Annotated in this window: 55 protein-coding genes (2 of these 55 cut by a window edge); 33 read left to right on the top strand and 22 right to left on the bottom strand. The window is 67.9% G+C overall.

Annotated elements, in window-relative coordinates; all coding sequences use genetic code 11:
• Window positions 1-2,300: the 3' portion of a TIGR02302 family protein gene (locus tag CRJ03_RS14415; protein ID WP_104019565.1), read on the top strand. The gene continues 265 nt to the left of window position 1, outside the view; 2,300 of the gene's 2,565 nt are visible here — the last part of the coding sequence; its start codon lies beyond the left edge, outside the window; its stop codon occupies window positions 2,298-2,300.
• Window positions 2,301-2,306: 6 nt separating this feature from the next.
• Here CRJ03_RS14415 and CRJ03_RS14410 read toward each other — a convergent pair whose 3' ends face one another.
• Window positions 2,307-3,128 (bottom strand): zinc-ribbon domain-containing protein, encoded by an 822-nt coding sequence (locus CRJ03_RS14410; RefSeq protein ID WP_104019641.1) that lies wholly within the window; start codon window positions 3,126-3,128, stop codon window positions 2,307-2,309.
• Window positions 3,129-3,300: 172 nt separating this feature from the next.
• On the opposite strand from CRJ03_RS14410, the gene CRJ03_RS14405 reads away from it, so the two are divergent.
• From CRJ03_RS14405 to CRJ03_RS14390, 5 genes are all read left to right on the top strand, one after another.
• Window positions 3,301-3,978: a cell division ATP-binding protein FtsE gene (locus CRJ03_RS14405; RefSeq protein ID WP_104019564.1), complete on the top strand. Its 678-nt coding sequence runs from the start codon at window positions 3,301-3,303 to the stop codon at window positions 3,976-3,978.
• A 2-nt stretch (window positions 3,979-3,980) separates the two neighbouring features.
• Window positions 3,981-4,880, top strand: coding sequence for a cell division protein FtsX (locus CRJ03_RS14400; RefSeq protein ID WP_439126641.1), 900 nt, complete (start codon window positions 3,981-3,983; stop codon window positions 4,878-4,880).
• Window positions 4,877-5,614, top strand: a complete 738-nt coding sequence (locus CRJ03_RS14395; RefSeq protein ID WP_104019562.1) for a lysophospholipid acyltransferase family protein — start codon at window positions 4,877-4,879, stop codon at window positions 5,612-5,614. The genes CRJ03_RS14400 and CRJ03_RS14395 overlap by 4 nt, the downstream gene beginning before the upstream one ends.
• 157 nt (window positions 5,615-5,771) lie before the next feature.
• On the top strand, window positions 5,772-5,909 hold the full coding sequence (locus CRJ03_RS19970) for a hypothetical protein (protein WP_165375327.1): 138 nt from the start codon (window positions 5,772-5,774) through the stop codon (window positions 5,907-5,909).
• A gap of 278 nt (window positions 5,910-6,187) precedes the next feature.
• Window positions 6,188-6,928 (top strand): Hint domain-containing protein, encoded by a 741-nt coding sequence (locus CRJ03_RS14390; protein WP_104019561.1) that lies wholly within the window; start codon window positions 6,188-6,190, stop codon window positions 6,926-6,928.
• A 14-nt stretch (window positions 6,929-6,942) separates the two neighbouring features.
• Here CRJ03_RS14390 and CRJ03_RS14385 read toward each other — a convergent pair whose 3' ends face one another.
• Entirely contained in the window at window positions 6,943-7,443 is a 501-nt protein-coding gene (locus tag CRJ03_RS14385) for an Lrp/AsnC family transcriptional regulator (RefSeq protein WP_104019560.1), read from the bottom strand.
• Between the two features lie 194 nt (window positions 7,444-7,637).
• Between CRJ03_RS14385 and trxB the strand changes: the two genes are divergently transcribed.
• The 3 genes from trxB (at window position 7,638) to CRJ03_RS14370 (ending at window position 10,148) form a co-directional block, all read left to right on the top strand.
• Window positions 7,638-8,582, top strand: coding sequence for a thioredoxin-disulfide reductase (trxB, locus tag CRJ03_RS14380; protein WP_104019559.1), 945 nt, complete (start codon window positions 7,638-7,640; stop codon window positions 8,580-8,582).
• Between the two features lie 148 nt (window positions 8,583-8,730).
• Entirely contained in the window at window positions 8,731-9,795 is a 1,065-nt protein-coding gene (locus CRJ03_RS14375) for a flagellar motor switch protein FliG (RefSeq protein ID WP_104019558.1), read from the top strand.
• Between the two features lie 98 nt (window positions 9,796-9,893).
• Window positions 9,894-10,148: a DUF167 domain-containing protein gene (locus CRJ03_RS14370; protein ID WP_104019557.1), complete on the top strand. Its 255-nt coding sequence runs from the start codon at window positions 9,894-9,896 to the stop codon at window positions 10,146-10,148.
• Between the two features lie 15 nt (window positions 10,149-10,163).
• Here the strand turns inward: CRJ03_RS14370 and trhO are convergent, their stop codons facing one another.
• The gene (gene trhO, locus CRJ03_RS14365; protein ID WP_104019556.1) at window positions 10,164-11,078 is read right to left on the bottom strand and encodes an oxygen-dependent tRNA uridine(34) hydroxylase TrhO; all 915 of its coding nucleotides are present in this window, start codon (window positions 11,076-11,078) and stop codon (window positions 10,164-10,166) included.
• 95 nt (window positions 11,079-11,173) lie between these two features.
• On the opposite strand from trhO, the gene pncA reads away from it, so the two are divergent.
• The 3 genes from pncA to CRJ03_RS14350 are packed head-to-tail and all read left to right on the top strand — an operon-like array spanning window position 11,174 to window position 13,173.
• Window positions 11,174-11,770 carry a bifunctional nicotinamidase/pyrazinamidase gene (gene pncA / locus CRJ03_RS14360; RefSeq protein WP_104019555.1) on the top strand — a complete coding sequence of 199 codons (597 nt, stop codon included), beginning with the start codon at window positions 11,174-11,176 and terminating at the stop codon, window positions 11,768-11,770.
• Window positions 11,771-11,810: 40 nt separating this feature from the next.
• The gene (locus tag CRJ03_RS14355) at window positions 11,811-12,395 is read left to right on the top strand and encodes a uracil-DNA glycosylase family protein (RefSeq protein WP_104019554.1); all 585 of its coding nucleotides are present in this window, start codon (window positions 11,811-11,813) and stop codon (window positions 12,393-12,395) included.
• Window positions 12,388-13,173: an SseB family protein gene (locus CRJ03_RS14350; RefSeq protein WP_104019553.1), complete on the top strand. Its 786-nt coding sequence runs from the start codon at window positions 12,388-12,390 to the stop codon at window positions 13,171-13,173. Before CRJ03_RS14355 ends, CRJ03_RS14350 begins: the two co-directional genes overlap by 8 nt.
• Before the next feature lie 263 nt (window positions 13,174-13,436).
• Here CRJ03_RS14350 and CRJ03_RS14345 read toward each other — a convergent pair whose 3' ends face one another.
• The 6 genes from CRJ03_RS14345 to CRJ03_RS14320 are packed head-to-tail and all read right to left on the bottom strand — an operon-like array spanning window position 13,437 to window position 19,988.
• Window positions 13,437-14,369 carry a 2-hydroxyacid dehydrogenase gene (locus CRJ03_RS14345; RefSeq protein WP_104019552.1) on the bottom strand — a complete coding sequence of 311 codons (933 nt, stop codon included), beginning with the start codon at window positions 14,367-14,369 and terminating at the stop codon, window positions 13,437-13,439.
• 4 nt (window positions 14,370-14,373) lie between these two features.
• Window positions 14,374-15,513 (bottom strand): rod shape-determining protein RodA, encoded by a 1,140-nt coding sequence (rodA, locus tag CRJ03_RS14340; protein WP_104019551.1) that lies wholly within the window; start codon window positions 15,511-15,513, stop codon window positions 14,374-14,376.
• The gene (gene mrdA, locus CRJ03_RS14335; RefSeq protein WP_104019550.1) at window positions 15,510-17,453 is read right to left on the bottom strand and encodes a penicillin-binding protein 2; all 1,944 of its coding nucleotides are present in this window, start codon (window positions 17,451-17,453) and stop codon (window positions 15,510-15,512) included. The genes rodA and mrdA overlap by 4 nt, the downstream gene beginning before the upstream one ends.
• Window positions 17,450-17,989, bottom strand: coding sequence for a rod shape-determining protein MreD (locus tag CRJ03_RS14330; RefSeq protein WP_165375326.1), 540 nt, complete (start codon window positions 17,987-17,989; stop codon window positions 17,450-17,452). The genes mrdA and CRJ03_RS14330 overlap by 4 nt, the downstream gene beginning before the upstream one ends.
• Complete coding sequence (gene mreC / locus CRJ03_RS14325) at window positions 17,982-18,908, bottom strand: rod shape-determining protein MreC (protein WP_104019549.1); 927 nt, start codon at window positions 18,906-18,908, stop codon at window positions 17,982-17,984. Before mreC ends, CRJ03_RS14330 begins: the two co-directional genes overlap by 8 nt.
• A gap of 33 nt (window positions 18,909-18,941) precedes the next feature.
• Window positions 18,942-19,988 carry a rod shape-determining protein gene (locus CRJ03_RS14320; protein ID WP_104019548.1) on the bottom strand — a complete coding sequence of 349 codons (1,047 nt, stop codon included), beginning with the start codon at window positions 19,986-19,988 and terminating at the stop codon, window positions 18,942-18,944.
• 261 nt (window positions 19,989-20,249) lie between these two features.
• Between CRJ03_RS14320 and ybgC the strand changes: the two genes are divergently transcribed.
• A complete protein-coding gene (gene ybgC / locus CRJ03_RS14315) occupies window positions 20,250-20,663 on the top strand; it encodes a tol-pal system-associated acyl-CoA thioesterase (RefSeq protein ID WP_104019547.1) in 414 nt (137 codons plus the stop codon).
• On the opposite strand, the gene CRJ03_RS14310 is transcribed toward ybgC, so the two are convergent.
• A complete protein-coding gene (locus CRJ03_RS14310) occupies window positions 20,636-21,346 on the bottom strand; it encodes a redoxin domain-containing protein (protein ID WP_104019546.1) in 711 nt (236 codons plus the stop codon). The two genes, ybgC and CRJ03_RS14310, sit on opposite strands and share 28 nt — an antisense overlap.
• Window positions 21,347-21,614: 268 nt before the next feature.
• Between CRJ03_RS14310 and CRJ03_RS14305 the strand changes: the two genes are divergently transcribed.
• The 15 genes from CRJ03_RS14305 to CRJ03_RS14235 all read left to right on the top strand — a co-directional run bounded on the left by CRJ03_RS14305 (window position 21,615) and on the right by CRJ03_RS14235 (window position 37,670).
• A complete protein-coding gene (locus tag CRJ03_RS14305) occupies window positions 21,615-22,334 on the top strand; it encodes a response regulator transcription factor (RefSeq protein WP_240611682.1) in 720 nt (239 codons plus the stop codon).
• Between the two features lie 153 nt (window positions 22,335-22,487).
• Window positions 22,488-23,183 (top strand): protein TolQ, encoded by a 696-nt coding sequence (gene tolQ, locus CRJ03_RS14300; protein ID WP_104019545.1) that lies wholly within the window; start codon window positions 22,488-22,490, stop codon window positions 23,181-23,183.
• A gap of 2 nt (window positions 23,184-23,185) precedes the next feature.
• Window positions 23,186-23,659, top strand: coding sequence for an ExbD/TolR family protein (locus tag CRJ03_RS14295; RefSeq protein ID WP_104019544.1), 474 nt, complete (start codon window positions 23,186-23,188; stop codon window positions 23,657-23,659).
• Between the two features lie 16 nt (window positions 23,660-23,675).
• A complete protein-coding gene (gene tolA / locus CRJ03_RS14290; RefSeq protein WP_129590289.1) occupies window positions 23,676-24,812 on the top strand; it encodes a cell envelope integrity protein TolA in 1,137 nt (378 codons plus the stop codon).
• Complete coding sequence (gene tolB, locus CRJ03_RS14285) at window positions 24,809-26,137, top strand: Tol-Pal system beta propeller repeat protein TolB (protein WP_104019542.1); 1,329 nt, start codon at window positions 24,809-24,811, stop codon at window positions 26,135-26,137. The genes tolA and tolB overlap by 4 nt, the downstream gene beginning before the upstream one ends.
• A gap of 78 nt (window positions 26,138-26,215) precedes the next feature.
• Entirely contained in the window at window positions 26,216-26,719 is a 504-nt protein-coding gene (pal, locus tag CRJ03_RS14280; RefSeq protein WP_104019541.1) for a peptidoglycan-associated lipoprotein Pal, read from the top strand.
• 10 nt (window positions 26,720-26,729) lie between these two features.
• On the top strand, window positions 26,730-27,566 hold the full coding sequence (gene ybgF, locus CRJ03_RS14275; RefSeq protein WP_104019540.1) for a tol-pal system protein YbgF: 837 nt from the start codon (window positions 26,730-26,732) through the stop codon (window positions 27,564-27,566).
• The gene (gene tilS / locus CRJ03_RS14270) at window positions 27,563-28,810 is read left to right on the top strand and encodes a tRNA lysidine(34) synthetase TilS (protein ID WP_104019539.1); all 1,248 of its coding nucleotides are present in this window, start codon (window positions 27,563-27,565) and stop codon (window positions 28,808-28,810) included. The genes ybgF and tilS overlap by 4 nt, the downstream gene beginning before the upstream one ends.
• 158 nt (window positions 28,811-28,968) lie before the next feature.
• Window positions 28,969-30,897, top strand: a complete 1,929-nt coding sequence (ftsH, locus tag CRJ03_RS14265) for an ATP-dependent zinc metalloprotease FtsH (protein ID WP_104019538.1) — start codon at window positions 28,969-28,971, stop codon at window positions 30,895-30,897.
• Window positions 30,894-31,682 (top strand): methyltransferase domain-containing protein, encoded by a 789-nt coding sequence (locus CRJ03_RS14260; protein WP_104019537.1) that lies wholly within the window; start codon window positions 30,894-30,896, stop codon window positions 31,680-31,682. The genes ftsH and CRJ03_RS14260 overlap by 4 nt, the downstream gene beginning before the upstream one ends.
• Before the next feature lie 63 nt (window positions 31,683-31,745).
• Entirely contained in the window at window positions 31,746-32,342 is a 597-nt protein-coding gene (locus tag CRJ03_RS14255; RefSeq protein ID WP_104019536.1) for an MOSC domain-containing protein, read from the top strand.
• Window positions 32,343-32,469: 127 nt separating this feature from the next.
• Window positions 32,470-34,146, top strand: a complete 1,677-nt coding sequence (locus CRJ03_RS14250) for a formate--tetrahydrofolate ligase (protein WP_104019535.1) — start codon at window positions 32,470-32,472, stop codon at window positions 34,144-34,146.
• A 65-nt stretch (window positions 34,147-34,211) separates the two neighbouring features.
• Window positions 34,212-35,105, top strand: a complete 894-nt coding sequence (locus tag CRJ03_RS14245) for a bifunctional 5,10-methylenetetrahydrofolate dehydrogenase/5,10-methenyltetrahydrofolate cyclohydrolase (protein ID WP_104019534.1) — start codon at window positions 34,212-34,214, stop codon at window positions 35,103-35,105.
• Window positions 35,106-35,122: 17 nt separating this feature from the next.
• Window positions 35,123-36,040, top strand: a complete 918-nt coding sequence (gene folD / locus CRJ03_RS14240) for a bifunctional methylenetetrahydrofolate dehydrogenase/methenyltetrahydrofolate cyclohydrolase FolD (protein ID WP_104019533.1) — start codon at window positions 35,123-35,125, stop codon at window positions 36,038-36,040.
• A 385-nt stretch (window positions 36,041-36,425) separates the two neighbouring features.
• On the top strand, window positions 36,426-37,670 hold the full coding sequence (locus CRJ03_RS14235; RefSeq protein WP_104019532.1) for an NAD(P)/FAD-dependent oxidoreductase: 1,245 nt from the start codon (window positions 36,426-36,428) through the stop codon (window positions 37,668-37,670).
• A 6-nt stretch (window positions 37,671-37,676) separates the two neighbouring features.
• Here the strand turns inward: CRJ03_RS14235 and CRJ03_RS14230 are convergent, their stop codons facing one another.
• Both CRJ03_RS14230 and CRJ03_RS14225 read right to left on the bottom strand, forming a co-directional pair.
• The gene (locus CRJ03_RS14230) at window positions 37,677-39,311 is read right to left on the bottom strand and encodes a peptidoglycan-binding domain-containing protein (RefSeq protein ID WP_104019531.1); all 1,635 of its coding nucleotides are present in this window, start codon (window positions 39,309-39,311) and stop codon (window positions 37,677-37,679) included.
• A gap of 16 nt (window positions 39,312-39,327) precedes the next feature.
• Window positions 39,328-40,548, bottom strand: coding sequence for a phenylacetate--CoA ligase family protein (locus CRJ03_RS14225; RefSeq protein WP_104019530.1), 1,221 nt, complete (start codon window positions 40,546-40,548; stop codon window positions 39,328-39,330).
• 121 nt (window positions 40,549-40,669) lie between these two features.
• Here CRJ03_RS14225 and CRJ03_RS14220 point away from each other — a divergent pair, with 121 nt between their 5' ends.
• The gene (locus CRJ03_RS14220; RefSeq protein ID WP_104019529.1) at window positions 40,670-41,521 is read left to right on the top strand and encodes a hypothetical protein; all 852 of its coding nucleotides are present in this window, start codon (window positions 40,670-40,672) and stop codon (window positions 41,519-41,521) included.
• Between the two features lie 6 nt (window positions 41,522-41,527).
• On the opposite strand, the gene CRJ03_RS14215 is transcribed toward CRJ03_RS14220, so the two are convergent.
• From CRJ03_RS14215 to CRJ03_RS14180, 8 genes are all read right to left on the bottom strand, one after another.
• Entirely contained in the window at window positions 41,528-42,352 is an 825-nt protein-coding gene (locus tag CRJ03_RS14215; protein WP_104019528.1) for an ABC transporter ATP-binding protein, read from the bottom strand.
• Between the two features lie 128 nt (window positions 42,353-42,480).
• On the bottom strand, window positions 42,481-43,767 hold the full coding sequence (locus CRJ03_RS14210) for an ABC transporter substrate-binding protein (RefSeq protein WP_104019527.1): 1,287 nt from the start codon (window positions 43,765-43,767) through the stop codon (window positions 42,481-42,483).
• A 98-nt stretch (window positions 43,768-43,865) separates the two neighbouring features.
• Complete coding sequence (locus CRJ03_RS14205; RefSeq protein WP_104019526.1) at window positions 43,866-44,942, bottom strand: branched-chain amino acid ABC transporter permease; 1,077 nt, start codon at window positions 44,940-44,942, stop codon at window positions 43,866-43,868.
• A 1-nt stretch (window position 44,943) separates the two neighbouring features.
• Entirely contained in the window at window positions 44,944-45,198 is a 255-nt protein-coding gene (locus CRJ03_RS14200) for a hypothetical protein (RefSeq protein ID WP_104019525.1), read from the bottom strand.
• Window positions 45,199-45,203: 5 nt separating this feature from the next.
• Window positions 45,204-46,190, bottom strand: coding sequence for a branched-chain amino acid ABC transporter permease (locus CRJ03_RS14195; RefSeq protein WP_104019524.1), 987 nt, complete (start codon window positions 46,188-46,190; stop codon window positions 45,204-45,206).
• Window positions 46,191-46,228: 38 nt separating this feature from the next.
• Window positions 46,229-46,654, bottom strand: coding sequence for a hypothetical protein (locus CRJ03_RS14190; RefSeq protein ID WP_104019523.1), 426 nt, complete (start codon window positions 46,652-46,654; stop codon window positions 46,229-46,231).
• Window positions 46,647-47,468 carry an ABC transporter ATP-binding protein gene (locus CRJ03_RS14185; protein ID WP_104019522.1) on the bottom strand — a complete coding sequence of 274 codons (822 nt, stop codon included), beginning with the start codon at window positions 47,466-47,468 and terminating at the stop codon, window positions 46,647-46,649. The genes CRJ03_RS14190 and CRJ03_RS14185 overlap by 8 nt, the downstream gene beginning before the upstream one ends.
• Window positions 47,465-49,438 carry an AMP-binding protein gene (locus tag CRJ03_RS14180; protein ID WP_104019638.1) on the bottom strand — a complete coding sequence of 658 codons (1,974 nt, stop codon included), beginning with the start codon at window positions 49,436-49,438 and terminating at the stop codon, window positions 47,465-47,467. The genes CRJ03_RS14185 and CRJ03_RS14180 overlap by 4 nt, the downstream gene beginning before the upstream one ends.
• A gap of 359 nt (window positions 49,439-49,797) precedes the next feature.
• On the opposite strand from CRJ03_RS14180, the gene CRJ03_RS14175 reads away from it, so the two are divergent.
• Both CRJ03_RS14175 and CRJ03_RS14170 read left to right on the top strand, forming a co-directional pair.
• Window positions 49,798-51,696, top strand: a complete 1,899-nt coding sequence (locus CRJ03_RS14175) for a hybrid sensor histidine kinase/response regulator (protein WP_104019521.1) — start codon at window positions 49,798-49,800, stop codon at window positions 51,694-51,696.
• Window positions 51,693-52,409, top strand: coding sequence for a response regulator transcription factor (locus CRJ03_RS14170; RefSeq protein WP_104019520.1), 717 nt, complete (start codon window positions 51,693-51,695; stop codon window positions 52,407-52,409). The genes CRJ03_RS14175 and CRJ03_RS14170 overlap by 4 nt, the downstream gene beginning before the upstream one ends.
• A 6-nt stretch (window positions 52,410-52,415) precedes the next feature.
• Here the strand turns inward: CRJ03_RS14170 and CRJ03_RS14165 are convergent, their stop codons facing one another.
• Both CRJ03_RS14165 and CRJ03_RS14160 read right to left on the bottom strand, forming a co-directional pair.
• Complete coding sequence (locus CRJ03_RS14165) at window positions 52,416-53,069, bottom strand: alternative oxidase (RefSeq protein ID WP_206018374.1); 654 nt, start codon at window positions 53,067-53,069, stop codon at window positions 52,416-52,418.
• 110 nt (window positions 53,070-53,179) lie between these two features.
• The gene (locus CRJ03_RS14160; protein WP_104019518.1) at window positions 53,180-54,382 is read right to left on the bottom strand and encodes a hydantoinase/carbamoylase family amidase; all 1,203 of its coding nucleotides are present in this window, start codon (window positions 54,380-54,382) and stop codon (window positions 53,180-53,182) included.
• A gap of 335 nt (window positions 54,383-54,717) precedes the next feature.
• On the opposite strand from CRJ03_RS14160, the gene CRJ03_RS14155 reads away from it, so the two are divergent.
• A complete protein-coding gene (locus tag CRJ03_RS14155; RefSeq protein ID WP_104019517.1) occupies window positions 54,718-55,308 on the top strand; it encodes a rhodanese-like domain-containing protein in 591 nt (196 codons plus the stop codon).
• Between the two features lie 122 nt (window positions 55,309-55,430).
• Window positions 55,431-55,442, top strand: the 5' portion of a protein-coding gene (locus CRJ03_RS14150; RefSeq protein WP_104019516.1) for a CidA/LrgA family protein. It continues 342 nt past the right edge of the window; the window shows 12 of its 354 coding nt (coding positions 1-12); the start codon lies at window positions 55,431-55,433; its stop codon lies off the right edge, out of view.

Genomic DNA, 55,442 nt, shown 5'->3' with positions numbered 1-55,442 from the left:
GGGCCGAGGCGGTGGCCCGGCTCGACGCATCGCTCGACGGGCGGCCCCTGGCCGCGCTCGGGGATGCGCAGGCGATCGGCAGCGACGATGCCGCCTCTGCCGCCCTGTGGCGGGCGCACCAGGCGCGCATGGCCACGCGCGCGGCGGGTGCGCGGCACGTCCCGCCCGATCTGCGGCTGGCGCGGTTCGATCCCTATGGCCTGCGTCATATTGCGCTGCTGGTGCTGGTGATCGGCCTTGTCTTCGGCTCGGTCTGGCGCGCGGGCACGGTGGCGCAACAGGGCCCCGGTGGCGGGAGCGGCGCGGCGCTGGCGCAGGGACCGGCGTGGGAGGGCTGGATCGAGCCGCCGCGCCATACTGGCATGCCGAGCCTCTATCTTGCCGATCAGAAGGACGTGATCCATGCGCCGGTGGGCAGCGAGGTAACGCTGCGGTTCTACGGCGCGGAGGGTGCGCTCAGCCTGCACGAGACCGCCTCTGGCGGGGACGAGGATACGGGGCCGAAGACGGGCCCCGAGCAGAGCTTCGAGATCGCGCAGGACGGTGTACTGCGCATCGACGGCCCGGGCGGGCGCGGCTGGCAGGTGGAGGCCGTCGCCGACGCCGCACCACAGGTGGCGGTGCTCGACTCGGAGGCGCGGACGAGCTTTGAAGGGCAGATGAGCCAGCCTTTCGAGGCGCGCGACGATTACGGTGTGACCGGTGGCCAAGCGGTGATCGCGCTCGACATGGAGCGCGTCGCGCGCCGTCACGGCCTTGCCGTCGAGCCCGAGCCGCGCGCGCCCATCCGGCTCGACCTGCCGCTGCCGATGATGGGCGACGGGGCCGAGTTTACCGAGACCCTGATCGCCAACCTGTCCCAGCATCCCTGGGCGCATCTGCCGGTGACGTTGCGGATGACGGTGACGGATGCGATCGGGCAGGAAGGGCAGTCCGACCCGACGGAGATGACCCTCCCGGCGCGGCGCTTCTTCGATCCGCTCGCGGCCGCGGTGATCGAGCAGCGGCGCGACCTGCTGTGGAGCCGGGACAACGCCACGCGGGTGGCGCAGGTGCTGCGCGCGACTTCCTACGAGCCGACCGACGGGCTCTTCCGATCGAGCGGAACCTACCTGCAACTGCGCGCCATCCTGCGGCGGCTCGAGGCGATGGTGGCGGCGGGCGGTCCCGATGAGGCCGGGCGCGACGAGATCGCGCAGGCGCTATGGGATCTCGGTGTGATGATCGAGGATGGCGATGTCGGCGACGCGCTCGAGCGGATGCGCGCGGCGCAGGAGAGGCTGAGCGAGGCGATGAAGAACGGCGCGAGCGAGGACGAGATCGCCCGTCTCATGCAGGAATTGCGCGACGCCACGCAGGATTATTTGCGCCAGAAGATGCAGCAGGCCCAGCGTGAGGACGAGAACGGCGGCGATCAGCAGAGCGCCGAGAACTCCATGCGTATGTCCCAGCAGGATTTGCAGGACATGATGGACCGCATTCAGGAGCTGATGGAGCAGGGCCGCTTTGCCGAGGCGCAGCAGGCGCTGGAGGAATTCCAGCGCATGATGGAGAACATGCAGGTCACGCAAGGTCAGCAGGGCGGCTCGGAGGGGCAGCAGGCGATGGAAGGGCTTTCCGAGACGCTGCGTAACCAGCAGGGATTGTCCGATCAGGCGTTCCGCGATCTCCAGGAACAGTTCAACCCGAATGCGCAATCCGGCCAGTCACAGCAGAACGAGGGCCGCTCGGGCGGCGAGGGCCGCGGGCAGAGCCATGACGGCCAGCAAGGCCAGGGCGGCGGCGAGGGTGGCACACGTCCCGGCGGCGAGGGCGGATCGCTCGCTGACCGGCAGGAGGTGCTGCGCCGCCAACTCGAACAACAGCGTGGCGCGCTGCCGGGACTTGGCGGTGAAGCCGGAGACGCGGCGCGCGAGTCGCTGGAACGCGCCGAGCGGTCCATGGAGGGGGCCGAGCAGTCGCTGCGCGAGGACGACCTCGCCGGTGCGCTCGAGGACCAGGCGGACGCGATGGAGGCCCTGCGCGAGGGGATGCGCAGCATGGGTGAGGCGATGGCACGCAACACGAACCCCGGCGGCCCAAGCGACGGACGTGGCGACCCCGGTCGCGCGCAGGCCGACCCGCTCGGGCGCGACGCCGGTCAGGGCCGTCACGCGGGCACCCAGGACAGCCTGTTGCAGGGCGAGGACGTCTACCGCCGCGCGCGCGACCTGCTCGACGAAATCCGCCGCCGCTCGGGCGAAGGCGAGCGCCCAGATATCGAGCTCGATTACCTGCGCCGTCTTCTCGATCGGTTCTGAGCGGCGTCAGAGACGTGCCAGAAGGTCGGCGACCGTCGCCGACAGCATCGCGCGCACCCCGTCTACCACCTGCACGTATTGCGCAAGCGGGGCCTCGGCAGCGGGCCAGAGCCCGGCGATCCGCGGGGCCATCAGGTAGACCACCAGTGCCGCGACGCAGCCCACCACCGCCAGTCGGAACCCGGTGCGAAATCCGCCACCACGGCGGGCGGGCGGCGAGTCTTCCGACGTGGCCGGCGAGAGCGATCCCGCCGAGTCCCCCGAGGCGCTCAGCGAGGAATTGATCTCGTCGATATCGGGAAAGAGGTTGCGGCGCGAACCAGGATCGAGGTCGTCATCCTCGTCGTCGTCAAACACGTCGCCGCTATCGTCATCGTCTGTGTCGGGGTCGCCGCGCGGCGGCGTTTCGGTATCTGAGGGGCGCCCCCCACGCAGCCGCTGCATCCGGTCGCGCGCCTGGCGTGCGCGTTTCGCCTGATCGGGTTCGGGCTCGCCAAGGCCGAGATCGGGTTGCGTCTCGATCCGGTCATCGGCCTCGGCGGCGCGGGCGGCGCGCTCGCGGTCTGCCTCCTCGCGCAGGATATCGGCAACCGACGGATCAATCCGCCGTCTCGACGCCGCGCCTTGCTCCGGTTCGGCGCGTTCCTCCGGCTCGACCGTTGGCTCGGGGCCGGTGTCGGGCTGCTCGGGCTCGGTAGGTTCGTGATCGGGATGGTTCTGGAACCACGTTGTGCCGCAATTGGAGCATTGCACATCGCGTCCCGAAACCGGGATCACCGCGTCCGGCACCTCATACTGCGCCCCGCAGTTCGGACATGTCAGCCTCATGGTTTCACCCGCTGCCTGCTGCTTGCCGCCGTTATCCGGCTTTTGCGACCGTGGCGCGAGCATAGGCACTAATCCACGAAGCGAAAAGAGCAAAGCGAATCATGCGGCCAGTGATTGCACATGTGTGACCTCTGGGGCATGAAGGGGGCTGCGGAAGAAAAAGGCGCAAGCGGTGATCGAGCTCGAGGGCGTGGGGTATTCCTATGGCGGGGGGGAGTTGCTGAGCGACGTGTCGCTCTCGCTCGCACCCGGGTCGTTTCACTTTCTCACCGGGCCCTCGGGCTCGGGCAAGACGACACTGCTCAAGCTGTGTTACGGCGCGCTCGCGCCCACGGCGGGGCAGGTGCGCCTGTTCGGGCAGGACCGGCGCGAGATGAGCCGCGACGATATCGCGATGGCGCGGCGGCGCATCGGCGTGGTCCACCAGGATTGCCAGTTTCTCGACCATCTCGACGTGGCGGCCAATATCGCCCTGCCGCTCTCGGTGTCGGCGCGCGACCTGCTGGCCGAGGAAGCCAACCTGCGCGAACTGATCGGCTGGGTGGGCTTGCGCGCGCGGGCGCACGCGCGACCGCCCGAGCTCTCGGGCGGCGAGCGCCAGCGCGCCGCGCTGGCGCGTGCGGTCATCATGTCGCCCGACGCAGTTCTGGCCGACGAGCCCACCGGCAATATCGACTGGGAGATGTCCGAGCGCCTGATGCGCCTGCTGATCGAACTCAACCGCATGGGCAAGACGATCCTCATCGCCACCCACGATCTGGCGCTGATCCGCGCCGCCAAGACCCATGTCCAGGCCCGGGTGCTGCGCATCGCCGGACGGCGGCTTCAGCTTGCGGGGGCGGACCTTTGACGGTGCTGTCCGGTTTCCTCTCGCAGCTATTGCCCGGTGACCCGCAGGCTGACCGGGTCGTGCCGCCGAGCGGCTTCACCGCCACGCTGACGCTGTTCACCGCCGCGGCGATGGCCTTTCTCGCGGTTTTTGCGCTGGCGCTGTCGCTGGCCACCGGGCGGCTGGCGGACCGTTGGAGTAACGAGCTTGCCCGCACGGCGACGGTGCGCATCTCCGCGCCCGAGGGGCAGATGGCGGCGCAGACCGAGGCGGCGCTGCGGGTGCTCGAGACCACCTCCGGTGTTGCGCGCGCCCGCGCGCTCGACGATGCCGAGCAGGCGGCGCTGCTTGAGCCGTGGTTCGGCCCCGACCTGCCGCTCGATCAATTGCCCATCCCGCGGCTGATCGAAGTGACAGAGACCGAGGCGGGGTTCGACGTGCAGGGACTGCGGTTGCGGCTGGCAGCCGAGGTGCCGGGTGCCGTTCTCGACGATCACACGCGCTGGCGCAGACCGCTGGTGCAGGCCGCGTCGCGACTGCGGCTTCTGGGCTGGCTGTCGCTGGCGCTCATCGGGGCGGCGATGGCGGCGATGATCACGCTTGCGGCGCAGGCGGCGCTGGCGGCCAACGCGCAAGTCATCACCGTGCTGCGCCTCGTCGGCGCGCAGGATGATTTCATCGCGCGGGCCTTTGTGCGCCGCTTTGCCGTGCGGGGCCTCGGGGGTGCGGCCATCGGGACGGTGCTGGGATGCCTCGCCATCCTCGCGCTGCCATCGGCGCGGATCGAGGGCGGGTTTCTCACCGGGCTTGGCTTCCAGGGCTGGCACTGGCTCTTGCCGCTGCTGATCCCGCCGCTTGCCGGGCTGGTCGCTTTTGCCGCGACCCGCGCCGCCGCGCGCCGCAGACTGGAGAAGATGCCATGACACACGCCCTGCAATGGCTTCGGTCCCTCGTTTTCGTGGTCCAGATGTACCTGGCGATGGCGGTGCTGGGGATCGTGTTCCTGCCATGGGCGCTGGTCAGTCCGCGTGGCGCGCGCATAGCGTGCAAGGCCTTTTGCCGCTGGGTTCGCTTCACCGCGGCGTGGATGGTCGGCCTGCGCACCGAGGTGCGCGGCACACCGCCCCGGGGTGAAGTGCTGATCGCCTCCAAGCACCAGAGCTTTCTCGACATCATCCTCATCTTCGGCAGCATCCCGGCGGGCAAGTTCATCATGAAGCGGGAATTGATGTGGGCACCGGTGATCGGGCAATACGCGCTGCGTATCGGCTGCGTGCCGGTGGATCGAGGCAAGCGCAGCCAGGCCATCGGCAAGATGGTCGAGGACGTGGCGCGCGGACGGCAGGAGCCGGGACAGCTCATTATCTACGCGCAGGGCACCCGCGTCGCGCCGGGAGTGAAGAAGCCCTACAAGATTGGCGCTGGCGTGCTCTACGAGGAGCTTGGCCAGACTTGTGTGCCGGCGGCGACCAATGTCGGCGTCTTCTGGCCGCGCAAGGGCATCCTGCGGAAGCCGGGCCTCGCGGTGGTGGAGTTCCTGCCCGAGATTGCGCCGGGCCTGCCGAGGGGGACGTTCATGCGGCGTCTGGAGTCGGAGGTCGAGGAGGCGTCCGACAAGCTGATGCGCGAGGCCGGCTTCGATACGGGCGAACGCTGAGGGTCGGCGTTCCCGCCCGTTTCGACTCCCGTCCCGGCATCGCCCCCGTATTGCCCGGATTCTAACCTTTTCCGTCAAAACCTCGCCGCAAACCCCGCGCATCGTTGCGGATGAGGTAACAATGCCGCCAAGCGGCGCAGGCAAGAGGATCGAACAGATGAAGGCACGTTGGTTGAAATCCGTGGTCGAGCACAGCAAGGAGGCTGCGCCCGCGTTGCCCTATCACCGCCAGGTGCGACGCGACGGGCGTCATGCCCGCATGTTCGCGCTGTTGCGCCCGCGCAAGACCGCCTGAGCTGCGCGCCGCCACCGGCGCAGGGCGACCGAAGAGCAGGCAAGGGCTGCCCCGTGGCGGCCCTTGTGCTTTCGCGAGGTTCACTGTGGGCGCACAGCGAAACAATGATCTCGACCGAAGGCGACTATGTCGAAAACACGGTCAATGCCACGAAGATTCTGGCGCGAGAGCGCAGAATTGCCCGATTTGCGCGTCACACAAATCGCCAAATGTCTGACTGTCGTCGCCGCCGGAGGTCCGGTGCGGCCAAGACGGCCCTGATCATGAGGTGACACGACATGAGCATGCACCGCTTCGGCGTCGATCTCCCCTCCGCGCCCCCGGCGGCCCGGGCGCAGGAGGCAACACGTCGGTATTCCTGCGTTTGGCGCGATGCCGAGGGGCGACTCATGACGCAGGAGCGCCACCTCCCGTCGCTGCTGCTGCTCGACGCGGCCCATGCTGCCTTCGCGCACGGGGCGCTCGTTTCGACGTCACGCGGCCCGGTGGCGGTCGAGGATCTGGTGCCCGGCGACATGATCGTCACCGCCGCGGGTGGCGCGGTCCCGGTGATCTGGAACGGCTCGGTCACGATAGGGCCTGACCGTTCTGGCGAGGGCACACCGCTGACGCGGGTGATGGCCGACGCCTTCGGTCTCGGGCGGCCTATGGCCGATCTCGTGATGGGACCCGGCGCGCGGCTTCTAAGCCGTCCTTGCCGGTTACGCGCGCGGATCGGGGCGGACGGGGTTCTGTCGCCGGTGCACGCGATGGCCGATGGGGTGCACGCGATCCGCATGGTGTCACGCCAGCCGGTGACCTTCTACCATCTCGCCTTGCGCCGGCACGCGGTGATCATGGTGAACGGGCTGGAAACCGAGAGCTTTCACCCCGGTGCCGGGTTCGAGCGCGAACTCGACGATGCCACCTTGCGGCAGGTCATGGCGGCCTTTCCCCATATTCCCAAGCCGTGCGATTTCGGACCTATGGCCCAGATGCGCCTGCCGCTCGACGCGCCCGAGGCGCTCGATCTGGTCTGAGGCCGCCGCCCTGCTCAGGCCGGTCGTTCGAGCCGAGCCTCTAGAATCTCGAAGGGCACGCCGGGCTCGTCCTTGGCTCCGCGGATCACCAGTGAGGTCTTGACGCTGCCCACGTTCTCTGCCGCGGTCAGTTCCTCGGTCAGGAACCGCTGGAAGGTCGACAGGTCGGGGGCGACGCATTTGAGAATGAAATCCACCTCGCCGTTGAGCATGTGGCACTCGCGCACCAGCGGCCAGGCCCGGCACCGCGCCTCGAAGGCCGACAGGTCCGCCTCGGCCTGGCTTTGCAGGCCGACCATGGCAAAGACCTGCACCTCGAAGCCCAACTCGCGCGCGTCGATATCGGCGTGATAGCCGCGGATATACCCCTGCTCTTCCAGGGCGCGCACCCGCCGCAGGCAGGGCGGGGCGGAAATCCCGACACGCTTGGCCAGCTCGACATTGGTCATCCGGCCGTCGGCCTGCAATTCTGCCAGTATCCTTCGGTCGATCGGATCGAGACGCGTGCCCGCCATCGCATTCTCCTGTTTATTTTCGCGGATGTTATAGCAGCCATGCGGGCGCGCGCAATAATATTTCGCCTATGCGCAAGATAATTTCGGATGCGAGGGTCTGATGGCGACGCATTGCCGCCTTGCAAGGGGTTACATGCCCCGTCCCGCGCCGCTATATCTCCGCGCGATATCCGGTTTTCAACGAAAGAGCAGCCATGCCCAAGACACGCCACACCAAGTGCCTCATCATCGGGTCCGGCCCTGCGGGCTATACCGCTGGCGTCTACGCCGCCCGCGCCATGCTGGAGCCGATGCTGGTGCAGGGGATCGAACCGGGCGGGCAGCTCACCACCACCACCGAGGTGGAGAACTGGCCCGGCGATACCGAGGTGCAGGGCCCCGACCTGATGGTGCGCATGGAGGCCCACGCCAAGGCCATGGGCTGCGAGATCGTGGGCGACATCATCACCGACCTCGACACCGAGAGCCGCCCCTTCACCGCCAAGGGCGACAGCGGCGCGACTTACACTGCCGATGCGGTGATCCTCGCCACGGGTGCCCGCGCGAGATGGCTGGGACTGGAGAGCGAGGAAGCGTTCAAGGGGTTCGGTGTGTCGGCCTGCGCAACCTGCGACGGATTCTTCTACCGTGGGCAAGAGATCGTGGTGGTGGGCGGCGGCAACACCGCCGTCGAAGAGGCGCTGTTCCTGACAAATTTCGCCTCCAAGGTCACTCTCATCCACCGCCGCGACGAGTTGCGCGCCGAGAAGATTTTGCAGGATCGGCTGTTCAAGCACCCCAAGATCGAGCCGCTGTGGTTCCACACGCTCGAGGAGGTGACCGGCACCGACAACCCCAAGGGTGTCGAGGGCGTCCGGGTGAGGCATGTCGAGACCGGCGAGATCACGGAAATCCCCTGCAAGGGCGTGTTCATCGCCATTGGCCACGCCCCGGCGAGCGAGCTTGTGAAAGGCAAGGTCGAGATGCATCACGGCGATTATGTCAAGGTCGAACCGGGTAGCACCCGCACCTCGGTTCCGGGGCTTTTCGCCGCCGGTGACCTGACCGATCATATCTACCGCCAAGCGGTCACCAGCGCCGGTATGGGTTGCATGGCCGCGCTCGACGCCGAGAAATTCCTCGCCGAACAGGACGGCTGAGCGCGGGATCGGGGGCGCTGCCTCCGCCACCCGTGCGGGGCGACTCCCCGGAGTATTTTGACCAAAGAGAAATCGTGGTCGCGTTCAGGCTTTGTTGACGGATCGTGCCCTATGCTCGCGCAAGGATCGGGGCAACGGGGACCGAGGCATGAACGCACCACCCGCACGGATCGAGGGGCCGCGGCCGCGCGGCGCGGCGGCGCATCTGTCGCGCGCGCAGAAGGCCGCGATCATCGTGCGCTTCCTGATGAACGAGGGGGCGGACGTGTCCCTTTCGGATTTGCCGGACGAATTACAGGGACGACTGACCACACAGATGGGGTCGATGCGCTATGTGGATCGCGGCACGTTGGCCGATGTGGTGGCCGAATTCGCCAATGAACTCGAAGGGATGGGTCTGACCTTTCCGCGCGGCCTGCCCGGTGCGCTGTCGGCGCTCGACGGGCGGATCAGCCCACAGACCGCCGCCCGCCTGCGCAAGGAGGCGGGTGTGCGCCAATATGGCGACCCCTGGGAATTGGTGAAGGCCACCGATCCCGAAACACTCGCCCCCATCCTCGAAGAGGAAAGCGCCGAGGTCGCCGCCGTCATCCTTTCCAAGCTCGACGTCGCACGCGCCGCCGATCTGCTCGGGCGGCTGCCCGGTGCGGCGGCGCGGCGCATCACCTACGCCATTTCGCAGACCGGCTCTGTCTCGCCCGAGGCGGTGGACCGCATCGGCCTCGCGCTCGCGGCGCAGATCCAGGACGTGCCGCAGAGTGCCTTTGCCGACGGGGCGGTGGAACGGGTGGGCGCGATCCTCAACTACTCGGCCGCAATCATCCGCGACGAGGTGCTCGAGGGTCTTGAAGACACCGACGAGGATTTCGCCGCGCTGGTGCGGCGCGCGATTTTTACGTTCCTGCACCTGCCCGACCGCGTCAATCCGACCGATATCCCGCGCATCCTGCGCGAGGTGGATCAGCCTGTGCAGGTCGCCGCGCTGGCCGGGGCGCTTGATGGCGCGCTGGCCCCGGTGGCCGAATTCCTGCTGTCCAACATGTCGAAACGCATGGCTGACGCGCTGCGCGAGGAAATCGCGGAGCGTGGGCGCGTGCGCCCGCGCGAGGCCGAGGCCGCGCAGACCGAGGTCGTGAACGCCGTGCGCCGGCTCGAAGCGGCGGGCGAGATCAGCCTCTTGCAACCTGACGAGGACAGCGATGGCGGCGGATAAGGCCACCCGGCGAACGCGGCCCCCGGCTCTCGACTGCGGGGGGCGGGCGTGCCATCATTGCCGTCGGTAGCGACCCGGACGCGAGGAGGCGTGTCAGCATGGATCATCCCGACCTGGGCCATCTTGCAGCGCCGGGCACCCGCTTTTCCCTGCGGGTGACGCCGCGGGCCTCGCGTGCGCGGATCGTGGCGGAGGGGGACAGCCTGCGTGTCTACGTCACCGTGCCGCCCGAGGATGGCAAGGCGAATGCCGCGGTGCAGGCACTTCTGGCAAAGGCCATCGGGGTGCCGAAAACGCGGCTCAGGCTGGTGCGCGGGCAGGGCGCGCGGGACAAGTTGTTCGAAGTTTTGTGAGTAAATTCAGCCGGTTCAGCCCTCGGCCATCCATCGGATATGCCGCTCGCCGCGCGCCGCGGCGAGGGCGACCTGTTTCTGCCGTTCGCGAAAGCGGGCCTTGTCCTCGGCGCTGGTCTCGTGGGTGCAATGGTGGCAGGCGACACCGGCCTCGTATTCGGGGCGTGCGCGGTCCTCGGGCAGGATAGGGCGGCGGCAGGCATGGCAGAGCACGTGCGGCCCGGCGCGCAGCCCGTGTTCCACCGAAACGCGACCATCGAAAACGAAACACGCGCCGCGCCACAGGCTCTGTTCCTTGGGCACCTCCTCGAGGTATTTCAGGATGCCGCCCTTGAGGTGATAGACCTCCTCCACCCCTTGGCTAAGCAGGTAATTCGTTGATTTCTCGCAACGAATCCCACCGGTGCAGAACATCGCCACGCGCTTGTTGTGAAACCGATCCTTGTTGGCCTGCCACCACGCTGGGAAATCGCGAAAGCTGTCGGTGCCGGGATCCACGGCCCCTTCGAAGCTGCCGATGGCCACTTCGTAGGCGTTGCGGGTGTCGATCACCGCGACATCGGGGGCCGCGATCAGCGCGTTCCACTCGGCGGGGGCGACATAGTGGCCGGTCGCGGCGCGCGGATCGACATCGGCGACCCCCATCGTCACGATCTCGCGTTTGACGCGCACCTTCATGCGACCGAAGGGCGGGGTGGCGCTTTGGCTGTCCTTCCACGCGAGCTCGGCGCATCCGGGCAGCGCGCGGAGATGGTCGAGAACGCGGGTTACGCCCTCGCAAGAGCCGGAAATCGTTCCATTAATTCCCTCGCGCGCGAGCAGCAATGTGCCGCGCACACCTTCGGATTCGCACAGGGCGAGAAGCGGTGCGCGCAGGGTGGCGGGGTCATCAAGACGGGCGAAATGGTAGAGGGCGGTGATCCGGTGCATGGTGCGGGATTTACGCGCGCCGGGGCTTGTGGGCAAGGGCCGGGATTGACGCAGGACGGCCCGCGTCCTAGCCATGGGGCGCGAAGGAGGCGGGCATGACGGCTGCATTACTGGTGATCGACGTTCAGAACGATTTCTGTCCCGGGGGCGCGCTGGCGGTGCCGGGCGGGGATGAGATCGTGCCGAAGATCAACGCCTTGATGACTGATTTCAAAGAGATAATCCTGACGCAGGACTGGCACCCCGCCGGGCATTCCTCGTTTGCCTCGGAGCACCCGGGCAAGGCGCCGTTCGAGACGGTGGAGATGGAGTACGGCACTCAGGTGTTGTGGCCGGACCATTGTGTGCAGGGGAGCCATGGCGGGGCGTTTCATCCGGATCTCGACACGACCCCCGCGCACCTGATTATCCGCAAGGGTATGTCATTGAAAATAGACAGTTATTCTGCGTTCTTCGAGAATGACCGGGCGACGCATACCGGGCTTGACGGGTATCTTCAGACCCGTGGCATCACCAGGCTGGTGATGGTCGGGCTGGCCACGGATTTTTGCGTGCAATTCTCGGCACTTGACGCCGCGAAACTCGGCTACAGGGTCACCGTGCGGCGCGATCTGTGCCGGGCGATCGACCTCGACGGATCACTCGCGCAGGCCGAGGCGGCGATGCGCGAGGCGGGGGTCACGCTTGACTGAACCTACAGGTTCGGCGCGCGAACCGCACGGTTCGCCGCAAATGGCGCTCGGTGCTGAAATCCGGTCTTGTCGTTTGTGTGCCGATCGATTCGCCGCGACCGAGACGGCGCACGCGCCGCGCCCGGTGGTCTGGTTCCGCCCCACGGCGCGCATCCTGATCGCGGGGCAGGCGCCCGGGCTGCGGGTGCATCGCTCGGGGCGGCCCTTCGACGATCCGTCCGGCGAGCGGCTGCGCGACTGGCTGGGGGTGAGCGCGGCGGAGTTCTACGACCGCGACCGGGTGGCCATCGTGCCGATGGCGTTCTGCTTTCCGGGTTATGATGCCAAGGGGGCCGACCTGCCGCCACCCGCGATCTGCGGGCAGACATGGCATGACCGGGTGATGGCGCATCTGCCGGACGTGGCTCTGACAGTGCTGGTGGGCGGGCACGCGCATCGCTATCACCTTGGCACGCGGGCGGGGGTGACCGAGACGGTGCGCGGCTGGCGCGACCATGCACCGCGCAGGTTTCCCTTGCCGCACCCGTCCTGGCGCAATAGCGCGTGGTTGAAGAAGAACCCGTGGTTCGGCGACGAGGTGCTCCCGGCGCTGCGGGGCACGGTGAGAGAGGTTCTGGGTGACTGAGATGACCCCGCTGGATGCCGCGCACGCGGCGATGGAGACCGCGCCGGGCGACGAGGGGGCGCGGCTGCGATTCTACGAGCGGCTGGCGGCGAGCGAGTTGTGCCTGCTGCTGACACGCGAGGCGGAGGGCGACCGCATCGACCCGGTGGTGATCGCGCCGGAGGGTGGCGATTGCGTATTGGCATTCGATACCGAGGCGCGGCTGGCGGAATTTGCCGAGGGGCCCGCGCCCTATGCCGCGCTGTCGGGGCGGGCGCTGGCCGGGATGCTGGCCGGGCAGGGGCTGGGGTTGGGGCTCAACCTCGGGGTGGCGCCCTCGGCGATCCTGCTGCCTGCGCAGGCGATGGACTGGCTGACGGAGATGCTGTCGGAGGCGCCCGAGGAGGTCGCCGTGCGGCCGGTGGAATTCCGCGTGCCCGGCGGGCTGCCCGAGGCGGTGCTGCGCGCGCTGGATGCGCGGCTGGCGGGCATGGCCGGGATGGCGCGCGCCGCGTGGCTGGTGGCCGCGCGCTACGAGGATGGCGCGCAGGGGCATTTGCTGGGCTTTGTCGGGGCCGCGCCGGGCGCGGAGGGCGCGCTGGCGCGGGCGGTGTCGGAGGTGCTGGCCTTTTCCGGGCTGGAGGCGGCGGCGCTCGACGTGGGGTTTTTCGACGCGAGCGACCCGGTGCTGGCGCGGATGGCGGGCTGCGGGCTGCGGTTCGATCTGCCGGAGCCGGAGGTGCGGGTCACACCGGCGGCGCCGGGGTCGGACCCGGAGCGGCCGCCGCGGTTGCGGTAGGGGGAGCGTGGTGGCCTTGAACGGTCATCGGGCAGCGGTTGGGGAGCCGCGCAGTGCCCGACCGCGGGGGGGCGCTCAAACGCTTGTGGTCTTCACTTTATGGTGCAGAATACTTCAACGATCGTGCGGGCTTGGACGTTGCAAAAGCGCCCGCCCGGGGGGCGGTCGGGCGCTGCGCGGCGGCGTGCAAGCACGCCTTGATTCCGCGCGGGATGGGTGACGAATGGCAGGAACAGGCCAGTCCCGCCCTGGCCTCCCCCCCGTCAATACCCCGCGTCGCGGTCCACCAGGTGCAGGAGCGGCTCGCCCGCCTCGCCGCGGCGGATGTTCTCGGCGATCACCTGCGCCGCCGTTTCGGGCCGCGTCTCGGAGGCGATGTGCGGCGTGACCGTCACGCGGGGATGCGCCCAGAAGGGATGGGTGGGCGGCAGCGGTTCCTCGCGGAAGACATCGAGCGTGGCGTGGCCGATATGGCCCGTGTCGAGCGCGGCAATGAGTGCGTCGTCGTCGATCAGCGGCCCGCGCCCGGGGTTGAGGATCACCGCGCCCGTGGGCAGGAGGGCGAGGCGCGCGGCATTCAGCAGGTTCTCCGTTTCGGGCGTGAGGGGCAGCAGGAGGACGAGGATATCGGCCTCTTGCAGGGCCGTGCGCAGCCCGTCCTTGCCCGAGAGGCAGCGCAGGGTGTCGATCGACTTGGGTGTGCGGCTCCAGCCGGTCACGGCAAACCCCAGCGTGGCGAGCATCTGCGCGCAGGCGGCCCCGAGCGCGCCGAGGCCCAGAACGCTGACCCGGCGATCCGAGGCCAGCGGCGGGGCGTCGGGACGCCAGACCCCGTCCTGGTGGAGGATGTGGGTATCCATCCCGAGATGGTGGCGCAGCGCGTGGCCGGTGACCCACTCCACCATGCCGCTCGTCAACCCGTGATCGACCATGCGCGCCAGCGGGATATGCAGCGTCGGGTTGGGCACGATATTTTCCACCCCGGCCCAGAGGTTGAGCACCGCGCGGGCGCGGGTGAAGGGGGTGAAATCCTGCACCGGGCTGTCGGGGGCGTAGACGATGTAATCCACCTCTTGGGGCGCGATGTCGGTGGCGAGGTGGGCGGTGACGCCTGCGCGGTCGAGCGCGCGGCGCAGCGGGGCCTCGTAGGTGGTCCACCGCGTGTCACCGGCGGCAAAGAGGATGTTGGCGGTCATGGGATTACCTCGGTTTGTGGACATGTGCGCTCTGCACGAGGCCGAAGCCAAGCATCAGCACCAGCATCGCCGAGCCGCCATAGCTGACCAGCGGCAGCGGCACGCCGACCACCGGCATCAGCCCCGTGACCATCGCCATGTTGACGGCGAAATACAGGAAGAACGTCATCGCCACCCCCAGCGTCAGCAGCGACGAGAACCGGTCGCGGTTGGTGAGCGCCGAGGCCACGCAGAACACGATGACGAGGGTGTAGAGCCCCAGGAGCGAGGCCGCGCCGATGAAGCCGAATTCCTCGGCCAGCGTGACGAAGATGAAATCGGTGTGTTTTTCTGGCAGGAAGTTGAGCCGCGTCTGCGTGCCCTGCATGAAGCCGCGCCCCGTCCAGCCGCCCGAGCCCAGCGCGATCTTGGACTGGGTGATGTGATAGCCCGCGCCGAGCGGGTCGCTGTCGGGGTTTAGGAAGGTGTCGATGCGGCGGTACTGGTAATTCTCCAGAAGCTGCCAATCGGTGCCGCGGCTGGTAAAGACGGCAAAGACGGTGCCCAGCCCCAGCGCGATCACGGTCGCGAAATAGGCCCAGTGGACGCCCGCGACGAACATCATCGCGCCGCCGCCCAACACCAGCAGGATCGAGGTGCCGAGATCGGGCTGGCGCAACACCATGCCCACCGGCACGAGGATGACCGTAACCGGGATGAGCACCCAGACGGGCCGCGAAATGCGCGACATGGGCAGCCAGTCGTAATAGGCGGCGAGCACCATGACGAGGGTGATCTTGACCAGTTCGGAGGGCTGGATGCGCATGACGCCCAGGTCGAGCCAGCGTTGCGCGCCCTTGCCCTCGATGCCTATGAGCGCCACGGCCACCAGCAGCGCGAGCGAGGCGAGGTAGGCCAGCAGCGACATGTTGCGCCAGAACCAGATCGGAACCAGCGCCACCACGATCATCCCCGCGAAGCCGGCGGCGAAGCGTTTCATCTGTGGCTCGGCCCATGTCGAGAGCGATCCGCCCGCCACCGAGTAGAGCATCAGGAAGCCGATGGAGGCCACGCTGGCCAGCAGGATGGCGAGCGGCCAGTTCAGGTACAGGATCTTGCGCGGGCCCGCGGGGACCGACTTTACGGTATGTTCGAGATAGCTCATGCGCGGTCGCTCGTCTCCGTGGCGGGGCGCTCGCGCTCTCGGCGCAGCTCTTCCTGCAGGGTGCGGATGCGCGGGCGGTCGGAGGCGGGGTAGGCGGAGAGCGGCGGGTCGCCGCCATAGAGCGCCTGGAGCATGATGTCGCGCGCGATGGGCGCCGCCGCGGTCGATCCGCCGCCGCCGTGCTCGACCACCACCGACAGCGCGAAACGCGGCGCGTCATGCGGGGCGAAGCTGACGAAGAGCGCATGGTCGCGCTGTGCGCGGGGCAGGTCGGAGTTGGAGCGAACGCCGCCCTCGCGCTCTGACGTGGAGATATTGCGCACCTGGCTGGTGCCGGTCTTGCCCGCGAGGCGCAGGCTGTCCTCGGCGATGCGGCTGCGATAGGCGGTGCCGCGGGGGCTGTTGCTGACGGCGAACATGGCGCGGCGGATTTCGCGCAGGTGATTTTCGTTGAGGCCGAGGCTGTCGCCGTGGCCGGTGGGCTGATCCACCCCGTCGATGGATTTCACCAGCCGCGGAACAACCGCCCGCGAGGTGGCGAGCCGCGCCGACATCACCGCGAGTTGCAGCGGTGAGGCGAGCACGAAGCCCTGGCCAATCGCGGTGTTGGCGCTGTCGCCGACCATCCACGGTGTGCCGCGATAGGCCAGCTTCCACTGCCGCGAGGGGGCGAGTCCCTCTGCCACGCTTGTCATCGGCAGGTCGAACTGCACCCCGATTCCGAACCGCTGCGCCATCGCCGAGATACCCTCGATGCCGACCCGCATCGCCATCTCGTAGTAATAGACGTCGCAACTGTTGCGCAGCGAGCGGTGCAGGTCGACATTGCCGTGGCCGCCGCGTTTCCAGCAGTGAAAGCGCCGCCCGCTGACCTCCTTGAAGCCGGGGCAGTAGACGGTTTCGTTGTAATCGACGAGCCCGGCCTCAAGCGCGGCAAGCGCGGTCACCATCTTGAAGGTGGAGCCGGGCGGATAGATGCCCTGCACCGCCTTGTTGGGCAGCGGGCGCAGCGGGTCGTCGAGCAGAGCGCGGTAATTGGCGCTGGAGATGCCGCGCACGAAGAGGTTGGGATCGAATCCGGGGCTGGAGGCGCAGACGAGGATATCGCCGCTCTCGCAGTCGAGCATCACCGCCGCCGCCCCCTCGCCGCGCAGCCGCGCATGGGCATAGGTCTGGAGCGCGTTGTCGCAGGTGACCTGGACATCCGCGCCGGGGCGGCCCTCTTCGCGTTCGAGCTCGCGCATGACCCGGCCGGCGGCGTTGACCTCGACGCGGCGGGTGCCCGCCTCGCCGCGCAGCGAGCGTTCGAGCTCGGCCTCGAGCCCGATCTTGCCGATCTGGAAGCGTGGCAGGCGCAGCAGCGCCTCGGGGGCCTCCAGCCGTTCGATGTCGCGCGCGCTGACATCGCCGACATAGCCGATTGTGTGGGCATAGGCCGCGCCCAGCGGGTAGCGGCGCGACAGCCCCACCTCGGGCATCACGCCGGGCAGGGCGGGGGCGTTGACCGCAATGCGGGCGATCGCCTCCCAGTCCACGCGGTCGGCCACCGTCACCGGCGTGTCGCCGCGCAGCTCGGCCAGGTCGCGGCGGGCCTTTTCCAGCTCTCCCGCCGCGATATCGACCAGCCGGGCGAGCCGGTCGAGCACCGCCTCGGCGTCGCCCGCCTGTTCGCGCGTGATGGTGATTCGGTAGCTGGGCACGTTCTCGGCGATGACGCGGCCCTCGCGGTCGAAGATGCGGCCGCGCGCGGGGGCGAGAAGCTGGAGGTTGATGCGGTTCTCGTCGGCCAGCAGGCGGAACTCGTCGGCCTGATCGACCTGAAGGTGGTTCATGCGGAACAGCAGAGCGCCCAGCACCGCCACCTGCGCACCACCGAGCACGAGCGCGCGCCGCGTGACGCGGCGCTGGCCTTCGGCGCGGTCGCGGGTGGGGCGTCTCATGGCGTCTGCCTCCCGGTTGCGAGTTCACCGGGCACGCGCTTGCGCACCCCGAAGACGAGATGAGACAACGCCGCCACCAGCGGGTAGGCGATGAGGGTCGCGAAAAGCTGCATCAGGCTGAGCCCGAGCGGAGCCTGGTCCACCAGCAGCATGGCCATCACCAGGCGGTACGCGAACGTCATCGCCGCCAGCGTGCCCGCCACCGTCGCCCATTCCGCAAGGAAGGTCAGGTCGCGCAGCGCGGGCGCGCGGCGGCGCAGCGTTTCGCAACCAACGAGTGTCAGTGCCGCCCACAGGCCGGGGGGGCGCTGCAACAGCAGATCCATCGCCAGCGCCAGCCCGGCCACGAGAAGCGGAGGCACGTATTCCGGCCGCCGCACCGCCCAGGCAAAGGCGAGCGCGAGGAACAGGTCCGGTCCCGCCAAGCCCGGCGGAGCCATGTCGAGCGGCAAGAGCCGCGCGAAGACGAGCGCAAAGGCCAGCGCGGCGAAGAGCGCCCGCATGAGCCACAGGTGAAGCGTGCCGGTTCTAGCCATTGCCAGCCTCTGCCGCTGCCTGCGGCGCGGGGCCCGGGGGCGCCGGGGCGGTCGCGGGGGCGGTGGGGGCGATCAGGTCGCCGGGATCGTCGATCCGTTCGTGATCGTAGCTGCGCAGCACGCGCAGGAATTCGAGCCGTTCGTAGTCGGCGGCGACGCGTACCCGCATCCGCCCGCCGGGGTCGGCCACCACCTGCCCGACGGCGAGCCCCGCCGGGAACACCCCGCCATCCCCCGAGCTGAGCACCCGGTCGCCGGGGCGGATCTGGTCCGGGTTCTCGATGAAATCCAGGAGCGGCGCGGGAGAGTTGTCGCCGATCACCAGCGCGTGCTGCCCCGAGGGCTGGATCGTCACCGGCAAGCGGCTCGACGTATCGGTGAGCAGGATCACGCGCGCGGTATTCCGCCCCAGGCCAGAGATGCGCCCGACGAGCCCGAGCCCGTCCATCGCCGCCCAGCCTTCCATGATGCCGTCGCGCGCGCCCACGTTGAGCAGCACCGATTGCCGGAAGGGCGACCCGCTATCGGCCATCACCACGCCGGTGACATAGGTGAGCCGCGGATCAAGTTGCACGTTGTTGAGATCGAGCAGGCGGGCGTTTTCCTGCTCCAGTTGCAGCGCCGCTTCCTTCCATGCCTTCATCTGCTGAAGCTCGCGGCGCAGCTCGCGATTTTTTTCGTACATGCGCTGGTAGGACTGGAAATCGCGCAGGATGTGGACCGCGCCGGTGACCGGCGCCATCGCCCAGTCCATCGAGGGCACGACCCGGTCCACCACCTGTGCGCGAAACCGTTCGACCCGCGGGCTGTCGATGCGCCAGAGCAGGAAGATGCCGACAAGGCAGACAAGCAGAACCCCGAGGAGCAATCGCCTCAGCGGGCCCCGGTAGTCGTTGCTCTGTCCGCGGTCGCTGGCCACTGGCAACCCCTTTAGCGTTAAAAGGTGGGCCGGTTAACTGTCGTAGTCAATCGCGTGGCGCAGCTGTTTCTCGAATTCGAGCGCCTTGCCGGTGCCCAGTGCCACGCAGTTGAGGCTGTCATCGGCGATCGAGACGGCGAGCCCGGTCTGCTCGCGCAGCGCCAGGTCGAGATCGCCCAGAAGCGCCCCGCCGCCCGTCAGCATCACCCCGCGATCCACGATATCGGCGGCGAGGTCCGGCGGCGTCGCCTCGAGCGCGGTCATCACCGCCTCGGTGATCTGCTGCACCGGTTCGGCCAGTGCTTCGGCCACCTGCGCCTGGCTGATCTCGGTCTCCTTGGGCACGCCGTTCAGGAGGTCGCGCCCGCGCACCCGGATCGACGCGCCGCGCCCGTCATCGGGCATCCGCGCGGTGCCGATGGTGGTCTTGATCCGCTCGGCGGTGGATTCGCCCACCAGCAGGTTCTGCTGGCGGCGCAGGTAGTTGATGATCGCCTCGTCCATGCGGTCGCCGCCCACCCGCACCGAGCGGGCATAGACGATATCGCCGAGGGACAGCACCGCCACCTCGGTGGTGCCGCCGCCGATATCGACGACCATCGAGCCGGTGGGATCGGTGATCGGCATGCCCGCGCCGATGGCCGCGGCGATGGGCTCGGCGATGAGCCCGGCGCGGCGGGCCCCGGCCGACAGCACCGACTGGCGGATGGCGCGTTTCTCGACCGGGGTGGCGCCGTGCGGGACGCAGACGATGATCTTGGGCTTGGAGAAGGTCGAGCGCTTGTGCACCTTGCGGATGAAGTGCTTGATCATCGCCTCGGCGGTGTCGAAATCGGCGATCACGCCCTCGCGCATGGGCCGGATGGCCTCGATGCTACCGGGGGTGCGGCCCAGCATGAGCTTGGCGTCCTCGCCCACGGCGAGCACCCTCTTGACCCCGTCCTTGACGTGGTAGGCCACGACCGAGGGCTCGTTGAGGATAATGCCGCGGCCCTTGACGTAGACGAGTGTGTTGGCGGTGCCGAGATCAATCGCCATGTCCGAGGAAAAGAAGCTCGGAATTCTGTCAAACATCGCCATCTGTGCCCGTATCCTGTTGCCCCATAGGTGAAAGGCCCCGCGACTCGGGGATGCCCCAGGGCCATGCGCCGTTATAGGGGGCGTGCGGGCCGGGCGAAAGGGCTGTTTGCGGGCGGATCGGCGGGGGATTGCCGGAGGTACGGGCCCGGGGCACCGCGTCGGGACCATCCCCGATGCGTTCGGCACGAGGCGCCGTCTCATTCGGCTGGACCTGACCGGGTCGCGATCCTAGGCTGCGGCGCGCAACAGGAGAGGCAGGCCATGACCCATCGCTATGCTGTCCAGGTCCATTACGAGGATACCGACATGGGCGGCATCGTCTATCACGCCAATTTCCTGAAATTCATCGAGCGCGCCCGTAGCGCGTGGGTGCGCGATCTGGGGTTGGACCAGAATGCCATGCGCGAGGCGGGCACCGTGTTTGTCGTGCGGCGGGTGGAGGCGGATTTTCTCGCGCCTGCGCGGCTTGACGATGCGCTCGGGATCGAGACGCGGACGCTGCGCGCGACGGGGGCCCGGCTGGAGATGGCGCAATCGGTATGGCGCGGCGAGGATCTGCTGTTTCGCGCGGTGGTGACGGTGGCCTGCCTGTCGCGGGCGGGCCGCCCGGTGCGCCTGCCCGCTGCCATCCTCGATCAGCCGCGGGATCAGGTTGCGCCGGTCACGCGCAAATAGGGCAAAAGCAGCTCGGACGCGGTGCCGAACTGGCGGATCACTTCCTGCTCGGAGCGGTTGTCGGGGATGATGACCATGTCGCCGCCCTGCCAGTCGGCGGGCGTTGCCGCGCCGGTATCGGCGTGCATTTGCAGCGCCTTGGCCACGCGCAGCACCTCCTCGATATTGCGTCCGACGAAGAGCGGGTATTCGAACAGCATCGCAACGCGCATTCCGGGGTCGATCAGGAAGCTCTTGCGGATGGGGCGGTTGGCGTCCTCCTTGTCGTGCATCATGCCGAACAGGCGCGACAGTTGCAGTCCCGAATCGTGGGCGCAGGGGAAATCGACCTCCAGCCCGAACAGCCGCGCGATATCGGCGTGCCAGCTGTGCTGTTCGTCGAGGCTCGACCCGCTGAGCGCGAGATGCTTGACGTTTATCTTTTGCCAGTCCTCGGAAAGCGCCGTGATCGCCGCCATCTCGGTGGTGCAGACCGGGGTATTGGCCGCCGGGTGGCTGAACAGATGAATCCACGAACCTTCTGCCCATTCCCAGAAATTCAGGTCGCCTTCGGTCGTCTCGACGCTGAAATCGGGAAAGACATCGCCAATCTGCGGCAGCCAGCGCACGGTTTTGCGCAGGGCGGTGGGCAGCCTTATGATCTCATTCTTCGGTCCGCGTGGAGTGAAGAACTGGATACTCATTTTTCTACTCCTTCCTACTTTTTCTTGGCCCCGGCAATTTCAGCCTGTGGTTGTGTTTCGTCAGTTATCGCAACGTTAACCATTATTCTTCGAAATTTGTCCGAAATGCGGCAGGGTTGTCTAAGGTTGTGCAAACGCACGCTTGCAGTTTGTGAAATCATAGAGTTGAAATTATTGAAGAATACTATCCCGAAGGTTGACTGAAGCTGGAGTATATGTTAGTCTAATACCTATGATTAATAACATATTTTTCTGAAAGGAGCGATTCTTGGTCGATCTGACCGCCATGATTCTTGACGATGATCGTGCGCATACGACCATGGTGGCGGGCTGTCTGAGCAACGAGGGATTTCGGCTCGCGCCATGTCACAAGGCGTTGAACATCCCCACAGCGGTAAAGCGCAAGGCGGTGGATATCTACCTCGTGGGCGACCGGGCGTTGGGGCGGGACGGCTTTGACGTGGTGCGCGAGCTGCGCAACGACTCGACCGTCGGCATCCTGATGCTGCGCCAGAGCGCCGACGAGATCGACGCCATCCTCGCGCTCGAGATGGGGGCCGACGACTGCATGGTGAAGCCGGTGCGCCCGCGAGAGTTGAGCGCGCGGGTGCACACGATCCTGCGGCGCACCGTCGTCACGCCCGCGGAAGTGCGCCGCGCGCGCCCGGGGCCAGGAGACTTCCTGCGGCAGGTGGACGATATCGAGATCTGCGACGTGCTGCGCCTCGTGAGAGTGGGCAAGCGTCCGGTCAAGCTCAGCAAGGGAGAGTTCGACGTGCTGATGCTGCTTGCCGGGCGGACCAACGAGGTGCTCTCGCGCGAGCGGATCATCGCCGCGGCGCGGGGCGGCGGCCGCACGATCAACGATCGCGCGGTGGACGGAATCATCAACCGCCTGCGCCGCAAGCTGTTTGCCGACGCCGAGGCGGGCGCACGGCGCATCCGCACGGTGCAAGGGCGTGGCTACATGCTGATCGAGCGCGACTGAACGTCCCTTGCAAGCGAATATCCGCCGCAAGCGCGGTCCGTTACGTTCAATCGCGCGTGAGCGGGCGGATGCGCATGGCTTTCCCCTTGGAAATCGGGTAATTTGCTCTTGATAAGGTCGGGAAACGGCCACGAGAGGCATGAAGGCAGGCAAATGGAAGCGGAAACCCTCGCATTGGCGCAGGAGATGGATTTCTCCATGTGGGCGCTGTTCGCGCGCGCCACGTTCATCGTGAAACTGGTGATGCTGATCCTGATCATCGCATCGTTCTGGGCGTGGTCGATCATCATTCAGAAGCTGATAACCTATCGCCGCGCGCGCCGCGAGGCCGGCGTGTTCGATCGTCGTTTCTGGTCTGGCGAACCGCTTGACGGCCTGTTTGACGAGATCGGGCCGGACCCTGCCGGGCAGTCCGAGCGCATATTCGCTGCCGGGATGACGGAATGGCGGCGCAGCCACCGCAACGATGGCGAATTGATCGCGGGCGCGGCCGCGCGGATCGACCGCTCCATGGACGTGGCCATCGCCAAGGAGGCCGACAACCTGCAGGGCGGGTTGCAGGTGCTTGCGACCGTGGGCTCCACCGCGCCGTTCATCGGGCTGTTTGGCACGGTGTGGGGGATCATGCACTCCTTCATGGCCATCGCGGCACAGCAGAACACCAGCCTTGTGGTGGTCGCACCCGGTATCGCCGAGGCGCTTCTGGCCACCGCGCTGGGGCTGTTGGCGGCGATCCCGGCGGTGATCTTCTACAACAAGCTGAGCGCCGATTCCGACCGGATCGTGGCGGGCTACGAGGCCTTTGCCGACGAGTTCGCGACCATCCTCAGCCGCCAGTTGGATAGCTGACGATGGGGGCGGGGGTCGTTCAGCACCGGGAGAGCGGCGGGCGGCGCAGGCGCGGACGCGGACGCACGCGACCGATGGCCGAGATCAACGTCACACCGTTCGTGGACGTGATGCTGGTGCTGCTCATCATCTTCATGGTGGCCGCGCCGCTGCTGGTGGTGGGCGTGCCGGTGGAATTGCCGAAAACCGCCGCCAACGCGCTGCCGGGCGAGCAGGAGGAGCCGCTCACCGTGACGGTGGGCGCCGACGGGCGGGTGAGTATCCAGACCACCGACGTGCCGCGCGGTGAACTTTTGCCGCGGCTGCGCGCCATCGCCGCCGAGCGCGAGGGCACGCGGGTGTTCCTGCGCGCCGACGGCAATGCGCCCTACAGCGTGGTGATGGAGGTGATGGGTGCGCTCAACCGCGGCGGATTTGCCAATATCGGGCTGGTGACGGAGACCGGCGGCCCCGCGCTCGACGGGCGGGACGGCTAGGCCGGGGGTGCCGCGGGTGAACACCGGACAGATCATATCGGGAACGGCCCACCTGGCGGTGATCGGGTGGGTCTTTTTCGGGGGCGTTCTCCAGTCCGATCCGCCGCAGGTGGAGGTGGTCGAGGCGGTGGCGGTGTCGTCCGAGGAATATGCCGCCATCATGGCCCGGCAGAGCGCGCCCGAGGCGGCGGCCGATGTCGACACCCCCGAGCCCCCCGAGGCGGGCGAGGCGGCACCGGCGCTGTCGTCCGGGACCGATGCCGCCCCCGAGGTGAACCGGCCCGAGGTGAGCGATACGCCGCCCCCCGACGCGCGCCCCGAGGCGCCCGAGCGCCCCGCCCCGGCACCGACGGATGTGACCGACACGCCCCCCGCACTGACCGCTCCGTCCGAGGACACCGCCGCGCTGGTGCCCGAGACATCGCTGCGTCCGCAGCCGCGCCCCGCGCCGCGCGTGGCCCCCGAGCCGGTGGCCCCGTCCGAGCCGGATGTGCGGGTGGATGACGTGGCCCGCCCCGAGGTGGCCCCCGAGGAGGGGGCCGACGCGGTCGAGGACCAGCAGGAGGCGACCGCCCCCGAGGAAGCCACGACCGAGATCGTCACCGAGGCCGAGCGGCCCGAGACCCCGGTGCCCACCGCCTCGGTCCGCCCGCGCGCGCGGCCCACGCGCCTGGCGGAGGCGGAAGCCGATACCGAGACAGCGACCGCCCCGCCAGAGCCGACCCCGCCAGAGCCGACCCCGCCCGACACGGACCGCGACGCGGTGAGCGACGCGCTCGCCGCCGCGCTGGGGCAGGACAGCGCCCCGGCGGAGCGCCGCCCGTCCGGCCCGCCGTTGTCGGCCGGGGAAAAGGACGCGCTGCGCGTGGCCGTGCAACAATGCTGGAACGTGGGCAGCCTCAGTTCCGATGCGCTGGCCACCACGGTCGTCGTCGCCGTGAGCATGGCGGAGACAGGCAAGCCCGAGATGTCCAGCATCCGCATGCTGAGCCATACCGGCGGCTCTGCCAGCGCCGCGCAGCAGGCCTACGAGGCGGCGCGCCGCGCGATCATCCGCTGCGGTGCCGACGGCTTCGATCTGCCCCAGGAGAAATACGCGCAGTGGCGCGACATCGAAATGACATTCAACCCGGAGAAAATGAGGATCAAATGATACGTTCTTTCCTGACCCTCCTCGCGGCCCTGACGTTCTGGGCGATGCCAGCCACCGCCCAGGAGAATTCCGGCCCGCTCCGACTCGAGATCACCGAGGGCGTCATCGAGCCGATGCCGTTTGCCGTGCCCGATCTCGTGGCCGAGAGTGCGCAGGCGCGCGATTTAGCCACCCGCATCGCGCGCGTCATCGCCGCCGACCTGAGCGGCACCGGCCTGTTTCGCGAGATCCCCGCCGAGGCGCATATCGGCCGCATCACCAATTTCGACAGCCCGGTGCAGTTTGCCGACTGGCGCGCGATCAACGCGCAGGCGCTGGTCACCGGCGCGGTGAGCCTCGACGGCGCCGGGCGGGTGGTGGTCAAGTTCCGCATCCACGACGTGTTTGCCGGGCAGGAGCTGGGCCGCGGCCAGCAGCTAGTGGGCGAAGAGGACGGCTGGCGGCGGATCGCGCACAAGGTGGCCGACCAGGTCTATTCCCGGATCACCGGCGAAGGCGGATATTTCGACAGCCGCGTGGTGTTCGTGTCGGAAAGCGGCCCCAAGGGCGAGCGCGCCAAGCGGCTGGCGATCGTGGATTACGACGGCGCGAACCTGCGTTATCTCACCGATGCCTCGACCATCGTGCTGGCGCCGCGCTTCTCGCCCACCGGCGACCGGGTGCTCTATACCAGCTACGAGACGGGGTTCCCGCGCATCTACCTGCTCGACGTGGCCGATGTGGGCCGCCGGGCGCTGCCCACCCTGGACGGCACGATGAGTTTCGCCCCGCGCTTTTCGCCCGACGGGCGCACGGTGCTCTATTCGCTGACGCAGGGCGGCAATACGGACCTCTACACGATGGACATCGCCAGCGGTGCCAGCGTGCGGCTGACCAACGCGCCCTCGATCGAGACCGCGCCCAGCTACAGCCCGGACGGCAGCCGCATCGTGTTCGAGAGTGACCGCTCGGGCAGCCCGCAACTCTACATCATGGAGGCGCGCGGCGGCGAGGCGCAGCGCATCAGCTTTGGCCGCGGGCGCTATGGCACGCCGGTCTGGTCGCCGCGCGGCGATCTCGTCGCCTTTACCAAGCAGGCGGAGGGCCGTTTTCATATCGGCGTGATGCGCACCGATGGCAGCGAGGAGCGGCTTCTCACCGCGTCCTTCCTCGACGAGGGGCCGACATGGGCGCCCAATGGCCGCGTCATCATGTTCACCCGCGAGACGCGGGGAGAACAGGGCGAGGCGCGGCTCTACACGGTGGATATCACCGGCCGCAACCTGCGGCAGGTGCCCACGAATGGCGGCGCGAGCGACCCCTCATGGGGGCCGCTGCAGGAGTGACCGGCGTGTGCGAGAGCGCGCGTTTTCTTGGGCTGCGGCCTGTGGTATGACACGTATAATGAAAAGGGAAAATGCAACATGACCTATCTGAGCAAGACGATCATCCTGGTGGCCGGACTGGCGCTCGCCGCCTGCACCAATCCCGACCGGTTCGCCGACGGCGACGGTTCCGGCACGGGCGGTGCCGGGCTGTCGGGCGCGGCCTCGGACCCGACGTCGTCGGCCTACTTCCAGCAGGCCGTTGGCGACCGCGTGCTGTTCGCCGTGGACCAGTCCACGCTGTCGGCGCAGGCGCAGTCCACGCTTGACGCGCAGGCGCAATGGCTGATGACCAACAGCGATTACACCGCCGTCATCGAAGGCCATGCCGACGAGCAGGGCACGCGCGAATACAACCTCGCGCTGGGCGCGCGGCGGGCGAACTCGGTGCGCGATTACCTCGTCAGCCGCGGCGTGGCCGACAACCGGCTGCGCACCGTGAGCTATGGCAAGGAACGCCCGATCGAGATTTGCAGCGAAGAGGCGTGCTATACCAAGAACCGGCGCGCGGTGACGGTGCTCGCCGCCGGGTCCGTAAGCTGAGGCCGGAGCCATGCGCGCAACGCTCAAGGCCATCGCGCTAACGCTGCTCCTCGCCCCCGCAGGGGCGGCGGCGCAGGGCGCTGAAACGCTGGCCGACATCCGGCAGGAACTGACGGTGCTGTTCGTCGAGTTGCAGAAGCTCAAGCGCGAGCTGAGCACCACGGGCGGGGCCGCGCAGCCGGCGGGTGGCGGCCCGATGCTCGACCGCGTCAACGCGATCGAGGCCCAGGTGGAGCGGCTGACGGGCAAGACCGAGGAGCTGGAATTCCGCATCGACCGGGTGGTGCGCGACGGCACCAACCGCGTGGGCGACCTGGAGTTTCGCCTCTGCGAGATGGAGCCGGGCTGCGACATCGCCGGGCTGGAGCCGGGCGACACGCTGGGCGGGGTGGCCCCCAACACGGGTGGCGGCACGAGTCCCGGCGCGGGAGACGGCGGGGACGAGAGCGACGGCCCGCAGCTCGCCGTGGGCGAGCGCGATGATTTCGAGCGCGCGCAAGCGGCCTTCGAGGCCGGCGAGCACGCGCAGGCCGCCGAGCAACTCGCGACCTTCCTCGCCGATTACCCCGGCAGCCCGCTGAGCGGGCAGGCGAGGTTGTTGCGGGGCCGGGCGCTCGAGGCGGACGGGCAGCAAGGCGCCGCGGCACGCGCCTTTCTCGACACGTTCAGCGCCGCGCCAGACGGCCCGGAGGCGGCGCAGGCGCTCTACCTGCTGGGCCGGGCACTGGGGCGGCTGGGCCAGACCGAGGACGCCTGCGTGACGCTGGGGCAGGTCGCGCCGCGCTATCCCGGTGCGGAAGCGGTGGCCGAGGCAGAGGCGGAGATGGCCCGGCTCGACTGTTCGTGAGCGGCGAGGGCGCGGCGCTCGGGGGGGCGGTGCGCGCGCATTTCGGCGCGGCCCCGCCCGAGGTCTTGGGCGTGGCGGTATCGGGCGGCAGCGATTCGCTGGCGCTGTTGCACATCCTCGATGACTGGCGCGAAGAGGGCGGCCCCGCCCTGCGCGTGGCGACCGTCGATCATGGGCTGCGCCCCGAGGCGCGCGACGAGGCCGCGCAGGTGGCGCGGGCTTGTGCCGGGTTGGGGATCGGCCACGATAGCCTGCGCTGGGACGGGCAGGGGGCGCGGGGCAACCTGCCCGATGCGGCGCGGCGCGCGCGCTACCGGCTGCTGGCGGGATGGGCGCGGCGGCAGGGGATCGCGGACGTGGCCATCGGCCACACCGCCGACGACGTGGCCGAGACCTTTCTCATGCGGCTGGCGCGGGGTGCGGGCGTGGACGGGCTGGCGGCGATGCGGGCGCGCTGGTGCGCGGAGGGTGTCACCTTTCATCGGCCCATGCTGATGCTCGGGCGCGATGACCTGCGCGACATGCTGCGGACGCGGGGGGTGGCGTGGGCAGACGATCCCACCAACGATGATCCGGCCTACGACCGCACCCGCGCGCGCGCCGCGCTGGCCACGCTCGGGCCGCTCGGCCTCGATGCCGGGACGCTGGCGGCGGCGGCGGGGCGGCTGCGCGAGGCGCGCGTGGCGCTCGGCGTCTGCGCCCGCCGCGCGGCGGAGGAAATCGCGCGGGAGGAGGGCGGCGACCTTCTGTGGCGGCGCGACGGTTTCGATGCCCTCCCCGACGAGACGGCGCGGCGGCTGTTGCTGGCGGGGATCGCGTGGATGACCGGGCAGGATTATCCGCCGCGCGGTGCGGCGGGGGTGGCGTTTCTCGAGGCCGCGCGCGCGGGGCGGCGCATGAATTTGCAGGGCTGCGTGCTGAGCGCCGGGCGCGATCATCTGCGGCTGGCGCGGGAATACCGCGCGGTGGCGGGGCTGCGCGCGCCCGCCGGGGCCGTGTGGGACGGGCGCTGGCGCGCCAAGGGTGGCCCCGGGCGGGCCACGGTGGCGGCACTGGGGCCCGTGGGCCTGCGCGCCTGCCCTGACTGGCGCGCGGGCGGGCTGCCGCACGGCTCGGCACTGGCGAGCCCGGGGCTGTGGCGGGGCGATACCCTCGTTGCCGCGCCGCTGGCGGGGTGGCCCAATGGCTGGCGGCTGGACCTGCTGCGCGGGTTCGGGGATTATCTGGACAGGGTTTCTGGCTGAGGCATTTCGCGGCAAGCAGGCGCATATCCGCGACCGCGCGCCACGGGCAGCGACCGTTCAAAAGCCCATTCTTTCATTGAACCCCGGCGGCCAATATCTATTTAAGGTACTAACGCCCCGTGCTATGGGCACGATGACCTCATTTCGGGAGATCTATATTGGGTAACGCGCGCAACATCGCCTTCTGGCTGATCCTGTTCCTGCTGATCCTGGCACTGTTCAACCTGTTCAGCGGATCGGGCAACACGCTGCAAAGCCAGGCGGTCCCCTACTCGGAGTTCGTGACCGCGGTCGATAAAGGCTCGGTCAGCGAGGCCACGATCGACGGCGAGACGATCCGCTACCGCGGCACCGACGGTGCGCAATACACCACCATCCGCCCCGAGGATGCCGAGATCACGCAGCGGCTGATCGAGAACGGCGTTGCCGTCAAGGCCGAGAGCCAGGATCAATCGGGGTTCCAGTCCTTCCTGATCTCGCTCCTGCCGTTCCTGCTGCTGATCGGCGTGTGGATTTATTTCATGAACCGGATGCAGGGCGGCGGCAAGGGCGGTGCGATGGGCTTTGGCAAGTCCAAGGCAAAGATGCTGACCGAGAAGAGCGGGCGCGTCACCTTCGACGACGTGGCCGGTATCGACGAGGCGAAGGAAGAGCTTGAGGAGATCGTCGAGTTCCTGCGCAACCCGCAGAAATTCCGCCGCCTTGGCGGGCAGATCCCCAAGGGCGCGCTACTGGTGGGCCCGCCGGGCACCGGCAAGACGCTGCTCGCGCGCGCCATCGCGGGCGAGGCGGGGGTGCCGTTCTTTACCATCTCGGGTTCCGATTTTGTCGAGATGTTCGTGGGCGTGGGCGCCTCGCGCGTGCGCGACATGTTCGAGCAGGCCAAGAAGAACGCGCCCTGTATCGTCTTCATCGACGAGATCGACGCCGTGGGCCGCCACCGTGGCGCGGGCTATGGCGGCGGCAATGACGAGCGCGAGCAGACGCTGAACCAGCTTCTGGTGGAAATGGACGGGTTCGAGAGCAACGAGGGCGTGATCATCATCGCCGCCACCAACCGCAAGGACGTGCTGGACCCCGCGCTGCTGCGCCCCGGCCGTTTCGACCGGCAGGTGACGGTGCCCAACCCCGACATCAAGGGCCGCGAGAAGATCCTCGGCGTGCATGCCCGCAAGACGCCGCTGGGCCCGGATGTTGACCTGCGCCTGATCGCGCGCGGCACGCCCGGATTCTCCGGTGCGGACCTCGCCAACCTCGTCAACGAGGCGGCGCTGACCGCCGCGCGGGTAGGCCGCCGGTTTGTCACCATGGTCGATTTCGAGAATGCCAAGGACAAGGTGATGATGGGGGCCGAGCGCCGCTCGATGGTGCTGACCGACGACCAGAAGGAAAAGACCGCGTTTCACGAGGCCGGGCACGCGGTGGTGGGACTCACCCTGCCGAAATGCGACCCCGTGTACAAGGCGACGATCATCCCGCGCGGCGGCGCGCTGGGCATGGTTGTCAGCCTGCCCGAGATCGACCGGCTGAACTGGCACCGCTCGGAATGCGAGGAAAAGCTGGCGATGACGATGGCCGGCAAGGCGGCGGAAATCCTCAAGTACGGCGAGGACAACGTCTCGAACGGCCCGGCGGGCGACATTCAGCAGGCCAGCGGGCTGGCGCGCGCGATGGTGATGCGCTGGGGTATGTCGGACAAGGTCGGCAATGTCGATTACGAGCAGGCGCACGAGGGCTACATGGGCAATGCCGCTGGTGGCTTCTCGATCTCGGCGCATACCAAGGAGCTGATCGAGGAGGAGGTGCGCCGCCTCATCGACGAGGCCTACCAGAAAGCCAAGTCTATCCTCGAGGAGCGCCGCAAGGAATGGGAGCGGCTGGCCGAGGGACTGCTGGAATACGAGACGCTGACCGGCGACGAGATTCGCCGCGTGATGGCGGGCGATCCGCCGGAACCGGGCGACGACGAGGGCAGCGCACCGGTGACCGAGAAACCCTCTGTCATCGCCGTTCCCAAGACCAAGCCCAAATCCTCGCGCGGCGGTGAGGGCGGCGATGGCGGGCTGGAGCCCGAGCCCTCGACGTGAGCCGGGCCGCGCCCCAGCAGCAGGACTGGAATCCCGGGGCCTATGCACGGTTCCGGGATCAGCGTCTGCGCCCCGCTCTCGATTTGTTGAACGCGGTCGGGCAGATGGGGGCGGGCGAGGTGGTCGACCTTGGCTGCGGCAACGGGGCGATGGCCGACGCGTTGCGCGCCCGTGCCCCCGGGCGCAGCCTGATCGGCGTGGATGCGAGCCCCGCCATGCTGGAAAAGGCGCGGGCGGGGGGCGGATACGACGCGATCCAGCAGGCCGACATCGCCGAGTGGCACCCGCGCCGCGCGCCGGGGATGATCTATTCCAACGCGGTGCTGCACTGGGTCGGCAACCACGAGGTGCTGATGCCCCGGCTGGCCGGGATGCTGGGCAAGGGCGGCACGCTCGCCGTGCAGATGCCGCATCAGAACAAGGCGCCCTCGCACCGCGTCTGGCTGAGCCTTGCCGAGGAGTTCCGCCCCGGCGGGACCGGCAAGATGGGCACCCCCGGCGTGATGGCACCGGTGCGCTACGAGGAGTTGCTGGCCGGGCTGGGGCAGTTACGGCTGTGGGAGACCGATTACTACCAGCGCCTGACCGCCGAGCCGGGCAGCCACCCGGTGCGCCGCTACACCGAGAGCACCTATGCCCGCCCGGTGCTGGCGATGCTGGAGCCGGACGAGAAGGCCGAGATCATCCGCCGCTACGAGGAGGTGATGCACACCGCCTATCCGGTGCGCGCCGATGGCACGGTGCTGTTCCCGTTCCGGCGGCTGTTCTTTACCCTCACGGTCTGAGCGGGATGGAAAGCGGCCCTGCGGGGCGGATATTTCTGGCAAGATGAAGCGCGGAGGGCGGCCATGCCGGCATTGAAACCGACGGAGTTCACCGCGCGTGTGGTGTGGCTGGGCCGGGTGACGGATCGCGAGGCGCGGCTGGAGGCAGAGCCGCTGGAGGCGGCCGATCTGACATTCGCCGGGATCGCGGGCGAGGCGCATGGCGGACGCACGCGGCCCTCGTGCAGCCGGGTCGTGGCGCAGCACCCCCGGGACACCGAGATCGCCAACGTGCGGCAATTGTCGGTGCTGTCGGCCGAGGAGATGGCGGCGATCGCGGCGGAGATGGGGGTGGAGGCGCTCGCGCCCGCCTGGCTGGGCGCGTCGCTGGTGATCGAGGGCATCCCCGATTTCACCCATGTGCCGCCCTCGTCGCGCCTGCAAGGGCCGTCGGGCGCGACCCTCGTGATCGACATGGAGAACCGCCCCTGCCAACTGCCTGCCCGGGTGATCGAGCGGCACATGCCGGGGCTTGGCAAGGGCTTCAAGCCAGCGTCGGAGGGGCGGCGGGGCGTCACCGCCTGGGTCGAGCGCGAGGGGCGAATCGCGCTGGGCGAGATGCTGCGACTGCACATCCCCGATCAGCCGGCATGGTCGGAACACGATTGTATGCGCAGCTGACGCGCGCCTGCGACAGCCCGCCGCAAGTGGGGCGGGATATGTCGGATTCGCCTCTCTCGTGCGTGGGCAAAGCCGTTATAGGCGGGGGTGACGCAAACCCCCACCCCGCCCAGGGAAAGGACCGGACATGAGCTATAAATCCGACATCGAGATCGCGCGCGAAGCCCAGAAGAAACCGATCCAGGAGATCGGTGCCAAGCTGGGCATCCCGTCCGATCACCTGCTGCCCTACGGCCATGACAAGGCCAAGGTGAGCCAGGATTTCATCGATTCGGTGGAGGGCAACAAGACCGGCAAGCTGATCCTCGTGACCGCGATCAACCCCACCCCCGCGGGCGAGGGCAAGACCACCACCACCGTGGGGCTCGGTGACGGGCTGAACCGTCTTGGCAAGAAGGCCACGGTCTGCATCCGCGAGGCGAGCCTCGGCCCGAATTTCGGCATGAAGGGCGGCGCCGCGGGCGGCGGGCGCGCGCAGGTCGTGCCGATGGAGGACATGAACCTCCATTTCACCGGCGATTTCCACGCCATCACCAGCGCGCACAGCCTGCTGTCGGCGATGATCGACAACCACATCTACTGGGGCAACGAGCAGGATATCGACGTGCGCCGGGTGGTCTGGCGCCGGGTGGTGGACATGAACGACCGCGCGCTGCGGCAGATCAACGTGAGCCTCGGCGGCGTCGCCAACGGCTTTCCGCGCGAGGGCGGGTTCGACATCACCGTCGCGTCGGAGGTGATGGCGATCCTGTGCCTGTCGAAGAACCTCAAGGATCTCGAGGAGCGGCTCGGCGCGATGATCGTGGCCTATCGCCGCGACAAGACGCCGGTATTCTGCCGCGACATCAAGGCCGAGGGCGCGATGACCGTGCTGCTGAAGGACGCGATGCAGCCCAACCTGGTGCAGACGCTGGAGAACAACCCCGCCTTCGTGCATGGCGGGCCGTTCGCCAACATCGCGCATGGCTGCAACTCGGTCATTGCCACCAACACCGCGCTGCGGCTGAGCGATTACGTGGTGACCGAAGCGGGCTTTGGCGCCGATCTGGGCGCCGAGAAGTTCATGAACATCAAGTGCCGCAAGGCCGGGCTCGCGCCCGATTGCGTGGTTCTGGTGGCGACCGTGCGGGCGATGAAGATGAATGGCGGCGTGGCCAAGGCCGATCTGGGGGCCGAGAATGTCGAGGCCGTCGAGGAGGGCTGCGCCAATCTCGGGCGGCATATCGGCAACCTCAAGTCCTTTGGCGTGCCGGTGGTCGTGGCGATCAACCATTTCGTCACCGACACCGATGCCGAGATCGCGGCGGTCAAGGCCTATGTCGAGACGCAGGGCAGCGAGGCGGTGCTCAGCCGCCACTGGGAGTACGGCGGCGAGGGTGCCGAGGCGCTGGCGCAGAAGGTGATCGAGATCGCCGAGAGCGGCGCCTCGCAATTCGCCCCGCTTTACCGCGACGAGCTGCCGCTGTTCGACAAGATCGAGCGCATCGCCAAGTCGATCTACCGCGCCGACGAGGTGCTGGCCGATGCCAAGATCCGCAACCAGTTGAAGGACTGGGAGGCGCAGGGCTATGGCAACCTGCCCGTTTGCATGGCCAAGACGCAATACAGCTTTACCACCGACCCGAACCGGCGCGGCGCGCCCACCGGGCATTCGGTGCCGATCCGCGAGGTGCGGCTGTCGGCAGGGGCGGGGTTCGTCGTGGTGGTCTGTGGTGAGATCATGACCATGCCGGGCCTGCCCTCGCGCCCGGCGGCGGAGAACATCCGCCTCAACGATGCGGGCCAGATCGAAGGCTTGTTCTGATCCTCTCCGCGGGGCCCGTGTCGCGCAGGCGACCGGGCCCCGCGACACGTTGGCGGGAGAGCGACATGCGCGCACAGGTCATCGACGGCAAGGCCATCGCCACCCGCATGCGCGCGGACACCCGTGCGCAGGCGCAGGCGCTGGCCGAGACGGGCTGGATGCCGCGGCTGGTGTCGGTCAGCGTGGGCGACACCGCCGCCGCCGAAATCTACGTGCGCAACCAGGGCCGCGCGGCCGAGCAGGCGGGGGTGGAATTCGAGACCCGCGCCTATCCCGCGGACATCTCGCTGGAGCAGTTGACCGGGGTGCTGACCGGGCTCAACGCCGACCCGCGCGTCAACGGCATCATCATCCAGCGTCCGCTGCCCGCGCATATCCCGGTCAAGGCGCTGCAAAAGGCGGTGCACCCGCTCAAGGACGTGGAGGGGATGCACCCCGCCTCGATCGGCAATATCGTCTACAACGATCTCGCGCTCGGGCCGTGCACCGCGGTGGCGGCGGTGGAAATCCTCAAGACGCTGCCGCTCGGCCTCGAGGGGCTGGACGTGACGGTGATCGGGCATTCCGAGATCGTCGGCAAGCCGATTGCCTTTCTGATGATGGGGCTGGGCGCGACGGTGACGGTGTGCCATCACATGACACGCTCGGTGCCGATGCATTCGCGCGCCTCGGACGTGGTGTTCGTGGCAGTGGGCAAGCCCGGGCTGGTCACCGGCGAGATGCTCAAGCCCGGCGCGGCGCTCATTGACATCGGCATCAACCGGGTCGAGACGCCGGAGGGCGGCAAGACGGTGGGCGACGCCGATTTCGATAGCTGCGCCGAGGTGGCGGGCTGGATCACGCCGGTGCCGGGCGGGGTGGGGCCGGTGACGGTGTCGGTGCTGATGCAGAACGCGGTGCTGGCCACGCGGATGCAGATGGAGCATTACCGCGCCACCTATACCGGCGCGGCAGAATAACGGAAAGGACACGGGCAATGAGCGCGACGATCATCGACGGCAAGGCCTTTGCGGCCACCATCCGGGGCAAGGTGGGCGATCACGTCAGCCGGCTGAAGGAGGCGCACGGCATCACCCCCGGCCTCGCCGTGGTGCTGGTGGGCGAGGACCCGGCCAGCCAGGTCTACGTCCGCTCCAAGGGCAAGCAGACCGTCGAGGCGGGGATGAACTCCTACGAGCACAAGCTGGATGCCGACACCTCGCAGGCCGACCTGCTGGCGCTCATCGACACGCTCAACAACGATGCGGACGTGCATGGCATCCTCGTGCAACTGCCGCTGCCCGGGCATATCGATTCGGACCTCGTGATCAATTCCATCGACCCCGCCAAGGACGTGGACGGCTTTCACATCTCCAACGTCGGCCTGCTGGGCACCGGGCAGAAAAGCATGGTGCCCTGCACGCCGTTGGGCTGCCTGATGATGCTGCGCGACCACCTGGGATCGCTGAGCGGGCTGGATGCGGTGGTGGTCGGGCGCTCCAACATCGTCGGCAAGCCGATGGCGCAGCTTCTGCTGGGCGAGAGCTGCACCGTGACCATCGCGCATTCGCGCACCCGCGACCTGCCTGACGTGGTGCGCCGCGCCGATATCGTGGTGGCCGCCGTCGGCCGCCCGGAAATGGTGCCGGGCGAGTGGATCAAGCCGGGGGCCACGGTGATCGACGTCGGCATCAACCGGATCGAGGCGCCGGAACGCGGCACCAACGAGGATGGCAGCGTCAAGACCCGGCTGGTGGGCGATTGCCATTTCGACAGCTGCGCGGCGGTGGCGGGCGCGATCACCCCGGTGCCGGGCGGCGTGGGGCCGATGACCATCGCCTGCCTGCTGGCCAACACCGTGACCGCCTGCTGCCGCGCGAATGGCCTGGCGGAGCCGGAGGGCCTCACCGCCTGAGGCGGGCCGGGGGCCGCCCTTGGCCTGGAGCGGTCGTTCGGGATTTGGTCCCGGCGCGGATTCAAGGCCGAAGGCCGCCGCGCCATCGCATGTCCGCCCGTCGCACCGGAGGTGCGCCAACCTGTATCGGCACGCCTTTGGCGTGACGGACAGGCGATATGGTAAAGCCAGCGCGCCGACTAAATCTTTTGCGGGAAAGCAGAAATAAAGCGCATTGAAAAACCGTCGGGTCGCCTGCCCGCGGACATGCGATGGCGCGGCTCAGCGCTTGACGTTCAACGTCCGCTCCACGCCATTTCCACCCCTGTGCCATGACAGGGCTTGCACCGGCGCGCGGGCTGGGCTTCCTTGGCGGCGTACTATCCCCCGAAGGAGCCCCTCGCGCATGAGCCATCCCCGCACCATCGTCGTCATCGGCGCCGGCATCTGTGGTCTCGCCTCGGCCATATGGCTTACCCGTGCGGGCCACCGCGTCACGCTCATCGACCGCGATGCGCCCGGCGCCGGGGCATCGCAGGGCAATGCCGGGCTGATGGCGCAATGGGCCATCGTGCCGGTCAACACGCCGGGCATTCTGACCACGGCGCTCAAGTATCTCGCCGATCCCGGCGCGCCGCTCTGGCTGCGCTGGCGCGACCTGCCGCGCCTCGCCCCGTGGCTGTGGCAATTCGCGCGCAACGCCAACCCGCGCGACGCCGCGCGCATGACAGAGGGGCTGATCCCGCTGGTCACCGACAGCGTCGATCAGCACCGTGCGCTGGTGCGCGGCACCGAGGCCGAGAAGTGGCTCGCCACCAGCGATCTCGCCTATGCCTATGACAGCCGCGCCGCCTATGAGGCCGATGCCTATGGCTGGCAGGCCAAGCGCGAGGCGGGGTTCATCCCCGAGGTGATCGAGGGCGCGGCGGTGCAGGAGGCGGAGCCGCTCGCAGGCCCCGCCATCGGATGCCTCGCGATGTTGCGCGGGCAGGGGCATGTGCGCGATCCGGGCGCCTACATGGCCGATCTCGCAGCCGTCTTTCAGGCCGAAGGCGGGCGGTACCTGCAAGCCGAGGCGCGCGATGTCACCCTCGCCGACGGGCGCATCACGCAGGTGCTGACCGATCAGGGCCCCTTGGCCTGCGACGCGGCGGTGCTGGCGGCGGGGGTCTGGTCCGGGCCGCTGATGAAGAAACTCGGCCTCAAGGTGCCGCTGGCCGCCGAGCGCGGCTATCACCTGCACCTCGCCCGGCCCTCGGCCCTGCCGCGCCAGCCGCTGATGATGGCACGGGGCAAGTTCGCGGTGACGCCGATGGCCACCGGGTTGCGCTGCGCCGGTACGGTGGAATTGGGCGATCCCGACGCAGCCCCGTCGCGCGCGCCCTTTGCCATGATCCGGCGCGAGATCGCCCGCGTCTTTCCCGATCTGCGGTTCGAGGCGGCAGAGGAATGGATGGGCCCGCGCCCCTCGACCCCCGACAGCCTGCCGCTGATCGGCGAGATCGGCGCGACGGGCGTCTTTGCCGCCTTCGGGCATCAGCATGTCGGGCTGACGGCGGGGCCGCGCACCGGGCGCATGGTGGCCGACCTGATCGGTGGCAAGCGCCCCAATCTGGATCTCGCCCCCTATGACGCCAACCGCTTTACCTGACGCCGCTCAGCGCATCCCCATCAGCGCCGCCGCTGTCGCCTGCGAGATATGGCCCGTGACCGGCAGGCCACGACTGCGCTGGAAGCGGCGGATCGCCGCGCGCGTCTCCTCGGTGAACCGACCGTCCACCGGCCCCGGTTCGGCCCCGACCTGCGCCAGCCGGCGCTCGATCAGGATACGCACCACCTCGGCCCCGGCATAGATCTTCTCTTCCTCGCGCGCCTGCGCGATGGCCTGATTCTCGGCGCGACCCCGCTCGATCTCGTCGAGGCGCGCGCGCGCCTCCTCGGCAAAGCGGCTCTTGGGATGATCGCGCAGGAAGGCGGCATAGGCCTCGGCCGTGTCGGCCTCGCGTGCGGCCTGCCAGTCGGCGCGCGCCGCCCGGTCGATCGCGTCGCGCCGGGCCTCTTCGATCTCGTCGAGCCGGGCGCGGGCAGTCTCGGCGAAAAGCCCTTCGGGATAGCGGTCGAGATAGGCGCGCAGCCCCGCCTCGTCCTCGCCGCGCCCGGTGTCGCGCCAATACGCGCGGTCGCGGCGCTCCTCCTGCATCTGCTGCCGGCGCTCTTCCTCTTCGATCTCGCGCTGACGGGCGGTCGCGTCCGCGCGCAGCCGCGCAAGGTCGGCGCGGTCGAGATAGCCGGTCGGCTCCACGCCTGCCTGTTCTTGCCACGTGGCGATCGCGCCGCGCGTGCCGCGTCCGAAAATCCCGTCGATGCCCCGCTCGTAGAACCCCAGCACCGCCAGCCACCGCTGCACGTCGCGCCGCGCCGTACGGGTCAGGCCCAGCGCCGCCTCGGCGCTGCGGGCGTCACGCCCGGGCGCGTCGCGCAGCCAGTCGCGGCGCTCGCGCGCCTGTGAGAGGTAACGCCCCTCGGGATAGGTGGCGATATAGGCATCATAGGCCGCCACCGTGTCCAGCGCCTCGACCGCCTGCCAGAAGCCATCCTCGCGCGCCTCGGCCAGTTGCGCCTCGGGCACCATGTTCGGCCCCGGCCCCATCAGACCCATCTCGCCCGACAGGTTGCCCGACAGGATGACGCCGTCCGGTGCCGCGCGCGCCACCCCGGCAAAGCTCGTCCCGGGGGCGAGCAAGGGTCCGCCCAGCAGCGCGGCGATGCCCTTGCGCGGGCCGATGGCATAGGTCACGCCCGGCACTTCGGAGAATCCCGACAGCCCCGGTCTCAGCCCCGCGCCCGCCGCTTCGCCCTCCTCGGGTGCCAGAATCAGCACGGCGGGCCCCTCCACCGCCCCGGCAATCGCCGAGAGCGCATTGACCGACAGCCCCGCCGCGCCGATCCGCAGCCGCGAGACCGTGCCCACATCCTCCGGCAACAGCCAGCTATCCTGCCCGTCCCCGGCCATCTCTCCGGCGGCGAGGATCACCAGCCGCGCCACCTCGCCCGCCGTGATCCGTGCCTCGAGATCGAGCGCGGCGGCGCGCAGCGGCGCGATATCCTCGCCCTTGGGGGCCACCACCTCGAACCCGGCCTGCTCCAGCGCCGCGCCCGGGTCGAACGCCACCGCCGAACGCCGGTCACCCTGCGCACGGGTATCGAGGATCAGCGCCAGATCGGCGGCAAGCGATGGCCCTGCCACCACGCAGAACCACAAGACCGCCGAGAAAAGTTTACGTTGCAACATGCCCCACTCTACTAACTCACTCGTAATTGCGCAAATCCTCGATCACCTTGCCATCATTGGGCAGGCTGCCCGGCGGCACGATCTCGATCCGGCCCTTGAGCTTGAGCACCTCGCTCACCGCCCCGGCATAGTGATCGGCCTCACCGCCCGTGGCCTCGATCCGCACGGTCATCACGTCCGCCTCGCCCTCGCGGCTGGCGATCACGCGGGCGCGCCCGATCCCGTCATGACGCGCCACCAGTGCGGCCACCTGCTCGGGGCGCACGAACATGCCCTTGATCTTGGTGGTCTGGTCGGCGCGGCCCATCCAGCCCTTGATGCGCATGTTGGTGCGGCCGCACGGGCTTGTCCCCTCCATCACCGCGCTCAGGTCGCCGGTGGCAAAGCGGATCAGCGGATAATCGGGGTTGAGCGTGGTCACCACCACCTCGCCGACCTCGCCATGCGGGACCGGGTCGCCGGTGCCGGGGCGCACGATCTCGACGATCACGCCCTCGTCCACGATCATCCCGTCCTGCGCGGCGCTTTCATAGGCGATATTACCCAGGTCGGCGGTGGCATAGCATTGCAGGCAGGCGATGCCGCGCTCGGCATATTCGGCGCGCAGCGACGGAAACAGCGCGCCGCCCCCCACCGCCGCCTTGGTGATGTTGAGCGCGAGGCCCATCTCGTCCGCCTTGTCGAGGATCACCTTCAGGTAATCGGGCGTCCCGGCATAGGCGGTCACGCCCACGTCATGCGCCGCACGCGCCTGCAACTCGGTCTGCCCGGTGCCCGCAGGCAGCACCGCCGCGCCCACCGCCCGCGCCCCGTTCTCGAAGATCATGCCGGCGGGCACGAGGTGATAGGAAAAGCAGTTCTGCACGATATCGCCCGGCCCCACGCCACAGGCATGCAGGAACCGGCCCACCCGCCACCAGTCATGGCTGTCGCCGCCCGGCTCGTAGATCGGGCCGGGCGACTGAAAGACATGGGCGAAACCATGCGCGGGCCGCCCGGTCAGCCCGCCGAAGGGGGCCGCCGCGCCCTGCGCGCGCCCCAAATCGGACTTGCGCAGCACCGGCAGCGTGGCGAGCGCGCCCGCATCCGTTACCCGCGCCGCCTCGACCCCGTCGAGCGCGCCGGCATAGCCGGGCAGGGCTTGCGCGCGGGCGATCTGTTCGGGCAGGGCGCGGGCCAGCGCCTCGGCCCGGGCTGCGCTGCTGCGCGTCTCCAACTCGTCGAAATACTGGGTCATCGCGTCATCCTCTGCCTGCCGCCTTACGTTGCGACAGCTTGACCAATTGTTTGAAACCGGCGTTCGGCGCATAAACGGTGCTCTTTTGTATACCGACACATATCTTGCCCGAGGCCCTGCCATGACGCCCCCGACAGACGCACCCGCGGCGCTCGACGATGCCGCACTCGACCGCCGGATCGCCTTTCACCCTGACATCCAGGTGATGGAGGTCGATTTCTCGGGGCTCCATTTCGAGGATTCCGCCACCGTCAACCGGGTCTACGACCGGCTCGAGGCACGCATCGGCGACACCGGCGAAGACCTCTGGTTTTTCCTCGTCAACCTCAACGGCACCCGCATCGACCCGGCGGCATGGATCGCCTATTCGCGCCGCGGCCGCGCGCTCAACTACGCGCATTCTATGGGCTCGGTGCGGTTCGACGCCTCCGACGAGACGCGCCGCCAGATCGAACGCGCCGCCGATACCGAAGCCTTTGACCCCAACCTGTGCCTGACCCGCGAGGCCGCGCTCGAACGCCTCGCCGGTTTCCCCAGCACGCGGCGCAAGCGCGTGATCCGCCCCCCCAGCCACAGCGACGAAGAGATCGCGCGCAGGATCAGCTTCGATCCCGGGCGGCGCATCATGGAGGCGGATTTCTCGGATTTCACCTTCCATCACGGGCGCGATGTCGATCACGTCTACGACCATATCGAGGCCCGCATCCGGGAAACCGAGCGCAAGTGGTTCTTCCTCGTCAACCTCAACGGTTGCCGGATCCTGCCCGCGGCATGGGTGCGCTACGCGCATCGCGGCAAGCGGCTCAACGAGGCGGCATCGCTTGGATCGGCGCGGTATGCCGCGGGGTCCGAGACCGAGCAGGACATCCGCCTGCGCGCCGAAAGCCAGGGCTTCCGCCCCAACATCCGCAACACGCGGGCCGAGGCGCTCGATCTGATCGAGGAGATGCGGGCCGAGTTGTTGCAAGGCTGATCCTCCTCAGCTCAGCCACCGCTTGCGACGGCGATAGCTGCGCACGTCGCGGAACGATTTGCGCCCCTCGTCTGACACGCCGAGATAGAATTCCTTGACGTCCGGGTTCTCGCGCAGCGCGGCGGCGGGGCCGTCCATCACCACGCGCCCCGATTCCAGGATATAGCCGTGATGCGCGAACCGCAGCGCCACGTTGGTGTTCTGCTCGGCCAGAAGGAAGGTATATCCCTCCTTTTCGTTCAGCGACTTCACGATCTCGAAAATCTGTTCCACCAGTTGCGGCGCCAGCCCCATCGACGGCTCGTCCAGCAGGATCGTCTCGGGCCGCGCCATCAGCGCGCGGCCGATCGCGCACATCTGCTGCTCGCCGCCCGAGGTATAGCCCGCCTGGCTGCGGCGGCGCTCCTTGAGGCGCGGGAAATAGTCATAAACCATCTCGAGATCGGCATCGAGCTCGGCCCGGCCAATGCCCCGGGTATAGGCCCCGGTCAGCAGGTTTTCCTCGATGGTCAGGTGCTCGAAACAGTGCCGCCCCTCCATCACCTGCACCACCCCCATCTTGACGAGATCGGAGGGCAGCAGATCCTGCACCCGCTCGCCGCGATAGCGGATCGTGCCCTTGGTGACCTCGCCGCGCTCGGATTTCAGCAGGTTGGAAATGGCCTTGAGCGTGGTGGTCTTGCCCGCGCCGTTACCGCCCAGAAGCGCGGTGATCCCGCCCTTGGGCACCTTGAGGCTGACGCCCTTCAGCACGAGGATCACGTGATTGTAGATCACCTCGATATTGTTGACCTCGAGAAGCGCCTCGTCGGTCTTTCCTGCATCCAGCATCGCCCAGGCTCCGTTTCATCAGGCCGCGCCAGCCCCGTCTCAGGGCACGCGTCCCGGTTTCTTCTTGGCAAAAATACTCGGGTCGTCCGGCCGCCGCAGGGTCGCGGCGGCCGGACATGGCGAGGGCTTCAGCAGCCCGGTTCGATGCCGTTCTCAGCAGCGAATGCGGCGCTGTCCTCGGCCACGAGCATCGAAATGATCTCCTGATCCGACTGGTAGTAATCGGTGATCAGTTCGAACTCGCCCGCCTCCGCGTTCCACTGCGACACGGCGCCAAAGCCGTTGCCGCCGTGGTTCTCGCAGGACACGCTGAACTCCGGGCCGAAATTCGGAAGCCCCAGCGCGGCCATCTTCTCTTCGGTCATTTCGAGGTTCTCCATGCCGTCGCGCATCTGAGCGGCATTGATCGTGGCGGTGCCGTGCATTTCCTGCGCGGTCTTGATCGCCTCGGCGGCCAGCATCGCGGCATACATGCCCCGGTTATAGAGCACGGTGCCGATCTGGTCGCCCGCGCCGGCGGCATTGCCGGAGTCGACGACATATTCCTGGATGTCGTCATAGACCGGGTAGTCGTCCCCGAGGTTGTGGAAAGCCAGCGCCTTGTAGCCGTCGGCCTTGTCGCCCGCCGCCTTCACGTCGTTCTCGGAGCCGGACCACCAGATGCCGATGAACTGGTCCATCGGAAAGCGGATGTTGACGGCCTCCTGGATGGCGACCTGGTTCATCACGCCCCAGCCCCACATGATCACGTTGTCGGGCTTTTCGCGGCGGATCTGGAGCCATTGCGACTTCTGCTCCTGGCCGGGGTGATCCACCGGCAGCAGCGTCAGCTCGAAGCCGTGCTTTTTCGACAGCTCTTCGAGCGTCCGGATCGGCTCCTTGCCATAGGCAGAGTTGTGATAGACCAGCGCGATCTTGCGCCCGCTGATATCACCGCCATTCTCGTTGAGGATATGGGTAATGGCGTGGCTCGCCCCGTCCCAGTAGTTGGCCGGGTAGTTGAACACCCACTTGAACACCGCGCCGTTCTTGGCCGAGGTGCGCCCGTAGCCCATCGTGTGAAGCGGGATGCCGTCGGCGGTGGCCTTGGGAATGAGCTGATAGGTGATGCCGGTCGAGAGCGGCTGGTAGACCAGCGCGCCGCCGCCTTCGCCCTTGGTGGCCTCGTAGCACTCGACGCCCTTCTCGGTGTTGTAGCCGGTCTCGCATTCCACGAGGTTGATCTTTTCCCCGCCGATGCCGCCGTCACGCTCGTTCAGCAGCGTGAAATAATCCTGGTAGCCGTCCGAGAACGGGATGCCGTTCGCGGCATAGGGGCCGGTGCGATAGCTGGTATCGACGACGGTCAGATCGGCGAGCGCCGGTCCTGCCACCATCGCCGCCGCCAGCGCGGTTGCCATGAGTTTCTGTTTCATCGGTCTTATCCTCCCTTGGTTTATCCGATGTCTTTCCTTGAACGCGATCTCCTGCGCCCAATCGCGTAGGGTGGGTGCCAACCCACCGATGGCCCGCCCTAGTGCGGGAAGGGCCAAAGCCTCAGTTTCTCCTTCGCCACGCGCCACAGTTGCGCCAGCCCGTGCGGCTCGGCCACCAGAAACACGATGATCAGCGAACCCACGATCATCAGTTCGAGATGCGCGGCGAGGTCCGTCGGCCAGCCGAGCGTGCCCACCAGCGTGTTCTTCAGCAGGACCGGCAAGAGCACGAGGAACGCCGCCCCCGCAAAGCTGCCAAAGATCGAGCCGAGCCCGCCGATGATGACCATGAACAGCACCAGGAACGACTTGTTGATGCCGAACGCCTCGCCCACCTCGACAGCACCCAGATAGACGGCAAAGAACAACGCGCCCGAGATACCCACGAAAAAGCCCGACACGGCAAAGGCCGACAGCTTGGCCTTCAACGGGTTCACCCCGATGATCTCGGCGGCGATGTCCATGTCGCGGATGGCCATCCACTTGCGCCCCGCCATGCCGCGCGTCAGGTTGCGCGCGATGAGCGCCGAGGCCGTCACGAAGACGAGGCAAAAGAGATAGGCCGCCCACGGCGCGGTTTCCGCCCCGGTGATCGGAACGCCCGCGATGGTGCGCTCGGGCGCGCTGATCTGGCCCGAGGCCGAATAGTTGTAGAACCACGGCACCCGGTTGAACAGCCACACCAGGAAGAACTGCGCCGCCAGCGTCGCCACCGCGAGGTAGAACCCCTTGATCCGCAGCGATGGCAGGCCGAATAGCACGCAGACCGCCGCCGTGATCCCGCCCGCGAGGATGACGTGGAAGAAGATGCTCACCTCGGGAAAGGACGTCATCAGCTTGTAGACCGCATAGGCCCCCACCGCCATGAACCCGCCGGTGCCGAGGCTGACCTGCCCGCAATAGCCCACGAGGATATTCAGCCCGATCGCCGCGATCGCGTAGATCAGGAACGGCAGGAACACCGCGTTCACCCAGTAATCGTCGATGACCAGGGGCACCACGGCAAAGGCCGCCACCAGCACCGCGTAATAGCGGTAGCGGTCGAACTTGATCGGGAAGGTCTGGCTGTCGTCGGTATAGGAGGTCTTGAAATCTCCAGCCTCGCGGTAAAACATCTCAGAGAACCTCCCCATGGATTTCGTCGTCGTCGCGCTTCTCGGCGCGGTTTGCGGGCTTGGCATATCCCGTCGCCTCGGAGTGGCGCACCAGCCAGAAGAAGGCGAGCATCCCCACGCCCCCTCCCAACGCGGCGAGCAGCGCGGCGGTGACCATCTGCCCGGTATTATCGACCCGCGCCGTCAGCGCGAGATAGCCGAAGGCCCAGAACCCGGCCCAGGCGATCACGTTGAGGATGGCAATCAGTTTCTGCATACCCCTCACACCCTCTCGATGATTTTCTCGCCGAACAAACCTTGCGGCCGAAAGACGAGGAACAGAAGCGCCAGCACGTAAGCAAACCAGTTCTCTGTTGCGCCCCCCACCATCGGGCCGATGGCGAACTCGAACAGCTTCTCGCCCACCCCGATGATGAGGCCGCCGACGATGGCGCCGGGGATCGACGTGAACCCGCCCAGCATCAGCACCGGCAGTGCCTTGAGCGCGATCAGCGACAGCGAGAACTGCACGCCAGATTTCGTGCCCCACATGATGCCCGCGACCAGCGCGACAAAGCCCGCCAGCGACCACACCATCACCCAGATGAAGTTGAGCGACACACCCACCGACAGCGCCGCCTGATGGTCGTCGGCCACCGCGCGCATGGCGCGGCCATGCTTGGAATACTGCGCGAAGATCACCAGCGCGATCACCAGAAGCGCCGCCACGAATGTCGCCCACAGGTCGAGATTGTCGATAAAGAACCCGTAGCCGAAGATGCCGTAGGTGACCTCGTCAATCACCGTGTTGATGCCCTGCGGCAGGCCCACGTCGAGCTTCTTGATGTCGGCGCCCCACATGATGTCGCCGAACCCTTCGAGGAAATAGGCAAGGCCGATGGTGGCCATGAACAGGATGATCGGCTCCTGCCCGACGAGGTGGCGAAAGATGAAATGGTTGACCGCCCAGGCCAGCGCCACCATCACCACCATCGTCAGCAGGATCGCGGCCAGCGCCGGGACGTGCCAGCCGAAATGGTGAATATCGGTGCCGAAGACGGCATTGATGAGGTGGCTGAACGGCACCTGTCCGTCCATGATCCCCACCAGCGTCAGCGCGGCAAAGAGCGCGAGCACGCCCTGCGCGAAGTTGAAGATGCCGCTCGCCTTGAAGATCAGCACGAAGCCTAGCGCCACGAGCGCGTAGAGCACCCCGGCCATGAGGCCGTTGAGAAACACCTCCATCGCGAAAATCAACTGGTCAGGCATGGTCTGCCTCCTCTCCCATTGCGCGCGCTCGCGTCGTGTCAGGCTTCAAGGTACGTCTCCACGATCCGCAGGGTGATGCCCCCGTCCGCATTGGTTTTCTGCACTTCGAGCACCGGCTCGATCCACAGGTGGCTGTGCCAGCGGCCCGTGGCCACGGGCACGTAGCGCCCCGCATCCACCGCCGCCGTGATCCAGGTGTCGAACCCTGGCACCGGCGCGCCCTCGGGGTCGCGCACCGCGCAGGCCCGCATCCCGCCCTCGGGGGCGGTTTCGACCGCGAGGGTTCGACCCTCGGTCAGCGCGTAGCGCACGACATCCCCGTCACGCGCGCCCGTCCCCAGCCCGGCCACCACCGGCGGCACCTGGTTTTCCAGCGCCGACAGGCAGCGTGTCTCGAAATCCGCCCACGCCCCGGCATGGGCCGCGGCGGGCAGCAGGAGCGCGAGGCCGAGCGCCCTAATCATGCGCCACCCCCAGGTAGGCGTCGATCACCGCCTGGTTCTTGCGCACCTCGTCGGGCGAGCCGTCGCCGATCTTCTTGCCGTAATCCATCACCACGACCCGGTCGGACAGGTCCATCACCACGCCCATGTCGTGCTCGATCAGCGCAATCGTTGTGCCAAACTCGTCGTTCACGTCGAGGATGAAGCGGCTCATGTCCTCCTTCTCCTCGACGTTCATCCCCGCCATCGGCTCGTCCAGCAACAGGATCGACGGCTCGGCGGCCAGCGCGCGGGCAAGCTCCACCCGCTTTTTCAGGCCATAGGGCAGGCGACCCACCGGCGTCTTGCGGATGTGCTGGATTTCGAGAAAGTCGATGACCTTCTCCACTGCCGCGCGGTTCTCGGTCTCCTCGGCTTCCGCGCGGCCCTTCCACAGCGCCTGCGCGAACATCCCCGCGCTCATCTGCCGGATACGGCCGGTCATGACGTTGTCGAGCACGGTCATCCCCTCGAACAGCGCGATATTCTGAAAGGTGCGGGCGATGCCCTGTTGCGCTACCTGGTAGGGTTTCATGTGCGGGCGCTTTGCCCCCTTGTACCAGACCTCGCCCTCCTGCGGGTTGTAGAAGCCGCTGATCACGTTGAGCATCGACGACTTGCCCGCGCCGTTGGGCCCGATGATCGCGCGGATCTCGCCCTCGCGGATATCGAAACTGATATCCTCGATCGCCACCACCCCGCCGAACCGCAGGGTGATGTTGCGCATCTCCATCAGCACGCCGCCGATCTTGCGGCCGTCCTCGGTGGTGTAGCCCTCTGCGTCCATGTCCTTCATTCCGCCGCCACCTTCGCTGTCTGCTCCACCGCGACCTGCACCGGCACGATCTTCAGCGTCGCCGAAATGCTGCCCTTGCGCCCGTCCTCGTAGGTCACCTCGGTGGTGGTATAGACCTCCTCGGACCCGTCATAGAGTGCCACCAGCAGGTCCTCGAACTTCTCGGAAATCACGCCGCGGCGCACCTTGCGCGTGCGCGTCATCTCGCCATCGTCGGCATCCAGCTCCTTGTGCAGCACGAGGAAGCGGTGCACCTGGCAATGCGACAGCATCGGGTCGTCGGCGAGGCTGCGGTTCACCTCCTCGACATGGTCGCGGATCATCTCGAGCACCTGCGGGTGCCCTGCCAGCTCTTGATACGAGGCATAGCCGATATTGTTGCGCTCGGCCCAGTTGCCCACCGCCGCCAGGTCGATATTGACGAAGGCGGTGCATTCAGAGCGATCATTGCCGAACACCACCGCCTCTAGGATGTTGGGGTAGAACTTGAGCTTGTTCTCCACGTATTTCGGCGCGAACAGCTTGCCGTCGGCCATTTTACCGACGTCCTTGGCGCGGTCGATGATCCGCAGGTGGCCCGATCCCTCCTCGAAGAAGCCGGCGTCGCCGGTGGCGACCCAGCCTTCCGCGTCCTTGGTCTTCTTCGTGCTTTCCTCGTTCTTGTAGTAATACTCGAACGTGCCGGCCCCGCGATAATAGACCTCGCCATTGTCGCCGATGCGCACCTCCACGCCGGGGGCGGGCACGCCCACCGTGTCGCTGCGCACCTCGCCATCGGGTTGCAGGGTGATGAAAACGCTGGCCTCGGTCTGGCCGTAGAGCTGCTTGAGGTTGATGCCGAGCGAGCGGTAGAAATCGAAGATTTCCGGCCCGATCGCCTCGCCCGCGGTGTAACCCACCCGCACCCGGCCAAGGCCCAGCGTGTCCTTCAGCGGGCCATAGACGAACAGGTTGCCCAAGGCATAGCGCAACCGGTCCATGCCGCCGACCTGCTTGCCATCGAGGATGTCGGGGCCCACCCGGCGCGCGACGGCCATGAAGTGATCGAACAGCCATTTCTTGAACCGGCTGGCATCCTCCATGCGGATCATCACGTTGGTAAGCTGCGTCTCGAACACGCGCGGCGGGGCAAAGTAATAGGTCGGCCCGATCTCGCGCAGGTCGGTCTGCATGGTCTCGGGCGATTCCGGGCAGTTGACGCAGAACCCGCACCAATAGGCCTGCCCGATGGAAAAGATGAAATCGCCCACCCATGCCATCGGCAGGTAGGCGAGCACCTCTTCGTCGCGGGTCAGGTTGTCGAATTCCGCCGAGGATTTCGACGCCTCGATGATGTTGCGATTGCTCAGCACCACGCCCTTGGGCTTGCCCGTGGTGCCAGAGGTATAGAGCATCACGCACACGCTGTCGTAATCGAGCTTGTCGCGCCGCGCCTTGAGATCCTCGATGAACTCGTAATAGGCCGCGCGCCCCTGCTCCTGAATGTCGATGAAGCGGTGCAGCTTGTGGTGGTCGTATTTGCGCAGGCCCCTGGGGTCGATATAGATGATGTGCTCAAGCTGGTGCAGCCCTTCCTGCACCTCGATCAGCTTGTCGACCTGCTCCTGGTCCTCGACGATCGCAAAACGCGCGCCGCAATGGTCCATGACATAGGCCATCTCGTCGGCAGCGGCATCCTGGTAGAGTGGCACGGGAATCGCGCCCACCGATTGCGCGGCAACCATGGACCAGTAGAAATGCGGCCGGTTGCGCCCGATGATGGCGATGAAATCGCCCTCGTCCACGCCCAGGTTTATCAGCCCCAGCGCCAGCGCCTCGATTTCCTTCTCGGCCTCGGCCCAGGTCCAGGTCTGCCAGATGCCGTATTCCTTTTCGCGATAGGCGTGGCGGCCCGCGAAACGACTGGCGTTGCGTTGCAAGAGCGCCGGAATGGAGCGCGCCCCATCCGCCGCTGGTGACGGCTGTGCCAAATTTTTCTCCTCCCTTATACCCGCATCCTCCATGCGGGCCGCGCCCCTGCGCGCGATTCTTCTTGCGTCAAGGGTGCGCGAATATTGCTGGCGGTCAACTTTTTCCTGAACATGTCGCAATCCTTACGAATTGTTACCGCGCGGGAACGGTCTTTGCGACCCCCGCGCGCGGTGCTAGGGGAGAGGGGGTAGGGACAGGATGAGGGGTACGGCTTGGTGGGCACGCAAACCTCCTGGCATCCGGCGATGAGCCGCGCGCCCGCCCGTCCGGGCGGTCGGGCGCTCGCGCGGCGGCGTGCAGGCACGCCTTGTTCCGCGCGGGGGAACACCCCCGCCCCGCCCCCCGGAGACTAGCCCCCATGCCGACCGACCACGACGCCATGACGATGGCCGGGCTGAACCTCATCCAGCAGGCGCTCACCATCTATGACCGCGACCTGCGGCTGGCCGTCTGCAACCGCCGCTTCCAGGAAATGTTCGCCCTGCCCGATGCGCTGGTGACGCCCGGCGCGGATTTCGCCGCCACCATCCGCTACCTCGCCCGGCGCGGAGATTACGGCGACGTGGGCTGTGTGGAGGATTTCGTCGCCGAGCGGGTCGAGACCGCCCGCGCCTTCGAGCCGCATTACATGGAGCGCACCCGCGCCAATGGCCGCACCATCAGCGTCGAGGGCACGCCGTTGCCGCAGGGCGGGTGGGTGACGGTCTATACCGACATCACCCCCGCCAAGCGGCAGGAGGCATTGCTGCGCGCCCGGTCGGAGGAGTTGTCGGACCAGATACTCGCCTATTCCGAGGACCTCGCCACCGCCAACCGCGAGCTTCAGGCCACCATCACCGCGCTCGAAGAGGCCAAGCGCCAGATCACCGAGGCCGAGGCGCGCACGCGGCTGACCGCCGAGATGATGCCCGCCCATATCGCCCATGTCGGGCACGACCGCCGCTATACCTATTCCAACCGAAGGCTGACCTCGGTGATGCCGGGCACGCGCACCGACCCGATCGGCGTGGACGCCGCCGATGTGTTCGACCCCGGGACATGGGCGGTGATCGGCCCGCACCTCGATCGTGCCTACGCAGGCGAGCCTGCGGTGTTCGAATTCACCCACCCGCCAAGCTCGCATCGCATCCGCGTGGCGCTCACGCCCGACCCGATCTCGGGCGGCGTCTACATCCTGTCGATGGACATCACCCGCGAGAGCCAGGCGCGCGCCGCACTCCAACAGACCAAGCGGCGCGAGATGGCGGCACAGCTCACCTCCGGCCTCGCGCATGATTTCTCCAACCTGTTGACGATCATCCTTGGCATGCAGTCGCGGCTGGCGCGGATGGGGGTGCCTGCCGAGGCGCGCGAACTGATCGACGCCACGCTGGCGGCGGCACGGCGCGGCGGCGGATTGCTCGGGCGCATCGCCGACATGACCGGCCCGCGCGAGCACGAGCCGGTGCCCACCGATCTCGCCGCCTTCCTCGCCGATCTCGACACGCTGGCGCGCTCGGCGCTGCCTTCGGGAATCGCCTTCGCCATCGACACGCAAGGGGCAGGGGGGCGCTACCTGCTCGACGCGGGCATGTTGCAGGATTCGCTGCTGAACCTCGTGCTCAACGCCCGCGACGCCTGCGGCAGCCGCGGCCGGGTCACCCTCACCGTCCGCCCGGTGCAGGAAACATGGCTGGAATTCACCGTCGGCGATACCGGCCCCGGCTTCTCGCCCGAGGCGCTCGACCACGCGCTCGACCCGTTCTTCACCACCAAGGGCGGCGAGGGCTCGGGGCTCGGCCTGTCGATGGTCTACGACATGACCAAGCTCGCCGGCGGGCGCATCATCCTGGGCAACACCGATGCCGGCGGGCGCGTCACGCTGCGCCTGCCGCTTCGCCCCGCAGGCGACGCGCGCCCCCCCGGCCTCGTGCTGCTGGTCGAGGACAGCCCCGACCTGCGCTCGGCCTTGCGCGACATGCTGCGCGGCGCGGGCCACAGCGTGATCGAGGCGGCGAGCGTGGCCGAGGCCGCCGATATCCTCGCCGACCTGCCCGAGATTTCCGCCATCCTGTCGGATATCGTGCTGGAGGGCAGCGCGACGGGGATCGACCTCGCGCGCCTGCCCCGTCCCGGCGACTGTCCGCTGGTGCTGATGACCTCGCTGCCGCCCGACGACCCGCTCCACCGCGCCGCCGCGGACGTGGCCCCGGTCCTGCGCAAGCCGTTCACCGCCGCGCAGCTCGACGCCGCCCTTTCCACCGGAGACCACCCATGACCGCCCCCGCCGCAAACGCCCCCCTCGTGACGATCCTCGATGATGAGCCCGCGATCCGCACCATGCTCGCCGAGGCGCTGGAGGAGGCGGGCTTTCGCACCATGGCGTTCGGCCGCGCGACCGAGTTCGAGGCAGCGCTCAGGCAGGCGAGCCCCGATGTCTGCCTCGTCGACCTGTCGCTGCCCGACCGCGACGGCCTCGGCCTCGTGCATCGGCTGGCGCTGGAACAGGGGGCGACGGTGATCATCATCTCGGGCCGCGCGCAGGTGCAGGACCGCGTGACCGGGCTGGAGCTTGGGGCCGACGACTACATCATCAAGCCGTTCGACCCGGCCGAGGTGGTGGCCCGCATCCGCGCCCGCCTGCGCCGCGGCACGCCCAGCACCCAGACCGGCGAGGTGGCGCACTTCAACGGCTGGGCCGCGCATTTCGACCGCTACGTGCTCGAGGATGACAGCGGCGCGGAAACCCCCTTTTCCCATGCCGAGGGCGAGGTGCTGCGGCTGTTCCTAGAACGGCCCAAGCGGCTGATTTCCCGTCAGGCGATGCAGGAGGCGCTTGGCGGCGCCGCGGGCGACAGCTTCGACCGCGCGATGGACGTGCGTATCTCGCGCCTGCGCACCAAGCTGCGCGAAGACCCCCGCAACCCGCGCCTGATCAAGACGATCTACGGCGCGGGGTACATCTTCCTCGGCGATGTCCGCTGGGGGTGATCCCGCTCACGGGTCGGTCCCCTCCATGATCCGGTTGGCATACCCGTGGTTGGTGTCGCGGTGATGCGCCTCGTCGGCGCGCACGCGGATCACCACCTCGCGCAGCCGGGCCTCCTCGGGCAGCCCCCAGTAGTCGATGGCGATCCGCGGGGCGGGCACGTTCTCCTGCCGCCCGGCGTCGATCTCGGCCAGGTATTCCGTGTAGCTGACCACCGCTTCCTCCTCGAGATAGCCGACGATGCGATGCGCGATCCGCGGGGCGAACAGGTAGGTGAAGAAGAACACGTTGTAGAACACGACCTGCGCCACCATGATGAGCAGCCGCTCCACCCACGTCGGCTGCGCGATATGGATGAAGGTCATCAGGTGCATGCGCTCGTTCTCGGCCTCGTCGAGCAGATCGCGGATCCAGCCCTGGTCGTCGCGGATATGGCGCACCGACTTTAGATGCTGCAACAGGCCGCCGACCATGCCCGGCACCGCCGCTACCGTTTCCAGAACCACGGCGCGGTGCCCGTAGCGCTTGGAGAAGAACGCGTCGGCAAAGACGCGCATGGTCTTGACCACCCGCAACGCGATCCTGTCGCGAATGTCGCGCGGCGCGTGATGGGTGTCGAGAATCTCGGCTTCGGCGCGGTCACGCTGCGGCTCGCGTGCCATGTTGTTCTCCATCTTGTCCTGACCGACATATGGGCACGAAGGGTGATTTTTGCATGCCGCGCCCGGCGCGACCGGCGTCCTTCCGCCGGTTACACCGGACGGTGACGGCATTACCCCCCGGCACGCCCCACCGCCCCGGCCAATACCTCCAGCCCGGTCACCAGGTCGGCCTCGGCGGTATCCTCGGCGAATGCGTGGCTGATCCCGTCGATCGAGGGCACGAACAGCATCGCGGCGGGCATCAGCCGCGCCACGTTGGTGGCATCGTGCAGCGCCCCCGACTGCATCCGCCGCCAGCGCCCCGGCGCCACTGCCTCGGCGCTGTCGCACAGCGCGTCGCGCAAGGTCTCGTCCATCGGCATCGGCTCCAGCCCCAGCATGTCGCCAAAGCTCACGCTCAAGCCCGCTTCCTGCGCCACCTCTGCGGCGGTGGCGCGGATGATCTCCTCCATCCGGCGCAGCCGGTCCGCGTCGCCGTCGCGCCACTGCATGGAAAACACCGCCCGCCCCGGCACGATGGAATGGGCATCCGGGTGCAGCCGGACATGGCCGATGGTCCATACCGTCTGCGGCGTCACCACGTTGCGCAGCCGGTCATTCAGCAGCGCGTTGAACCGCGCCAGCCCCTGGAACGCGTCGCGACGACGGTGCATCGGCGTGGTGCCCGCGTGGTTCTGTTCGCCGTCGTAGGTGATCCGCATGTCGCGGATGCCGACGATATCGGTGACCACGCCCGCCGCCTCGCCCGCCTCGTAAAGCCACGGGCCCTGCTCGATATGCATCTCGACAAAGCCGGTGAAACGCCCCGGATCGACGAATTCCCCGGCCCGCTCCGCGATCCCCGCCCGCGCCTCGGCAAAGCGCACACCCTCGCGGTCGGTTTGCCGGTCGGCATCGTCCAACGACAGGTTTCCCGACCAGATCGCGCTGCCGGTGGTGACGCCGAACCGCCCTTCCTCGTCCTGGAAGGACACCACCGACACCGGCGGCCCACCCGCCTCGACGCTCGCGCGCGCAACCTCGAGCGCCGCGATCACGCCCAGCGCACCGTCGAGCCATCCGCCCTCGGGCTGGCTGTCGCTATGGCTGCCCAGCAGGATCGAGCGCCCCTCGGCCAGGCCAAAGAGATTGCCCACCGGATCGAGATGCGGCACCAGCCCCGCCTCGCGCATCCGTCCCGCCAGCCAGTCCCGCGCCGCGATGTCGGCCTCGCTATAGGCCGGGCGCACCACGCCCTTGCCCACCCCCGCCGCGCCGAACTCGCGCAGCCGGTGCAGATCGGCCAGAAATCTCTCGGGGTTCACTGCGATCATCTGCCTGCCTCCCTTTCACATCCCGGGCATACCCTACATGCGCGGCGCCGGGTTACAATGCCTTGACGGGGCCTCGACGCCATCAACAGGGCCATGGCCACCGGTCGAGAAGCCGAGGCCGATGAAGCAGGTAGCGCCCCCGCGGAAGATCGAGACGCCGGACGACAGTCTTGGCCATTGCGTAAGATCAAAGAGCGTGCAGGGTAGTGGCCCTATGCTTCTCGCGGGCGACAGACGCGGAAACACGCCAGAGCGCGCCTCGCGCAGCCCGGATCGGCGTGCCCCTTTCCGGCACCCTTGCGCCGCGCGTAAAAACGCACAGACCGGAGGACAATATGAAGACACTTGCCACCGCTTTCGCTGCCGCATGCATCGCCGGGTCGGCGCAGGCCGACCCTACAGTGGGGATTACGAAATCGATGCCCGAGGCGACCGTTCAGACCGAGAATGGCCCACAGGTGATCAATCGCATACAGGATCCGTCGCACGAGCTAACCGGCGAGTGGGCGCGCACCTCGCGCCCGTGTCCGGATTTTTGCATCCAGCCGATGGTCCCCGCTCCGGGTGTGTCGACGATCGGGGAACTCGAGCTTCTGGAGATGTTGCAGGACCCTGAAGCCGTTGTCGTGGACAGCCGGACGTCTGACTGGTTTCAGGGCGGCACGATCCCGGGCGCGATCAACATTCCCTATACGTATGTCGTCGATGAGCTCGGCCGGCTCGGGTGCCAGCCGGATTTCGACGGCTGGGATTGTGCGGAGGCCAAGCGGGTCGCGCTCTTCTGCAACGGGATCTGGTGCGGGCAATCCCCGACGGCGATCCGCAACATGATCGCGGCCGGTTACCCCGCCGAGCGCATCTCATACTACCGCGGCGGCATGCAGGTCTGGCGTCTGCTGGGCCTGACCGTGGCCGGTGGAGGCTGAATTGAGACCAGGCCACGCCTGCGCGGCGGGCATAACAGTGTTACTGGTTGCGCGATGCGATTGTGGCACGCAGACTTAGCTGTCACGAAGGTCAGACGCACGCTCCTGAAAAGGTATTTCCCATGCTTCCAACT

This window comes from Roseovarius nitratireducens (genome assembly GCF_002925845.1).
GTDB classification, from domain to species: domain Bacteria; phylum Pseudomonadota; class Alphaproteobacteria; order Rhodobacterales; family Rhodobacteraceae; genus Roseovarius; species Roseovarius nitratireducens.
This window is presented reverse-complemented; position numbering and strand designations above follow the sequence as displayed.

What these genes read in the sequence shown, in the direction of transcription:
- CRJ03_RS14410 (WP_104019641.1), bottom strand. Translation starts at nt 3,128, where the DNA reads ATGAGGCTGACATGTCCGAACTGCGGGGCGCAGTATGAGGTGCCGGAC.
- CRJ03_RS14395 (WP_104019562.1), top strand. Translation starts at nt 4,877, where the DNA reads ATGACACACGCCCTGCAATGGCTTCGGTCCCTCGTTTTCGTGGTCCAG.
- CRJ03_RS19970 (WP_165375327.1), top strand. Translation starts at nt 5,772, where the DNA reads ATGAAGGCACGTTGGTTGAAATCCGTGGTCGAGCACAGCAAGGAGGCT.
- CRJ03_RS14390 (WP_104019561.1), top strand. Translation starts at nt 6,188, where the DNA reads ATGAGCATGCACCGCTTCGGCGTCGATCTCCCCTCCGCGCCCCCGGCG.
- CRJ03_RS14385 (WP_104019560.1), bottom strand. Translation starts at nt 7,443, where the DNA reads ATGGCGGGCACGCGTCTCGATCCGATCGACCGAAGGATACTGGCAGAA.
- trxB (WP_104019559.1), top strand. Translation starts at nt 7,638, where the DNA reads ATGCCCAAGACACGCCACACCAAGTGCCTCATCATCGGGTCCGGCCCT.
- CRJ03_RS14375 (WP_104019558.1), top strand. Translation starts at nt 8,731, where the DNA reads ATGAACGCACCACCCGCACGGATCGAGGGGCCGCGGCCGCGCGGCGCG.
- CRJ03_RS14370 (WP_104019557.1), top strand. Translation starts at nt 9,894, where the DNA reads ATGGATCATCCCGACCTGGGCCATCTTGCAGCGCCGGGCACCCGCTTT.
- trhO (WP_104019556.1), bottom strand. Translation starts at nt 11,078, where the DNA reads ATGCACCGGATCACCGCCCTCTACCATTTCGCCCGTCTTGATGACCCC.
- pncA (WP_104019555.1), top strand. Translation starts at nt 11,174, where the DNA reads ATGACGGCTGCATTACTGGTGATCGACGTTCAGAACGATTTCTGTCCC.
- CRJ03_RS14355 (WP_104019554.1), top strand. Translation starts at nt 11,811, where the DNA reads ATGGCGCTCGGTGCTGAAATCCGGTCTTGTCGTTTGTGTGCCGATCGA.
- CRJ03_RS14345 (WP_104019552.1), bottom strand. Translation starts at nt 14,369, where the DNA reads ATGACCGCCAACATCCTCTTTGCCGCCGGTGACACGCGGTGGACCACC.
- rodA (WP_104019551.1), bottom strand. Translation starts at nt 15,513, where the DNA reads ATGAGCTATCTCGAACATACCGTAAAGTCGGTCCCCGCGGGCCCGCGC.
- mrdA (WP_104019550.1), bottom strand. Translation starts at nt 17,453, where the DNA reads ATGAGACGCCCCACCCGCGACCGCGCCGAAGGCCAGCGCCGCGTCACG.
- CRJ03_RS14330 (WP_165375326.1), bottom strand. Translation starts at nt 17,989, where the DNA reads ATGGCTAGAACCGGCACGCTTCACCTGTGGCTCATGCGGGCGCTCTTC.
- CRJ03_RS14320 (WP_104019548.1), bottom strand. Translation starts at nt 19,988, where the DNA reads ATGGCGATGTTTGACAGAATTCCGAGCTTCTTTTCCTCGGACATGGCG.
- ybgC (WP_104019547.1), top strand. Translation starts at nt 20,250, where the DNA reads ATGACCCATCGCTATGCTGTCCAGGTCCATTACGAGGATACCGACATG.
- CRJ03_RS14310 (WP_104019546.1), bottom strand. Translation starts at nt 21,346, where the DNA reads ATGAGTATCCAGTTCTTCACTCCACGCGGACCGAAGAATGAGATCATA.
- tolQ (WP_104019545.1), top strand. Translation starts at nt 22,488, where the DNA reads ATGGAAGCGGAAACCCTCGCATTGGCGCAGGAGATGGATTTCTCCATG.
- CRJ03_RS14295 (WP_104019544.1), top strand. Translation starts at nt 23,186, where the DNA reads ATGGGGGCGGGGGTCGTTCAGCACCGGGAGAGCGGCGGGCGGCGCAGG.
- tolB (WP_104019542.1), top strand. Translation starts at nt 24,809, where the DNA reads ATGATACGTTCTTTCCTGACCCTCCTCGCGGCCCTGACGTTCTGGGCG.
- pal (WP_104019541.1), top strand. Translation starts at nt 26,216, where the DNA reads ATGACCTATCTGAGCAAGACGATCATCCTGGTGGCCGGACTGGCGCTC.
- ybgF (WP_104019540.1), top strand. Translation starts at nt 26,730, where the DNA reads ATGCGCGCAACGCTCAAGGCCATCGCGCTAACGCTGCTCCTCGCCCCC.
- CRJ03_RS14255 (WP_104019536.1), top strand. Translation starts at nt 31,746, where the DNA reads ATGCCGGCATTGAAACCGACGGAGTTCACCGCGCGTGTGGTGTGGCTG.
- CRJ03_RS14250 (WP_104019535.1), top strand. Translation starts at nt 32,470, where the DNA reads ATGAGCTATAAATCCGACATCGAGATCGCGCGCGAAGCCCAGAAGAAA.
- CRJ03_RS14245 (WP_104019534.1), top strand. Translation starts at nt 34,212, where the DNA reads ATGCGCGCACAGGTCATCGACGGCAAGGCCATCGCCACCCGCATGCGC.
- folD (WP_104019533.1), top strand. Translation starts at nt 35,123, where the DNA reads ATGAGCGCGACGATCATCGACGGCAAGGCCTTTGCGGCCACCATCCGG.
- CRJ03_RS14235 (WP_104019532.1), top strand. Translation starts at nt 36,426, where the DNA reads ATGAGCCATCCCCGCACCATCGTCGTCATCGGCGCCGGCATCTGTGGT.
- CRJ03_RS14230 (WP_104019531.1), bottom strand. Translation starts at nt 39,311, where the DNA reads ATGTTGCAACGTAAACTTTTCTCGGCGGTCTTGTGGTTCTGCGTGGTG.
- CRJ03_RS14225 (WP_104019530.1), bottom strand. Translation starts at nt 40,548, where the DNA reads ATGACCCAGTATTTCGACGAGTTGGAGACGCGCAGCAGCGCAGCCCGG.
- CRJ03_RS14220 (WP_104019529.1), top strand. Translation starts at nt 40,670, where the DNA reads ATGACGCCCCCGACAGACGCACCCGCGGCGCTCGACGATGCCGCACTC.
- CRJ03_RS14215 (WP_104019528.1), bottom strand. Translation starts at nt 42,352, where the DNA reads ATGCTGGATGCAGGAAAGACCGACGAGGCGCTTCTCGAGGTCAACAAT.
- CRJ03_RS14210 (WP_104019527.1), bottom strand. Translation starts at nt 43,767, where the DNA reads ATGAAACAGAAACTCATGGCAACCGCGCTGGCGGCGGCGATGGTGGCA.
- CRJ03_RS14205 (WP_104019526.1), bottom strand. Translation starts at nt 44,942, where the DNA reads ATGTTTTACCGCGAGGCTGGAGATTTCAAGACCTCCTATACCGACGAC.
- CRJ03_RS14200 (WP_104019525.1), bottom strand. Translation starts at nt 45,198, where the DNA reads ATGCAGAAACTGATTGCCATCCTCAACGTGATCGCCTGGGCCGGGTTC.
- CRJ03_RS14195 (WP_104019524.1), bottom strand. Translation starts at nt 46,190, where the DNA reads ATGCCTGACCAGTTGATTTTCGCGATGGAGGTGTTTCTCAACGGCCTC.
- CRJ03_RS14190 (WP_104019523.1), bottom strand. Translation starts at nt 46,654, where the DNA reads ATGATTAGGGCGCTCGGCCTCGCGCTCCTGCTGCCCGCCGCGGCCCAT.
- CRJ03_RS14185 (WP_104019522.1), bottom strand. Translation starts at nt 47,468, where the DNA reads ATGAAGGACATGGACGCAGAGGGCTACACCACCGAGGACGGCCGCAAG.
- CRJ03_RS14175 (WP_104019521.1), top strand. Translation starts at nt 49,798, where the DNA reads ATGCCGACCGACCACGACGCCATGACGATGGCCGGGCTGAACCTCATC.
- CRJ03_RS14170 (WP_104019520.1), top strand. Translation starts at nt 51,693, where the DNA reads ATGACCGCCCCCGCCGCAAACGCCCCCCTCGTGACGATCCTCGATGAT.
- CRJ03_RS14165 (WP_206018374.1), bottom strand. Translation starts at nt 53,069, where the DNA reads ATGGCACGCGAGCCGCAGCGTGACCGCGCCGAAGCCGAGATTCTCGAC.
- CRJ03_RS14160 (WP_104019518.1), bottom strand. Translation starts at nt 54,382, where the DNA reads ATGATCGCAGTGAACCCCGAGAGATTTCTGGCCGATCTGCACCGGCTG.
- CRJ03_RS14155 (WP_104019517.1), top strand. Translation starts at nt 54,718, where the DNA reads ATGAAGACACTTGCCACCGCTTTCGCTGCCGCATGCATCGCCGGGTCG.